Origin of the sequence: Hymenobacter sp. 102, from assembly GCF_049949205.1 — a bacterium.
GTDB lineage: Bacteria > Bacteroidota > Bacteroidia > Cytophagales > Hymenobacteraceae > Hymenobacter.
Genome location: NZ_CP188173.1, coordinates 115,343 through 170,745, shown reverse-complemented (window position 1 = coordinate 170,745; position 55,403 = coordinate 115,343). Strand labels below are relative to the sequence as shown.

At 63.5% G+C, this 55,403-nt stretch carries 54 protein-coding genes and 1 pseudogene (2 of these 55 running past the window's edge); 35 read left to right on the top strand and 20 right to left on the bottom strand.

All coding sequences use genetic code 11. From position 1 onward, the window contains the following. From ACN19L_RS23430 to ACN19L_RS23405, 6 genes are all read right to left on the bottom strand, one after another. On the bottom strand, nt 1–338 hold the 5' portion of the coding sequence (locus tag ACN19L_RS23430; RefSeq protein WP_426491327.1) for a YeeE/YedE family protein. 223 nt of this gene lie to the left of the window's left edge; only the first 338 of its 561 coding nucleotides appear in the window; the start codon lies at nt 336–338; the stop codon falls past the left edge of the window. A gap of 93 nt (nt 339–431) precedes the next feature. Continuing rightward, nucleotides 432–770, bottom strand: a complete 339-nt coding sequence (locus ACN19L_RS23425) for a rhodanese-like domain-containing protein (protein ID WP_426491326.1) — start codon at nt 768–770, stop codon at nt 432–434. 102 nt (nt 771–872) lie between these two features. Then, nucleotides 873–2,228: an MBL fold metallo-hydrolase gene (locus ACN19L_RS23420; protein WP_426491325.1), complete on the bottom strand. Its 1,356-nt coding sequence runs from the start codon at nt 2,226–2,228 to the stop codon at nt 873–875. Nucleotides 2,229–2,311: 83 nt separating this feature from the next. After that, nucleotides 2,312–3,127, bottom strand: a complete 816-nt coding sequence (locus ACN19L_RS23415) for a sulfite exporter TauE/SafE family protein (RefSeq protein WP_426491324.1) — start codon at nt 3,125–3,127, stop codon at nt 2,312–2,314. A 71-nt stretch (nt 3,128–3,198) separates the two neighbouring features. Then, nucleotides 3,199–3,516, bottom strand: coding sequence for an ArsR/SmtB family transcription factor (locus ACN19L_RS23410; RefSeq protein ID WP_426491323.1), 318 nt, complete (start codon nt 3,514–3,516; stop codon nt 3,199–3,201). Nucleotides 3,517–3,630: 114 nt separating this feature from the next. Continuing rightward, nucleotides 3,631–3,963 carry a DUF305 domain-containing protein gene (locus tag ACN19L_RS23405; protein ID WP_426491322.1) on the bottom strand — a complete coding sequence of 111 codons (333 nt, stop codon included), beginning with the start codon at nt 3,961–3,963 and terminating at the stop codon, nt 3,631–3,633. A gap of 50 nt (nt 3,964–4,013) precedes the next feature. Here ACN19L_RS23405 and ACN19L_RS23400 point away from each other — a divergent pair, with 50 nt between their 5' ends. From ACN19L_RS23400 to ACN19L_RS23390, 3 genes are read left to right on the top strand one after another with little or no spacing between them, the layout of a single operon-like run. Continuing rightward, nucleotides 4,014–4,316, top strand: coding sequence for a transposase (locus ACN19L_RS23400; RefSeq protein ID WP_223831499.1), 303 nt, complete (start codon nt 4,014–4,016; stop codon nt 4,314–4,316). Further along, on the top strand, nt 4,313–4,825 hold the full coding sequence (locus ACN19L_RS23395; protein ID WP_426491321.1) for an IS3 family transposase: 513 nt from the start codon (nt 4,313–4,315) through the stop codon (nt 4,823–4,825). The genes ACN19L_RS23400 and ACN19L_RS23395 overlap by 4 nt, the downstream gene beginning before the upstream one ends. Then, the gene (locus ACN19L_RS23390) at nt 4,711–5,193 is read left to right on the top strand and encodes an IS3 family transposase (RefSeq protein ID WP_426493612.1); all 483 of its coding nucleotides are present in this window, start codon (nt 4,711–4,713) and stop codon (nt 5,191–5,193) included. The genes ACN19L_RS23395 and ACN19L_RS23390 overlap by 115 nt, the downstream gene beginning before the upstream one ends. Nucleotides 5,194–5,205: 12 nt before the next feature. Here ACN19L_RS23390 and ACN19L_RS23385 read toward each other — a convergent pair. After that, nucleotides 5,206–5,355: pseudogene (locus ACN19L_RS23385) on the bottom strand (DUF305 domain-containing protein); the annotation flags it as partial. 288 nt (nt 5,356–5,643) lie between these two features. Between ACN19L_RS23385 and ACN19L_RS23380 the strand changes: the two are divergent. The 3 genes from ACN19L_RS23380 (at nt 5,644) to ACN19L_RS23370 (ending at nt 8,524) form a co-directional block, all read left to right on the top strand. Continuing rightward, complete coding sequence (locus ACN19L_RS23380) at nt 5,644–6,015, top strand: hypothetical protein (protein ID WP_426491319.1); 372 nt, start codon at nt 5,644–5,646, stop codon at nt 6,013–6,015. Nucleotides 6,016–6,243: 228 nt separating this feature from the next. Continuing rightward, nucleotides 6,244–7,668, top strand: a complete 1,425-nt coding sequence (locus ACN19L_RS23375) for a TolC family protein (protein ID WP_426491318.1) — start codon at nt 6,244–6,246, stop codon at nt 7,666–7,668. Between the two features lie 4 nt (nt 7,669–7,672). Continuing rightward, nucleotides 7,673–8,524 carry an efflux RND transporter permease subunit gene (locus tag ACN19L_RS23370; protein WP_426491317.1) on the top strand — a complete coding sequence of 284 codons (852 nt, stop codon included), beginning with the start codon at nt 7,673–7,675 and terminating at the stop codon, nt 8,522–8,524. 114 nt (nt 8,525–8,638) lie between these two features. Here the strand turns inward: ACN19L_RS23370 and ACN19L_RS23365 are convergent, their stop codons facing one another. The 3 genes from ACN19L_RS23365 to ACN19L_RS23355 form a co-directional block, all read right to left on the bottom strand. Continuing rightward, nucleotides 8,639–9,331 (bottom strand): recombinase family protein, encoded by a 693-nt coding sequence (locus ACN19L_RS23365; RefSeq protein WP_315999508.1) that lies wholly within the window; start codon nt 9,329–9,331, stop codon nt 8,639–8,641. Nucleotides 9,332–9,744: 413 nt separating this feature from the next. Then, complete coding sequence (locus ACN19L_RS23360) at nt 9,745–10,803, bottom strand: response regulator (protein WP_315999507.1); 1,059 nt, start codon at nt 10,801–10,803, stop codon at nt 9,745–9,747. Beyond that, on the bottom strand, nt 10,781–12,394 hold the full coding sequence (locus ACN19L_RS23355; protein WP_315999506.1) for a PAS domain-containing sensor histidine kinase: 1,614 nt from the start codon (nt 12,392–12,394) through the stop codon (nt 10,781–10,783). Before ACN19L_RS23355 ends, ACN19L_RS23360 begins: the two co-directional genes overlap by 23 nt. 256 nt (nt 12,395–12,650) lie before the next feature. Here ACN19L_RS23355 and ACN19L_RS23350 point away from each other — a divergent pair, with 256 nt between their 5' ends. After that, nucleotides 12,651–12,974, top strand: coding sequence for a thioredoxin (locus ACN19L_RS23350; RefSeq protein ID WP_315999505.1), 324 nt, complete (start codon nt 12,651–12,653; stop codon nt 12,972–12,974). Between the two features lie 75 nt (nt 12,975–13,049). On the opposite strand, the gene ACN19L_RS23345 is transcribed toward ACN19L_RS23350, so the two are convergent. From ACN19L_RS23345 to ACN19L_RS23335, 3 genes are all read right to left on the bottom strand, one after another. Then, on the bottom strand, nt 13,050–13,352 hold the full coding sequence (locus ACN19L_RS23345; protein ID WP_315999504.1) for a cupin domain-containing protein: 303 nt from the start codon (nt 13,350–13,352) through the stop codon (nt 13,050–13,052). A 62-nt stretch (nt 13,353–13,414) separates the two neighbouring features. Further along, the gene (locus ACN19L_RS23340; RefSeq protein WP_315999503.1) at nt 13,415–13,801 is read right to left on the bottom strand and encodes a group III truncated hemoglobin; all 387 of its coding nucleotides are present in this window, start codon (nt 13,799–13,801) and stop codon (nt 13,415–13,417) included. 61 nt (nt 13,802–13,862) lie between these two features. After that, a complete protein-coding gene (locus tag ACN19L_RS23335) occupies nt 13,863–14,336 on the bottom strand; it encodes a hypothetical protein (RefSeq protein ID WP_426491316.1) in 474 nt (157 codons plus the stop codon). Between the two features lie 191 nt (nt 14,337–14,527). Between ACN19L_RS23335 and ACN19L_RS23330 the strand changes: the two genes are divergently transcribed. The 12 genes from ACN19L_RS23330 (at nt 14,528) to ACN19L_RS23275 (ending at nt 26,472) form a co-directional block, all read left to right on the top strand. Then, entirely contained in the window at nt 14,528–16,990 is a 2,463-nt protein-coding gene (locus ACN19L_RS23330) for a heavy metal translocating P-type ATPase (protein WP_315999501.1), read from the top strand. An 11-nt stretch (nt 16,991–17,001) separates the two neighbouring features. Continuing rightward, nucleotides 17,002–17,196, top strand: a complete 195-nt coding sequence (gene ccoS, locus ACN19L_RS23325; RefSeq protein ID WP_315999500.1) for a cbb3-type cytochrome oxidase assembly protein CcoS — start codon at nt 17,002–17,004, stop codon at nt 17,194–17,196. Nucleotides 17,197–17,303: 107 nt separating this feature from the next. Further along, a complete protein-coding gene (gene ccoN / locus ACN19L_RS23320; RefSeq protein ID WP_426493611.1) occupies nt 17,304–19,496 on the top strand; it encodes a cytochrome-c oxidase, cbb3-type subunit I in 2,193 nt (730 codons plus the stop codon). Between the two features lie 20 nt (nt 19,497–19,516). Beyond that, nucleotides 19,517–19,720 (top strand): hypothetical protein, encoded by a 204-nt coding sequence (locus tag ACN19L_RS23315; RefSeq protein ID WP_315999499.1) that lies wholly within the window; start codon nt 19,517–19,519, stop codon nt 19,718–19,720. Beyond that, the gene (locus ACN19L_RS23310) at nt 19,714–19,998 is read left to right on the top strand and encodes a hypothetical protein (protein WP_315999498.1); all 285 of its coding nucleotides are present in this window, start codon (nt 19,714–19,716) and stop codon (nt 19,996–19,998) included. The genes ACN19L_RS23315 and ACN19L_RS23310 overlap by 7 nt, the downstream gene beginning before the upstream one ends. 5 nt (nt 19,999–20,003) lie before the next feature. Further along, nucleotides 20,004–20,876 (top strand): cbb3-type cytochrome c oxidase N-terminal domain-containing protein, encoded by an 873-nt coding sequence (locus ACN19L_RS23305; RefSeq protein ID WP_315999497.1) that lies wholly within the window; start codon nt 20,004–20,006, stop codon nt 20,874–20,876. Nucleotides 20,877–20,972: 96 nt separating this feature from the next. Then, a complete protein-coding gene (gene ccoG, locus ACN19L_RS23300; protein WP_315999496.1) occupies nt 20,973–22,382 on the top strand; it encodes a cytochrome c oxidase accessory protein CcoG in 1,410 nt (469 codons plus the stop codon). Between the two features lie 96 nt (nt 22,383–22,478). Continuing rightward, nucleotides 22,479–22,940 (top strand): FixH family protein, encoded by a 462-nt coding sequence (locus tag ACN19L_RS23295; protein ID WP_315999495.1) that lies wholly within the window; start codon nt 22,479–22,481, stop codon nt 22,938–22,940. A gap of 52 nt (nt 22,941–22,992) precedes the next feature. Further along, the gene (locus ACN19L_RS23290) at nt 22,993–23,751 is read left to right on the top strand and encodes a sulfite exporter TauE/SafE family protein (RefSeq protein WP_315999494.1); all 759 of its coding nucleotides are present in this window, start codon (nt 22,993–22,995) and stop codon (nt 23,749–23,751) included. A 52-nt stretch (nt 23,752–23,803) separates the two neighbouring features. Further along, nucleotides 23,804–24,703, top strand: coding sequence for a universal stress protein (locus ACN19L_RS23285; protein ID WP_315999493.1), 900 nt, complete (start codon nt 23,804–23,806; stop codon nt 24,701–24,703). Nucleotides 24,704–24,735: 32 nt separating this feature from the next. Continuing rightward, nucleotides 24,736–25,674, top strand: coding sequence for an oxygen-dependent coproporphyrinogen oxidase (hemF, locus tag ACN19L_RS23280; RefSeq protein WP_315999492.1), 939 nt, complete (start codon nt 24,736–24,738; stop codon nt 25,672–25,674). A gap of 111 nt (nt 25,675–25,785) precedes the next feature. After that, entirely contained in the window at nt 25,786–26,472 is a 687-nt protein-coding gene (locus ACN19L_RS23275; RefSeq protein WP_315999491.1) for a hypothetical protein, read from the top strand. 228 nt (nt 26,473–26,700) lie between these two features. Here the strand turns inward: ACN19L_RS23275 and hemA are convergent, their stop codons facing one another. Further along, the gene (gene hemA / locus ACN19L_RS23270; RefSeq protein WP_315999490.1) at nt 26,701–27,957 is read right to left on the bottom strand and encodes a glutamyl-tRNA reductase; all 1,257 of its coding nucleotides are present in this window, start codon (nt 27,955–27,957) and stop codon (nt 26,701–26,703) included. A 554-nt stretch (nt 27,958–28,511) separates the two neighbouring features. Here hemA and ACN19L_RS23265 point away from each other — a divergent pair. The 4 genes from ACN19L_RS23265 to ACN19L_RS23250 are packed head-to-tail and all read left to right on the top strand — an operon-like array spanning nt 28,512 to nt 35,705. Then, nucleotides 28,512–31,472: a Tn3 family transposase gene (locus ACN19L_RS23265; RefSeq protein WP_315999489.1), complete on the top strand. Its 2,961-nt coding sequence runs from the start codon at nt 28,512–28,514 to the stop codon at nt 31,470–31,472. A gap of 33 nt (nt 31,473–31,505) precedes the next feature. After that, a complete protein-coding gene (locus tag ACN19L_RS23260) occupies nt 31,506–33,842 on the top strand; it encodes an efflux RND transporter permease subunit (RefSeq protein WP_426493610.1) in 2,337 nt (778 codons plus the stop codon). A gap of 29 nt (nt 33,843–33,871) precedes the next feature. After that, nucleotides 33,872–35,041, top strand: coding sequence for an efflux RND transporter periplasmic adaptor subunit (locus ACN19L_RS23255; RefSeq protein WP_426491315.1), 1,170 nt, complete (start codon nt 33,872–33,874; stop codon nt 35,039–35,041). 52 nt (nt 35,042–35,093) lie between these two features. After that, entirely contained in the window at nt 35,094–35,705 is a 612-nt protein-coding gene (locus ACN19L_RS23250; protein WP_426491314.1) for a TlpA family protein disulfide reductase, read from the top strand. Nucleotides 35,706–35,745: 40 nt separating this feature from the next. Here the strand turns inward: ACN19L_RS23250 and ACN19L_RS23245 are convergent, their stop codons facing one another. From ACN19L_RS23245 to ACN19L_RS23235, 3 genes are all read right to left on the bottom strand, one after another. After that, the gene (locus tag ACN19L_RS23245; RefSeq protein ID WP_183405527.1) at nt 35,746–36,225 is read right to left on the bottom strand and encodes a hypothetical protein; all 480 of its coding nucleotides are present in this window, start codon (nt 36,223–36,225) and stop codon (nt 35,746–35,748) included. A 47-nt stretch (nt 36,226–36,272) separates the two neighbouring features. Next, entirely contained in the window at nt 36,273–36,965 is a 693-nt protein-coding gene (locus ACN19L_RS23240; protein WP_183405526.1) for a VIT1/CCC1 transporter family protein, read from the bottom strand. Between the two features lie 141 nt (nt 36,966–37,106). Next, nucleotides 37,107–38,258, bottom strand: a complete 1,152-nt coding sequence (locus tag ACN19L_RS23235; RefSeq protein WP_426491313.1) for an MFS transporter — start codon at nt 38,256–38,258, stop codon at nt 37,107–37,109. 230 nt (nt 38,259–38,488) lie between these two features. Between ACN19L_RS23235 and ACN19L_RS23230 the strand changes: the two genes are divergently transcribed. From ACN19L_RS23230 to ACN19L_RS23220, 3 genes are all read left to right on the top strand, one after another. Further along, nucleotides 38,489–38,683 carry a hypothetical protein gene (locus ACN19L_RS23230; protein WP_426491312.1) on the top strand — a complete coding sequence of 65 codons (195 nt, stop codon included), beginning with the start codon at nt 38,489–38,491 and terminating at the stop codon, nt 38,681–38,683. Nucleotides 38,684–38,716: 33 nt separating this feature from the next. Continuing rightward, entirely contained in the window at nt 38,717–39,625 is a 909-nt protein-coding gene (locus ACN19L_RS23225) for an ArdC family protein (protein WP_426491311.1), read from the top strand. A 128-nt stretch (nt 39,626–39,753) separates the two neighbouring features. Next, nucleotides 39,754–40,164, top strand: a complete 411-nt coding sequence (locus ACN19L_RS23220; RefSeq protein ID WP_426491310.1) for a hypothetical protein — start codon at nt 39,754–39,756, stop codon at nt 40,162–40,164. Nucleotides 40,165–40,275: 111 nt separating this feature from the next. Here the strand turns inward: ACN19L_RS23220 and ACN19L_RS23215 are convergent, their stop codons facing one another. Then, nucleotides 40,276–41,220, bottom strand: a complete 945-nt coding sequence (locus ACN19L_RS23215; protein WP_426491309.1) for a replication initiation protein — start codon at nt 41,218–41,220, stop codon at nt 40,276–40,278. A gap of 1,151 nt (nt 41,221–42,371) precedes the next feature. On the opposite strand from ACN19L_RS23215, the gene ACN19L_RS23210 reads away from it, so the two are divergent. From ACN19L_RS23210 to ACN19L_RS23195, 4 genes are all read left to right on the top strand, one after another. Further along, nucleotides 42,372–42,950 carry a hypothetical protein gene (locus ACN19L_RS23210; protein WP_426491308.1) on the top strand — a complete coding sequence of 193 codons (579 nt, stop codon included), beginning with the start codon at nt 42,372–42,374 and terminating at the stop codon, nt 42,948–42,950. Nucleotides 42,951–43,004: 54 nt separating this feature from the next. Beyond that, complete coding sequence (locus ACN19L_RS23205) at nt 43,005–43,337, top strand: hypothetical protein (protein ID WP_426491307.1); 333 nt, start codon at nt 43,005–43,007, stop codon at nt 43,335–43,337. Nucleotides 43,338–43,674: 337 nt separating this feature from the next. Further along, entirely contained in the window at nt 43,675–43,932 is a 258-nt protein-coding gene (locus ACN19L_RS23200; RefSeq protein WP_426491306.1) for an antitoxin VbhA family protein, read from the top strand. Between the two features lie 67 nt (nt 43,933–43,999). After that, nucleotides 44,000–45,085, top strand: a complete 1,086-nt coding sequence (locus ACN19L_RS23195; RefSeq protein WP_426491305.1) for a Fic/DOC family protein — start codon at nt 44,000–44,002, stop codon at nt 45,083–45,085. Nucleotides 45,086–45,102: 17 nt separating this feature from the next. Here ACN19L_RS23195 and ACN19L_RS23190 read toward each other — a convergent pair whose 3' ends face one another. Then, nucleotides 45,103–46,401: a Y-family DNA polymerase gene (locus ACN19L_RS23190; protein ID WP_426491304.1), complete on the bottom strand. Its 1,299-nt coding sequence runs from the start codon at nt 46,399–46,401 to the stop codon at nt 45,103–45,105. Between the two features lie 2 nt (nt 46,402–46,403). Continuing rightward, a complete protein-coding gene (locus tag ACN19L_RS23185) occupies nt 46,404–46,871 on the bottom strand; it encodes a LexA family protein (protein ID WP_426491303.1) in 468 nt (155 codons plus the stop codon). Between the two features lie 144 nt (nt 46,872–47,015). Here ACN19L_RS23185 and ACN19L_RS23180 point away from each other — a divergent pair, with 144 nt between their 5' ends. The 5 genes from ACN19L_RS23180 to ACN19L_RS23160 all read left to right on the top strand — a co-directional run. After that, on the top strand, nt 47,016–47,372 hold the full coding sequence (locus tag ACN19L_RS23180; protein ID WP_426491302.1) for a hypothetical protein: 357 nt from the start codon (nt 47,016–47,018) through the stop codon (nt 47,370–47,372). Nucleotides 47,373–47,555: 183 nt separating this feature from the next. Further along, on the top strand, nt 47,556–48,896 hold the full coding sequence (locus ACN19L_RS23175; RefSeq protein WP_426491301.1) for a DNA/RNA non-specific endonuclease: 1,341 nt from the start codon (nt 47,556–47,558) through the stop codon (nt 48,894–48,896). A gap of 51 nt (nt 48,897–48,947) precedes the next feature. After that, the gene (locus tag ACN19L_RS23170) at nt 48,948–52,529 is read left to right on the top strand and encodes a beta strand repeat-containing protein (protein ID WP_426491300.1); all 3,582 of its coding nucleotides are present in this window, start codon (nt 48,948–48,950) and stop codon (nt 52,527–52,529) included. A 519-nt stretch (nt 52,530–53,048) separates the two neighbouring features. Further along, nucleotides 53,049–55,211 (top strand): FG-GAP-like repeat-containing protein, encoded by a 2,163-nt coding sequence (locus ACN19L_RS23165; protein WP_426491299.1) that lies wholly within the window; start codon nt 53,049–53,051, stop codon nt 55,209–55,211. Continuing rightward, nucleotides 55,168–55,403, top strand: the 5' portion of a protein-coding gene (locus tag ACN19L_RS23160; RefSeq protein WP_223831499.1) for a transposase. The gene runs 67 nt beyond the window's last position; 236 of the gene's 303 nt are visible here — the first part of the coding sequence; the start codon lies at nt 55,168–55,170; its stop codon lies off the right edge, out of view. Before ACN19L_RS23165 ends, ACN19L_RS23160 begins: the two co-directional genes overlap by 44 nt.

Sequence of the window (55,403 nt, the reverse complement as noted above, 5' to 3'; positions counted from 1 at the left end):
TTGGGTAGCAGCCCTGAAAAGTCGGTCAGGTGCATCTGCGCTTTCAGGTCGCGCACGGTTTCCGGGGAAATGGCAATCGTATCGGCGTGGCCCATGAGCTGGTAGCCGATAAAGCCGCCGACGCCGATGCCCAGCACAAAAAATATGTTCCAGAGTTCGGCCCGCCAGTTGTAGGTCAGGAAGGGAATGCCGGCGGGCACGCAGGCGGCACACACGTGGCGCAGCGAGGAGCTGATGCCCAGGGCTTTGTTGCCGATAAGCAGCAGGGCGGGTACCGTCAGCCCGATGAGCGGGCCGGCCACGTACCAGGGCCAGGGCTGGCGAAGTAATTCAAGCATGAAGTCAGAAGGTCAGGAGTATAGACATCCGGCCCGCCCGCCGCAGCGGCCGGCCGGAATTCTTGCTAAACAGGAAGGGAAAATGGATGCGGGTTAGCGAACCAGCTTTTCGGGCCAGTCCAGCACGCCACCCAGCAGGTTCGACACGTGCGCAAAGCCGCTTTTGGTCAGCTGCCCGGCGGCGTTAGCCGAGCGGGCGCCGCTGCGGCAGTACACGTAGGTGGGCTTGGTTTTATCCAGCGCCGCCACGCGCTGGGCGAAGTCGGGCGCGGTGACGTCGATGTTCACGGCCCCGGGCAGGTGGCCACCGGCAAACTCGTCGGGGCGGCGTACGTCCAGCAGCACCGCGCCGGGCTGGCGCAGGGCCGCGGAGAATTGAGCAGGGGTGAGGTTTTTATAGGCGGGGGCAGCGCCTTGAAAGAAATTCAGCATGGCCAAGAGGGAAAGAAGCAAAGTGAGCGAAGGCATAGGATAAGGCCGTCAGGCAACCGGAGAGCCCGCCTGCAGGGCGGCTCCCCGGTCGGCCGTTAGGAATTAGTGCTGGGCGGAGGCGGACTGGAAAGACTTGACGGCCTCGCTCAGGTCGAGCACTTCCGTACCGGGCAGGGCATCGGCCACGATGCTGGAGCCCGCGGCCGAGCGGTAGCCGCCGGCGCAGTGCACTACCACGGGCTTATCGGTGGGGATTTCCTGGGCCCGCTCCCGCAGCTCGGGCAGCGGAATGTTGAGCGCGTCCGCAAAAATGGGCTCGTCGCGGTGCTCGGTGGCATTGCGGATGTCCACAATAGTGTACTGCTCGGGATGCTGGCGGAACTGCTCCACATCCAGCTTTGGTAGCGTCGCCTCAGAAGATGGCGAGCCGACCAATGCCCCCTTGATCAGGGCCTCGTAGCCGATTTTGGCCGTTTTCCGGATCAGGTCTTCCAGGGTCGCCTCGTCGGCGGCCACCAGGTAGAACGGCTCTTCCGGCCCCACGATGGAACCCAGCCAGGTTTCGAACTTGCCGCCCTGCTGGATATTAATGGCGCCGTCCATGTGGCCCTGCTTGAACTCTGCTTCGGGTCGGGTATCAACTAGGATGGTACCGGCTTCCAGAGCCGTGCCGGCAGCCAGGCGGTTCACTTTCTGCACGCTCGGCTTGTAATCGGGCGCACCGGCTTTGTTCAGGGCCACGTCGTAGCCGAAGTATTTCGGGATGAAGGGCTGGTCAGCGAGCAGCTCTTTCACGAACTCCTCTTCACTCATCTCCCGCAGCATGGGGTTGCCGAATTTCTCGTCGGCGATGGTGCTGCTGTTGGCGCCGCTCAGGGCCTTGCCGCAGAGGCTGCCCGCGCCGTGGGCGGGATAGACCAGCACCTCACCGGCCAGGGGCATCAGCTTGTCGCGCAGGGAGTGGTACATCTGCCGGGCCAGTTCCTCGCGCTTGGCCGTCATGTTGCCGGCTTTCTCGCGCAGGTCAGGCCGGCCCACGTCCCCAATGAACAGCGTGTCGCCGGTAAACACGGCTTCGTCCTGGCCCTCGCGGCTCACTACGATGCTGATGGAGTCGGGCGAGTGGCCCGGCGTGTTCAGGGCGCGGAAGGTCAGTTTGCCCACCGTGAAGGACTGGCCTTCATCGAAAGCTTCGTGGGTATAATCAGCTCCCAGCAGCTTGCTCACGCGGATGGTGGCTCCGGTGGTCTGGGCTATTTCCAGGTGGCTGCTCACAAAGTCAGCATGGGGGTGGGTTTCGATGACGCTGACGATTTTCGCGTCGTGGGCCTCGGCGTAGTCGTAGTAGGGCTGCGGGTCGCGGGCGGGGTCGATGAGCACGATTTCGCGGGCGCACTCGCTGAGAATGGCGTAGGAGAAATGGGCCAGGCCCTTGTCTTCAAACTGTTCGATTTTCATGGTTGGAAGCGGTTAGCAGGTGAGTGGATGGGGGAAACGCGCTGAAGCAGCAAACGGGAAGTAGCTGGTTAAGGGTCAGATGATTAGTGCGAAAACACCAGTTCGCGCAGCAGAATGAACGTGCCCATAGCCAGGGTAAACCAGCCGAAGGCCGGCTTGAGCTTAGCCCCCGGGATAAAGCGGGCCAGGTAGGTGCCCAGCACGATGCCCGCTAAGGCAAAGGCCAGGAAGCCGAGCAGGAACGTCCAGGCAATGGGAGTGCCGGCGCTCAAATCCCCCGTAAAGCCGATGAGTGAGTTCAGGGCAATGATGGCCAGCGAGGTGCCCACGGCCAGCTTCATCGGTAGGCGGGCGCCCAGCACCAGGGCCGGAATAATTAGGAAACCGCCGCCGGCCCCCACGAAGCCCGTGAGCGTGCCCACCACCAGGCCAATGCCCAGAATCAGCGGGTAATTAAAGGCGTGCTTGTGGTGCAGCTCTTCGTCGAGCACTTCCTCGGCCTGCTTGCTGCGGATCATCGACGTAGCGGCCACGACCATGAGCACGGCAAAGGCCACCAGCACCAGCAGGTCCTTGGTGAAGACAATGCTGCCCAGGGTAAAGAGCTCGTGCGGGATGGCGGGCATCAGCAGCTTGCGCACGGCAAACACGGCCAGCAGCGAGGGAATCAAAAAGACGATGGCCGTCTTCAATGACACGAGTCCCTTGCGGAAATAGCCCGAGGCGCCCACTACGGAGGTGGAGCCTACTACGAAGAGCGAGTAAGCCGTGCTCAGCACCGGGCTCACGCCCATCAGGTACACCAGTACCGGCACGGTGAGGATGGAGCCGCCCCCGCCCATAATGCCCAGGGAAAGACCGATGAATATAGCCGCGAAGTAGCCGACAATGTGCAACATGGATGAACGGGTGAACGTATGTATTTATGAAAAGTTGTTCATGCGTTTTGGCAAAAAAAAGGCCGGTCCCCTTACAGGAACGTGCAGCCAGCCAAGCACTGAATCACGTCGACCACTTCGCGCATCTTCAGTGCGTAGAAGATGTTTTTGCCGTCGCGGTGGCTGCTCAGAATACCTTTCAGCTTCATGCCCGTCAGGTGGTGGGAAAGCAGCGACTGCTCCACATTCAGCTTTTCGCTGATGTCCGTGACGGAAAGGCTTTCCTGACTGGCCAGCAGCTGCACGATGGCAATGCGAGTGGGATGGGCCGTGGTCTTGAGAATGAAGGCCACCTTCTCCATCTTCTCGGTGGTCAGGTTCAGATCGGCGGAGGTGGTGGTCGGTGTCATAAGGTGCTGCAAATGTATGATCATTTGTTCATGTATACAAGTAGGTGTCGCTATAAGTTCACAACAAATAATTATTTCTGGCTGATGTAGTGATACACGGCCGGCTGGCCTTTGTTACGGCTGCTGGTCTAGGCGCTTGATCATGGCCTTCATCTCCGCAATTTCCCGCTTTTGGGTGGTGATGATACCATCGGCCAGCTTGCGCACTTCCGGGTCTTTAATAGTGGCCCGCTCGCTGGTGAGGATGGCAATAGAGTGATGCGGAATCATGGCTTTCATCCAGCGGGTGTCGTCTACGAAGGTCTGTGTGCGCACCAGCACCAGTGCGCCGACAAACAGCGTCAGGTTGACGCCCATGATAAGCCCGTTGCGCGTCTTGTTGGGGTACATCATGGGCATCATGAGTAGCATCACCACGGCCATGGCCGTTACCATGAGCACTGTCATGAGGTGGTCTAGGCAAGACGGACAGAAGAAGGACGTATATTTCTTCTGTGATGACAGCCAAAAAGAACGGGGCGTCGCCCGACAAACGGCGTAAATACGACGAGGCGTTTAAGACCGAGGCCCTGCGCCTGGCCAGCGAGAGCCGCAGCACCCAAGCGGCGGCGCGGCAGTTGGGCATCAGCCCCAAGCTGCTCTACCGCTGGCAGCAGGCGCAGCTCGTGGCCGAAGTGGGCAGTGAGGAAGTGGCGCGCGACCCGGAAGTGCGCGCCCTGCGGGCCCGACTGAAACGGGCCGAGCAGGAGCTCGACATTTTAAAAAAAGCCTTGGTCATCTTCGGCCAGCCGACCCGGTGAGCACCTACCAGCACATCGCCCAACGCCGGGCCCACGTACCCGTGCGCCAGCTTTGCCAGGTGCTGCGCGTGGCCCCGGCCGCCTACTATGCGTGGCAGCGCCGCCGGCAGCAGCCGGTGGTCGAGCCGGCCTGGCAACTGGCCGTGCGCGAGGTATTTGCGCACCACAACCAACGCTACGGCACCCGCCGGCTGCGGGCGGAGGTACAGGCGCAAGGCCACGCGGTGGGCCGCTGGCGCATCCGCCGCGTGCTAAAGGCGCACGGCTTGTGGGCCCAGCAGCCGCGCTCGTTTGTGCCCCGCACCACCGACTCGGACCCGGCCGTGCGCGCGGCGCCTAACCGCTTGCTCGGCCAGCCGGCCCCACCGCCCCGAACCGGGTCTGGGTGGGCGACATCACCTACCTGCCCCGCCAGGGCGGCGGCTGGCTCTACCTGGCCGTCTGGCTCGACCGCTGCTCGCGCAAAATCGTGGGCTGGGACGTACGCGACACCATGCCGGAGGACCTAGTCAGCGAGGCGCTCCGTCGCGCCCTGGTCGTGCGCCGCCCCCCGGCCGGGCTGGTCGTGCACTCCGACCAGGGCAGCCAGTACACGGCCACCCGCTTCAAGGACTTACTGGCCCGCCACGGGGCCGTGCAAAGCATGAGCCGGCGCGGCAATTGCTACGATAACGCCCACGCCGAGTCCTTTTGGAGCCGCTTCAAAGCCGAACTGCTCGACGGCGGCAGTTTCCCCGGCCTGGCCGAAGCCAAGCTCGAAATCAGCCACCACATCGCCTACTACAACGCCGAACGACGCCATTCCGCCCTCGGCTACCAAGCTCCCAACCATTTCGAACTCCACCTTCAAACAACGTCCCAACTCTGTCCAGCTTAGCTAGACCACCTCAGTCATGTAGAAGCGGGTGAGGCTGAAATACACGTGGTCGAGCTCGTAGGTGTTGAGGTACATGACCACATACATCACGACAAAGGACACGGCCAGCGTGAGCAAAAACTTGCGGTAGTGGCCTTGAGCGGGCATGGTAGAGGATTCCATAAGCATTGGAAGACAGAGGGTGAATAGCCTACACCGACAGGTAGGGACAGTACCGTCAGTTTAGCCAGCCAACGAAGGGCAGGTCCTAGTAGTTGTGCCGCTGCCGGGCTGTGGTACGGTTCTGGCAGCATGTCGCTGCTTATCGCCACTACCTGCCTGGCCCCGCCCTTGGTAACTTCTTGAGCAGATTAGCTGGTGCAACTACGCGGGCTTAGCCGTGCCTTTGAAGTTCAGCAAGTGCCCGCTGCTGAGAATTTCTACGCACCTTTGCACCTGCTACCGTTGTCTATGTCTCGTTTGCTGACCCATTTGCTGTTGCTGCTCTATGCGGGTGTTTACCTGCATTGCCAGCCGCTGCCTGCCCGGGTCCCCGCAACGACCACTGGGCTGGGTAGTCCGCAGGAACAGTCCCAAACTGGCCTGTGCAAAAAGAAGCTGCAGACGGTGCAGGCCGATCCGCAGGCCGACCACGCACCAGTAGTAAAAGCCAAGCTGCTGCCGCTGGATCTGGCGCTGAGTGGTGATTTCCCGGCCCTGTATTTCGGGCTGCTGTTCCCGGCCGACGAGCCGACCCTGAATCCCGCCCGTGGCCCGAATGCCGGCCCCGAGCACTCGTTTGCCAACCACCCCAACAAGGCTCCGCCCGTTCGCTTTTCTTAGGAAAACGCGTAGTGGAGCCGGGTATGTACCCGGTTAATTGCCCCTTTTGTGGGGGCGATAACCGGGTTTTTTATGCCCCGACCAGCCCGCCGCCTTGTGCGGCCGCCTTAACCCTGGTTATCGGGTAATCCCGCCTTTTCCTGAGAGCCCCAGCAAATCTGCCTAGTAACTGGCTGGCTACGCCCCTGTGCGCCCGGCCCGGATTTCTGTCCTGACTTCTCTCAGCCCATGTTTTTCCCTTTCGTACCTCCTGTCCGGCGGCTGCCGGCAGGTAGTGCCTGGCTACTCGTCGCCCTGCTGTTGACGGGTCCAGTCAGCCAGGCACAACAGCGCCCGGTTCATCCGGCCGCCGGCCGGCCGCTTTCCCTGAACGAAGCCCTGGATCTGGCCCGCACCCAGGCCCCGCACCTGCAGGCCAAAGCCTACCAGGTGCAGGCCGCCGAGGCCGATATTGCCCAGACCAAAACCCAGCGCCTGCCCTCCGTGCGCTTGAGCGGGCAGGTGAGCTACGGCTCCACCAACGCCGTGGCCGGCACCATGCTACCCGTGGGCACTATCATTCCCAGCAGCGGCTCGCTAAGCGGGGTCAACTCCTACAACGTCGTGTTCGGTAGCATGGGTACGGCCCTCATGGAGTGGAGCCCGGTCACCTTTGGGCAGTACCCGGCCCAGCGGGCCCGCGCCGAAGCGGCCCGCGACTACGCCCAGGCCGACGCCGACAACGAGCTGTTCACCCAGCAGCTGCGCGTGGCCCAGACCTACCTCGACTTGCTGGCTACGCAAAGCCTGCGCCAGGTGCGCGAGCAGGATGTGCACCGGGTATCCATACTCAAAAAGACCATTACCCGGCTGGCGCTGCATGGTCTGCGCCCCGGCGTGGACAGCACCCTGGCCCGCGCGGCCGAAGCCCAGTCGAAGCTGGCGCTGGTAAGTGCCCAGGAACAGGAAGCCGACCGCCAGGCCCGGCTTTCCACCCTGCTGGGCCAGCCCGGTGCTACCTGGCAGCCCGATACGCTCTACAACCGAACCCTGCCGCCCGCGCTGGTGCCGCCCACGGCCACGCACCCCACGCTGGACCTGCAGCAGCGGGCTGTGGACCTGGGCAAAGCCCGCGAAACGGTGATTCGCCGTCAGTACCGCCCCCGGCTTTCCCTGCTGGGTGCCACCTGGGGCCGGGGCTCCGGGCTAAGCTACAACGGCACCACCGACTACGGGCTGGGCGGGGCCGCACCCACCCGCTTGAACTACGCCGTGGGTGTGGGCGTGGTGTTCGACCTGCTTGACTGGCCCCGCTTGCAGGCCCAGGCCCAGGCCGAAAACCTGCGCACCCAGGGCCTGCAAGCGGAATATCGCCAGCAGCAGCTGGAACTTAGCAACCAGGCTACCCTGGCTGAGCAGCGCCTGCAGTTGGCCGCCGAGCGCGCCCGCCAAGCCCCGCTGCAGCTCGCCGCTGCCCGCCAGGCGTACCGCCAGAAGCTGGCTCTCTACAACTCGGGCCTCGCCACCGTGGTCGACGTGACGCAGGCCCTCTACGGGCTGCAGCAGGCCGAGCAGGACCAGGTGCTCACGGCCAACGCCGCCTGGCAGGCCGTGCTGCTGCAAACCGCCGCCGCCGGCGACTTCTCCTTCTTTTTCACCCCCGTAACGCCCTAGCCGCATGTACGAACTTATCCGGTCGGCCCTGCAGCGGCCTCTCACCGTGGTGGTGGCCATGCTGGCCATCCTCTTTTTCGCCTTCGCCGCCGTGCGCGACATTGCCGTGGACATCTTCCCCAGCATGGACGTGCCGGCCATCTACGTAGCCGAGCCCTACGGCGGCCTCTCGCCCGAGCAGCTCGACGGCTTCATGGCCAACCAGTTTCAGAACAACTTCCTGTTCGTGTCCGGGGTCAAGAAGATTGAAACCAAGAGCATTCAGGGCCTGACGCTCATCAAGCTCTCCTTTTACCCCGGCACCGACATGGCCCAGGCCGCCGCCGAGGTGGCCACCCAGGTGTCGCGGGCCACGGCGTTTATGCCGCTCGGTACCTTGCCCCCGCAGGTGGTGCGCTTCGATGCCAGCTCGCTGCCGGTGGGCCAGCTCGTGCTGGAAAGCGAGAAAAGCTCCCTGACCCAGCTCCAGGATCTGGCCGCCAGCCGCATCCGGCCCATGTTTACCACCATTCCGGGCGTCACGTCCACGGCCCCGTTCGGCGGCAACATCCGCACCATCGTGGTAAAGGCCGACCCGGCCAAGCTGCGCGGTTACCAGCTCACGCCCGACGACGTGGTGAAGGCCATCGTCAGCAGCAACCAGCCCTCGGCGGCCGGCAATGTGAAGATGGGCGACGTGGCCTACATGGCCCCGGTGAACTCGCTGATTGAACACCCCGCCGACTTCCTGGACGTGCCCCTGCGCACTGGTTCCGGCCCGGGCGTGTACCTGCGCGACGTGGCCACGGTGGAAGACGCCGCCGACGTGACGACGGGCTACGCCGTCATCAAGGGGTCCTCACAGAAAACGGAATAAATAGCACGTTAAGGAATTTCACGTCTGTCATCGGTGGTATCACACGCGTGGGTTTTTGCTGCGGCTGAAACGCCCTCCCTACACGTCGGGGTCGGCAAGCAGATGGGCTGCTGGTTACGTTGGTTTTGTGGCGACCCGGACCAGGAGCCGACGAACCGTGGCCAAGTGAAAGGCCTTGCCCCGGCGGGTGCGGTAGCCGGCCTCGTTGAGTTCGCGGGTAATCTGGGTCAGGTTGTGGCCTTGCAGCTGCAGCAGCGTTGCTACACGGCTGGCCTGTTTGTTGGCTTGGTTGTCCCGGGCGTTCTGCTGGCGCACGGCTAAGCCCCGTTGCCGGGCCGCGGCCGTCAGGTTGGCCGGCGTGCCCAACGTGGCCCCCCGTGCCTTCTTGGCGGTGAGCGCGTCCTTAGTCCGCTTGGAGATGGTCTCCCGCTCGTGCTGGGCCAGCACCGCGAACAAGCCCACGGTAAGCGTATTCGCGTCGGGCATGTCGCAGCAAATAAATTCCACCCCCGCGTCGCGTAGGGTGAAGATGAAACCGGCGTTGCGCGAGAGCCGGTCCAGCTTGGCGATGAGCAGTACCCCGCCCGCCTGTCGGGCCGCCGCGATGGCGGCCAGCAGCTGAGGCCGGTGGTTCTTCTTGCCGCTCTCGATTTCGACGTACTCACCGCGCAAGGCAGTCGGGTCCGCCACGAAGGCGCGAGCCGCTGCCCGTTGAGCCTCTAAGCCCAAGCCCGACGCACCCTGCTTCTGCGTTGAGACCCGGTAGTAGGCAAAGTAGTGACGGGCTGGTGAAGACGAAGTACGCATATAGAAGGAGCAAAAACCGGCGTTTCCGGCAAAGTTAACGTTTTCCAAACGCTCGTTTAAAAAATGTTAGCTTGTCTTTTTTTCGCTGATTCTACTGTAGATACCATCGTGCCCGTCGGATGATGAATGGTTGCACCGGGTTTTTCTACCGGAAAGAGAATGCCCTGGCTTGGATGACCAGGCCATATCAGGATTACTGAAAGGGCAGGTGTTGGCTCGAGTGTTTCTGGGTGTTCGTCCATTTCAACAGCGCCGAGTCGTACAGCTTACTGATGGTGCGAAGCCTTTTTCTGACCACTGCTAGCTGAAGAAATTTTCGAACTGATTTTGCCGGTTTTTCAAAGAATTCATAACTGCCTAGACAAGTTGCTGGCTTGTTTACTGAAACGGGGATATAAATGTGAAAACCCATCCTACCAATTGCTGCCGCGCAGCTTGTCGGAGTGCAGCACGCGGATGAACTTGTTGGTGAGCTCGATAATGCCTTCCTGGCGGAACTCGCTCAAAATGCGGCTCAGCGACTCCGGGGCGGTGCCGATGAGGGCGGCCAGGTCGTCGCGGGTGAGTTGAATGAGGGGGTCGGCCGGAGTGAAAGCGGATTGCTGGGCGTGCAGGTGCAGTAGCGCGTCGGCCACGCGCTTGCGCAGCGAGTTGTAGGCCAGGTCCAGGAGTTGTTCGTCCTGCTGCTGCACCCGGCCCACGAGCAGGCGCACAAACTGGTGGCTCACCTCGGGGTTGCGCAGCAGCAGCAGCGTGAAGTCGGCCGCCGGAATGTAGAGCAGGGTGGTGTCTTCCACGGCCACTGCCGTATCGTGATGGGGCGTGCCGGCCAGCAGGGCCTGGTAGCCAAAAAACGCGCCTTCTTCGTGAATTGCCGTAATCAGCTCCTTGCCCGTGGCCGTGGTTTTGCTGGTTTTCACCCGCCCGCGCTGCACGAAGTAGAGGCGGGTAGCCTCGTCGCCTTCGGCGTAAACGAGCTGCTTGCGGGGCACGGCATGGGGGCGGCGCTCGGCGGTCAGGGCTGCCAGGCCGCCGGCCTGCTGCGCATCGCGCAGAAAGGAATCCAAGCCGGTGGGCGTAGGCGCGTACTCCGGCTTGAGGTGCTGGAACCGGGCCAGGCGGCCGGCAATGGCGCTGAGCAGCTCCGAGTCGTCGAAGGGCTTGGTGAGGTAGTCGTCGGCGCCCAGCTCCATGCCGCGGCGCAGGTCGGTACGCTCGGTTTTGGCGGTGAGGAAAATGAACGGGACGCCCGCCAGCTGCGGGTTTTGGTTGAAGATGTGCAGCACGCCGTAGCCGTCGAGCACGGGCATCATGATGTCGCAGACCACCAAATCCGGCTTCGTCGCCAGGGCTTTTTCCACGCCCATCTTGCCGTTTTCGGCCGTGAGCACCTGGTAGCCGGTCATTTCCAGGATTTCGGCGGTGTTTTCGCGGATAAAGTCGTTGTCCTCAATCAGCAGAATGGTCTTCATAGGGAATGGTAATGATGACGGTGGTGCCCACTTCCAGCGCGCTTTGCAAGGCAATGGTGCCACGCATCAGCTCCAGGTAGCGGGCCACGATGTAGAGGCCCAGGCCGGTGCCGGGCAGGTTAGCGGCGTTGCGGGCCCGGAAAAACCGCTCAAACAAGTGCTCCTGGTCTTCGGCCGAAATGCCCACGCCCTGGTCCTGCACCGTGAGCACGAGCTGGCCGGCGGCGCAGACGGCACGCACCGTCACCACCGCGTTTTCGCCGGAGTATTTCAGCCCGTTAGACAGCAGATTGACCAGGATTTTGCGCAGCAGCGAGGGGTCGAGCCACAGCGGGGTCGGGCAGCTCACCTCCGGCCGGATAACCTGACCGGGCTTGCGCAGGCCCTCCACATCGGCGATGGTGTCGTGCAGCAGCGCAGGCAAATCGAGGCGGGCCGGCCGGGCCTGCACCTTGCCTTCCTCGATGCGCCCCACCGAGAGAAACTCTTCCAGGATGTCGTTCAGGTGGTTCACCGACTGCCTGATGCGCTCCAAGTGGCGCCGGCGCTTGTCCTGCTGCTCGGTGGCCGGGTATTTCTCAATCAGCGCGGCCGAGGTGAGCACGGCTGTGAGCGGGGTGCGAAACTCGTGCGAGGCCATGCTCACGAAGCGCGATTTCAACTCGCCCAGTTCCTGCTCGGCGGCCAGGGCCTGGGCCAGTTCTTCCTTGCGCTGCTCCAGCTGCTCGAGGGTGGTCATCAGGGCGTGGGTGCGGTCGGCCACTTTTTGCTCCAGGTCGGCGTTGAGGCGCTCCACGCGCTGGCGCTCGGCCACCAAGGCTTGTTGGGCGGTCTTTTTGTCGGTGATATCGATAACGTAGGACACCACGAACAACGCTTCATCGAGGTGGAAATAGCTCAGGCTGATTTCGGCCGGAAACACCGACCCGTCGCGGCGCCGGCCGTGCAGCTCGCCGCGGTGGGCACTCAGCGCCCGCACTTGGGGGTTGGCATTGTAGGAGGCGCGCAGCTGCTCGTGGCTGCGGCTCGGCAGGGGCGGCACCAGCCGGTCGATGCCTGACCCTTCCAGCTCGCCTTCCGCGTAGTCGAACTGCTGGTGGGCCATCCGGTTGGCCGACACGATGATGCCGGCGCGGTCGCACACGAGGATGCCGATGGTGGCGTTGGCCACCACGGCCTCGAAACGGCGGTGACTTTCGGCCAGCTCGCGCTCCACCTGCCGCAGGCGGCTAAGCTCGCTGAGGCGCACCAGGAAATACGGGCTCCCTTCCACTGCAAAAGGCGTCAGCTCGATGCGCGCCAGAAAGGCCGGGCCGTCGGGCGGCCCGACTTCGGTTTCCACTTCCTGCCGGCCCTGGGTCTGGGCCTGCTCGCAGAGCCGCACCCAGTCGGCGTCGGAAAAGGCCGGGGTGCGGAGGGCCCGGCCCGGTTCGGCCAGCAGGGCCGCCTCCGAGGCATAGCCCAGCAGCTGCACGCCGGCGGGGTTCACCCGTGTGAAGCGCCCTTCGCGGGCCTCGTACACGCCCACAAATTCCGAAGCCTGATTCAGGAAAACATCAATCAGGGCGCGGGCAAACGGGTCGTGGGGCATGGCAAAGGCCGCAAGCGGCGGTAAAAGTCATAGAGCAGCCACTGGGCGAAAGGACCCTCTGAGCCTCTAAAGTACCTGGTCAAACGATTAGCCCACTCCGAAGGGTTTGCTAATTGCCTGCCCGGCGACCTGTTTATGCCTAGCCAGGCCCGCCAGCGGCGGCGATGATAAAGGTCAAGCCCGAACTTGAGGAGGCTCATGGGAGCCGCTGGTCGCGAAAAGTAATTTTACGGCAACTCACTACACGTATCCGCTAATGGCGCCTGTTTCCTCCTTGCCCGCTCCGCCACCCGCTCCGGCCGTGCTGCTGATTCTGCTGCCGCCGGCCGCACTGGGCGACGCCTTGCCCACGGCCCTCACCAGCGCCGCCCTGCGGGCGCTGCAAAGCCGGCTGGGCCCGGCCATCCGGGTGCTGAAGGTAGACGAAGCCAGCCACCCGGCCGTGGTGCGCAGCTTCGGTACACCCGCGCTGCCGGCCTGCGTGCTGGTGCGGCAGGGCGTGGAGCTGTGGCGACACGAGGGCCTGCCCGAAGACGAAGCCCAGGTAACGCACCTGCTGGAAGCCGCCGGGACGACCTAAATCCCGGCTGCCCGTTGGCGGCCCGCTGGAAAATGGCAGGCGATAAAACGGACTGTCGGGGAAAACACGGGCTTATTAGAGGTAGATGAGAACATGCGCGGCCTGCTGGCAGCGCAGCCCGTGCTCGGCCCCGGCGGGGAAGATGACGTAGTCGCCGGCCACGTAGGTTTGCGGCTGGCCGCCAACGGTGATGACCATTTCGCCGGAGAGCACCACCACAAACACGTCGTGCGGGGCGTGGTGCGGGGCCATGCCCTGGCCGGGCTCGAAGCTTTTGCGCAGCACGCGGTGGCCGTCGCGCTGGAGCAGCACCTGGGTGGGCGTTTCAGTGGCGCGCGGGTGGGTGCCCGCGAGCAGGCTGCCGTTGCTGAATTCCATAAGGGTAGGGGATGAATGGGGGATGAAAGGAAGCGGCTGGCTGCTTCGGTTTGCTGGGGTATTCAGAGCACCGACAACCGGCCGGGCTGCAGGCGCGTTTCGAACACGTGGGCAATGCTTTGAGCGCGGAGCTTGGCTTCGGCCGCCACCGGGCCGGCAAACAGCTCGTCCACGGTCCGGTGAAAAAGGGCCAGCCACCGCTCAAAGTGCGCGCCGCCGATAGGCAGCGGGATATGCTTGCGAAACGGCTGGCCCCGGTAGCGCGCGGTGTGCAGGAGCAGGCCACTCCAGAAGTCGTACATCCGGGGCAGGTGGGCGGCCCAGTCGACGCGGGCAAACTCGTTGAACACGGGCGCCAGCAGCGGGTCGGCATTCACTTTGTCGTAGAAGGTGTCCACCAGCGTTTTCACGTCGGCTTCGGTTTGAATATCGGGGCGGGAATCGGGCATAGCGAAAGAAAAAGAGCCAACTGGCCTGTCGGGCTCCCGGCAGGCCGGGGTAGCGCGGGCGTCAAAAGCCGGTTGGGGAAGCCAGGCGGGGCGGCGGGCGGTGCAGCGCCAGGTAAGCCAGCGTGCCCGTGCCGAGCACCAAGCAGAGCTTGACCGCCTCCACGCCGATGTAAAGCAGGTGCAGGGAGCTGGCCGGCGGGGGGTGGCCATGGAGTAGGGCCTCGGCCCGCACATCCAGGGCCGGCAGCAGCCAAAAGGTTTGGAGCAGCAGCACCGCCGCCAGCAGAACCAGCGCCCCGCCGACCCGCCCCGGCACGCGCAGGTAAATGGCGCAAACGGCGGCCCCGGCATAGAGCCCGATTTCCACCTTGTTCAGGGCGTGGAACACCACCCGGCCGATGCCCACGCCCAGGGCCAGGGTGATGTGTGGGGCCGTAAATTTGAGCGGCGCTTCCAGAAAGGAGATGCCAATTATCAGGCCGGCCCATAGAAACAGGGTGGCCACCAGCACGAGGGCAAAAGGCGGACGCATCATGGCGTGCAACGGGGAGAAGTTGGCGGAAGGCGTGAGTGGTTCCGCCCTGGCAGCGGTAGGCGGCCAGCAGCACAAAGGTGAACAGCCCCCGCCGGACCCGCCCTGACAACAATCAAGCGGGGGGTTGATACTCGTCAAGGTTTCCGAAAGGGCCGGCCCGGAGCTTTGTGGCTGCACCTGCCAAGTCCACCGTGTCCGCTACCGTACTTGAACTGCCTGCTACCCGCCTGGCCTGCGCCCACTGCGGCGAAGCGTGCCCGCCGGAGCCGCTGCTGGCCGAAAAGCCCTTCTGCTGCGCCGGCTGCCGCACCGTGTACGAGCTGCTCGACGCCCATAACCTCTGCACCTACTACCGCCTCGACGCGCAGCCCGGCCTGAAAGTGAAGGCCGTGGAGCTGTCCGGCCGCTTCGACTACCTCGACTCGGAAGCCGTGCAGGCGCAGCTACTCGCGTTTCGCTCGCCGGAGCGGGCCCGCCTCACGCTGGCCATCCCGCAGATGCACTGTACGTCCTGCATCTGGCTGCTCGAGCACCTGCCCCGGCTCAACCCCGGCATCGTGGAGGCGCGGGTGCAGTTTCTGCGCAAGGAAATCACCATTACTTACCTCCCGGCCGAAACCAGCCTCAAGGCCGTGGTGCAGCTGCTGGCCTCGGTGGGCTACGAGCCGCAGATTACGCTGGCCGAGCTGGGCGCGCAGCCCCACCGCGCCGGTCGCACGCTCTACTACCAGCTGGGCCTGGCCGCCTTCGCCTTCGGCAACGTGATGCTGCTGGCCCTACCCGAGTACTTCTCGTTTGTGGAGGAATTGCAGGCCGGGTTCGGATACTTTTTTGGCCTGCTGAGCATGGTCCTGGCGTTGCCGGTGCTGCTGTACAGTGCCCGGCCGTTCTGGCACTCGGCGGGGCAGGGGCTGCGGCAGCGCTACATCAACCTCGATTTCCCCATCAGCCTAGGGCTGTTGTCGTTGTTCTGCGTGAGCACGTTTGAGGTGCTCACGGGGCGCGGACCGGGGTACTTCGACTCGTTCACGGGCCTGGTGTTTTTCATGCTGATTGGTAAGTGGGTGCAGCAGCACACCTACGACGCCCTGCGCTTCGACCGCGACTTCACTTCTTACTTCCCGGTAGCCGTTACTCTGCTCACGCCCGCCGGCGAGCAATCCATCTCGGTGAACGAGCTGAAGCAGGGCCACCGCATCCGGGTGCGGCACCAGGAAGTGGTGCCCGCCGATGCCGTGCTGCTGCGCGGCGCGGGCCAAGTGGACTACTCCTTCGTGTCGGGCGAGAGCACGCCGGTGGCCCGCGCCTCGGGCGAGCTGGTGTACGCCGGCGGCCGGCAGCTGGGCGAAGCCATTGAGCTGGAAGTGGTGCGCGAAGTCAGCCAGGGCTACCTCACCCAGCTCTGGAACAACCCGGCCTTCGCCAAGGAGGCAACTCACCGCACCCTGGAAACCTACGCCAACCGCGTGGGCCGCTACTTCGTGGCCCTCACGCTGCTGCTGGCGGCCGGCACACTGGCCTATTGGGCCCCGCGCGATACGGCCCTGATGTGGCGGGCCTTCACCTCGGTGCTGGTCATTGCCTGCCCCTGCGCCTTGTCGCTGGCCACGCCCTTCGCCCTGGGGGCCGCGCTGCGGGTGCTGGGCCGCCACCAGCTGTATCTGAAAAACGCCGCCGTCATCGAAACGCTGGGCCGCGCCGATACGCTGATTTTCGACAAAACCGGCACCCTCACCGACACGGCACAGGCCGAAGTGCACTACCACGGCCGGCCCCTCTCGGCCCCCGAAAAGCAGCTGATTGCCACCGCTGCCGCTCAGTCCACGCACCCGCTGAGCCAGCGCCTGGCGCACGAGCTGCCGGCCACCTCCCTGGTGCTGGCCACCTGCCGCGAAGTGCCCGGCCAGGGCGTGGCCGCTACGGACGCGGCCGGCGGCACGGTGCGTCTGGGGGGCCAGGAGTTCGTCAATGTCACCCCCTCCGACCGGACGGCTGAAAAAGCCGTCGGACCAAAAGAACCGGAACAGCCGGCTTCGACCCTGGCGCCCGAAACGCGGGTGTACGTGGCCCTGAACGACGAGCTGGCTGGCTACTTTACCTTTCACAACGTGTACCGTCCGGCCCTGCCGGCGCTGCTAACCCAACTGGGCCGCCGCTACCGGCTGGCGGTGCTTTCCGGCGATACCGAAGCCGAAGGCCCCCGCCTGCGGGCACTGTTTGGCGCGGACGCGGCGCTGCATTTCCGGCAGTCGCCGGCCGATAAGCTGGCCTACATCGCCGCTGAGCGCGCCCAGGGCCACACCGTGGTGATGGTGGGCGACGGCCTCAACGACGCGGGCGCGCTGCGGGCCGCCGACGCCGGCCTGGCCCTCACCGACCAGCTCACCAACTTCTCGCCCGCCTGCGATGCCATCCTCGATGCCGGGGCGTTTGGGCAGTTGGCCGCGTTTCTGAGCTTTTCGCGGGCCTGCCTGCGGGTGGTGCTGGTCACGTTTGGGTTGTCATTCTGCTACAACGGCTTCGGGCTGGCGCTGGCGGTGCAGGGCCGGTTCACGCCCATTGTATCGGCCATTCTCATGCCCATCAGCTCGCTGAGCGTGATGGTAGCAGCGACCCTGCTGGTGGGCTGGGCGGCCCGGCGCCATCGGCTATAAACCGGCTTTTTATGACCATTATTTTTCCGCTGATTGGTATCAGCCTGCTCGTGGCCCTGCTGTTTCTGGGTGGCTTTCTCTGGGCCGTGCGCAGCGGGCAGTACGACGATGCTTACACGCCCTCGGTGCGGATGCTGTTCGATGACGTGCCCGACGAACCGGCCGACCCGGACGAACCAAGGAGCGGCGAAAAGCCGCTTGGTTGAGATTAATCAAGTGCGGGCTTGACCGCCGTCATGCCGCCCGAAAGGGGCTTGCAGGACCTTTGGAGGAGTAAACCACTAGCTTCTTTTTGCTCATGCAAGCCACCCCCATGCCGCCTCTTTCCGCCGACGAGCCGCAGGTTCCGAGCCGGCTCAGCCAGGCGGTCGACACGTTTTTCTACGACAACCAGATTGTCCGCAATTTCGGCCTGGCCACCGTATTCTGGGGCATTGCCGGCATGCTGGTGGGCATCCTGGCCGCCTTCGAGCTGGCGCAGCCCGCCGTGAACATGAACACGGCCGTCACCACCTTCGGCCGCATCCGGCCGCTGCACACTAACGCGGTGATTTTCGCCTTCGTCGGCAACGGCATCTTCATGGGCGTGTACTACTCGCTGCAGCGCCTGTGCAAAACGCCGATGTACTCCAAGGCCCTGAGCAAGATTCACTTCTGGGGCTGGCAGCTCATCATCCTCAGCGCCCTGATTTCCTTGCCCCTGGGCTTCACCACGAGCAAGGAGTACGCCGAGCTGGAATGGCCCATTGACATTGCCATTACGGTGATTTGGGTGGTGTTCGGCTGGAACATGTTCGGCACCATTGCGCGGCGGCGCGAGCGGCACCTGTACGTGGGCATCTGGTTCTACATCGCCACGTTCATCACCATCGCCGTGCTGCACATCGTCAACTCCATGGAGCTGCCGGTGAGCTTTATGAAAAGCTACTCCATGTACGCCGGTGTGCAGGACGCGCTGGTGCAGTGGTGGTACGGGCACAACGCGGTGGCTTTCTTCCTGACCACGCCCTACCTGGGGCTGATGTACTACTTCCTGCCCAAGGCGGCCGGGCGGCCGGTGTACTCCTACCGCCTGAGCATCATCCACTTCTGGTCCTTGATTTTTATCTACATCTGGGCCGGGCCGCACCACTTGCTGTATACGTCCTTGCCCGACTGGGCCCAGAGCCTGGGTGTGGCGTTCAGCATTATGCTGATTGCGCCCAGCTGGGGCGGTATGATTAACGGGCTGCTGACGCTGCGCGGCGCCTGGGACAAAGTGCGCGAGGAGCCGGTGCTCAAGTTTCTGGTGGTGGCCATCACGGCCTACGGCATGGCCACCTTTGAAGGCCCCATGCTGAGCCTTAAGAACGTGAACGCCATTGCCCACTTCACCGACTGGATTGTGGCCCACGTGCACGTGGGGGCCCTGGGCTGGAACGGCTTCCTGACCTTTGCCATGCTCTACTGGCTGTGGCCGCGCCTCTACCGCACCGAACTGTACTCCAAGAAGCTGGCCAACATCCACTTTTTGATTGGCACCATCGGCATTCTGGTGTACGCGCTGCCCCTGTACTGGGCCGGCTTCACGCAGGGGCTCATGTGGAAGCAGTTCAACGCCGAGGGCATGCTGCAGTACCCCAACTTCCTGGAAACGGTGCTGCAAATCGTGCCCATGTACTACCTGCGCGGCATCGGCGGGGTGCTCTACCTGGCCGGCGCGCTGCTGATGACCTACAACCTGTTCAAGACGGCCCAGGCCGGCGCGCTGCTGGCCGAGGAGAAAGCCACGGCCCCCGCGCTGCTGCCCGCCGCCGAAGACCCGCACGCCGACGCCGGCCACTGGCACCGCTGGATTGAGCGCCGCCCGTTTCAGCTGGCGTTCTGGGCCACCGTGGCCATTGCCATTGGCGGCATTATCGAGATGGTGCCCACCTTTCTGGTCAAAAGCAACGTGCCCACCATCGCCTCCGTCAAGCCCTACCGGCCCCTGGAGCTGGAAGGCCGCGACCTCTACATTAAAGAAGGCTGCTCGAACTGCCACACCCAGATGGTGCGCCCGTTCCGCTCGGAAACCGAGCGCTACGGCGAGTACAGCAAAGCCGGCGAGTTTGTGTACGACCGGCCCTTTTTGTGGGGCAGCAAGCGCACCGGGCCCGATTTGCACCGCCTGGGTGGCAAATACCCGCACTCCTGGCACTACAACCACATGCTGGACCCCACCAGCATGTCGCCCGGCTCCATCATGCCGCCCTACCCCTGGCTGTATGACAACACCATTGACTACAGTACCCTGCCTACCAAAATTCGGGTGCTGCAACAGTTGGGCACACCTTACCCGGCGGGCTTCGACCAGCAGGCCGAGGCCGATGCCCGCGCCCAGGCCGACGGCATCGTGCGCGACCTGAAAAAGGAGGACATCGAGGTGAAGTCGGACAAAGAGATTGTGGCCCTGATTGCCTACCTCCAGCGCTTGGGCACCGACATCAAAGTGAAGCCCGAGCAGGCCGCCGCGGCCGCCCAGTAACCCCTTTTCAGTGCCAGACCATGGACAAGAAAGTATTGCAATCTATTGCCGGGGTCGAGATATACCCGCTCATCTCGCTGGCTATCTTCTTCCTGTTTTTCCTGGGCCTGCTCGTGTACGTGGTGCGGGCCAACCGCCAGCACCTGCGCGAGATGAGCGAAATGCCCCTGCGCGCCGACGACGAAACCCCGCAACCGGCCCTCGGCCCCGACGTGCTATGCTAGCCAGACGCTCCCTCCTGATGACGGCCACGGGCCTGCTCACGAGTTACCTGGCCGCTGGCCAAACTCCGGCCACCGCGCCCGCGCCCTCGGGCTCGGATGCACTGTTTTGGGTGCTGGTGGGCGTACTGGGCCTCGTGGCGCTGCTGGTTGTAGTCGTCGGCACCTCCGTGGCCTCGGCCACCAGCAGCCCCTACTGGCAGCAGCAGCGCGCCGCGCCGGAAGTGGCCACCCACCCGTCCTCTTCTACCTCCACGAAGCCAGAAGCCGCCGCATGTTAACCCATTTGACCCGAAAGACCGGGCCGCTGCTCCTCGCCGGCCTACTACAGGCAGGCGCCGCCGTAGCCCAGGAGCCGGCCGCCGCGCCGGCCAAGACGGGTGGCCCCGACACCCAGGAAATGCTGTTTTGGTTTTTGCTCAGCACGCTGGTGCTGGTGCTGCTGGTGTTTGCCTTGCTCTTTACGATGATAGTCGTCAAGCTCAAGCCACAGCTGCGCAAACTCTACGAGTTGCCCACGGTGCACGACACCTGGAGCGGCAAGGTGGTGGGCCTGCTGGTCGGTGACACCCGCCTGGTGAACGGGGAACGCAAGGACGAGCTGATGGGCCACGAGTACGACGGCATCTCGGAGTACGACAACGACTTGCCGCCGTGGTGGAAGTACGGCTTTTACTTCACCATCGTGTTTGCCGTGGGCTACATGGGCTACTACCACGTGGCCAACGCCGGGCAGCTGCAGCTGGCCGAGTACGAAACCGAGATGCGCCAGGCTACCCTGCTGGTGTCGGCCGAGGCCGACGACCCCAACAAGCTTACGACCTACACGGCCCTCACCGCCCCGGCCGACCTGGCCGCCGGCAAAAGCATTTTCGCCACCAACTGCGCCCCCTGCCACGGGGCCAGCGCCGAGGGCAAAGTGGGGCCCAACCTCACCGACGAGTACTGGCTGCACGGCGGCGAAATCAACCACGTCTACAAAACCATTAAGTACGGCGTGACCAGCAAGGGCATGGTGGCTTGGAAGGGCAAGCTGGCCGGCAAGCAGATTCTGCAAGTGGCCTCCTACATCCAGTCGCTGCAAGGCTCGAAGCCGGCGGGCGCCAAAGAGCCGCAGGGCGAGAAGGAAGCCGGCGGCAAGCCCCTGGCCAGCAAGTAAGGCCCGGCACCGCAAACCGGCTGTTGACGAGTTGACCGACCCCGGCCGGCCGGTTGGCGCCGGCGCACCGGAGCACACCACTAATTTACCACCCCAATGGCCGCTATCAACTATCAGCCCGACGACGACTTTCGCACCCACATTGCGACGGTGGATGGCGAAGGCAAGCGCATCTGGCTGTATCCCAAGAAGCCCAGCGGCCGGCTCTACCGCGCCCGCAAGTGGATTAGCTACGGCCTGCTGGCCTTGCTCTTTGCCGGCCCCTGGCTGCGCATTCACGAGCTGCCGGTGCTCATGCTGAACCTGCCGGCCCGGAAGTTCATCATCTTCGGCCAGATTTTCTGGCCCCAGGATTTTTTCATTCTGTTGGTAGGGGCGCTGGCGTTTGTGCTGTTCATCATCCTGTTCACCATCGTCTACGGCCGCCTGTTCTGCGGCTGGGTGTGCCCGCAGACCATCTTTCTGGAGATGGTGTTCCGCCGCATCGAGTACTGGCTCGAAGGCGACGGCCCCCAGCAAAAAGCCCTGGACCGGGCCGACTGGACCTGGAACAAAATCTGGCGCAAAACCAGCAAGCACACGCTGTTTCTGCTGCTTTCCTTTCTGATTGCCAACACCTTCCTGGCCTACATCGTGGGCTCGGACGAGCTGGTGAAGATTATTACGGACCCGCCCGCGGCTCACCTGGGCGGACTGGCGTCAATGGTCGTGTTCACGGGCGTGTTCTACGCCGTTTTTGCTCGCTTTCGCGAGCAGGTGTGCACCATCGCCTGCCCCTACGGCCGTCTGCAAGGCGTGTTGCTGGATAAAGACAGCCTGGTGGTGGCCTACGATTACAAGCGGGGCGAGCCGCGCGAGAAGCTGCGCAAAAACCAAGTGCGCCTGGCTGGGGACTGCATCGACTGCCACCAGTGCGTGCAGGTGTGCCCCACGGGCATCGACATCCGCAACGGGGCGCAGCAGCTGGAATGCACCAACTGCACGGCCTGCGTCGACGCCTGCAACCACATCATGGAAATGGTGAACCTGCCGCTGGGCCTCATCCGCCACGCCTCGGTCAACGACATTGCTCAGGGCACGCGCTTTCGCCTCACGGGCCGCATGAAAGCGCTATCGGGGGCCCTGGTGGCGGTGCTGCTGGGCCTCACCTTCCTGTTGGTGTCGCGCTCCAACGTGGAAGCCACGGTGCTGCGCACGCCGGGCCAGCTGTTTCAGAAAACCGCCCACGGCACCATCACCAACCTCTACAACATCTCGGTTATCAACAAAACCAATCACCCGTACCCCATCACCCTGAAGATGCTGGAGCCCGCCGGCGGCACCATTGCGCTGGTCGGCAACGACGGGCTGAAACTACCAGCCCAAGGCATCACCGAGGGCGTGTTCTTCGCTGAGTTGCCCAAGTCGGCGCTGCACACCACCAACCAGAAAATCCGCATCGGTGTGTTCAGCGGGGGCCAGTTGATTACCGAAACCAAAACCAAGTTCCTCGGGCCGGTGCAGTGAAAAGTAGCGCGGACGCCGCGAGTCCGCGCCCGCACCACACCCGAACGAAATCCGCCCAGGCGCGGACTCGCAGCGTCCGCGCTACAATTCAACCCCATGACCACTACCCGCCGCAACCTTTGGCCCTACGCCATCATTGCCACTTTCGTGCTCTTTGCTGCCTACATCGGCTACATGGTGCAGCGGGCCATGCGCACCAACGTGGACCTGGTGAGCGCCGACTACTACCAGCAGGAGCTGGCCTACCAGCAGCGCATGGAATCGGTGGCGCGCACGGCCGCGCTGCCCGCCCCGGTGCGTGTGGCCTACGAACGAGCTTCTCAGCGCCTTACCCTCCAACTGCCGCCCGCCTTGGCCGGGCAGGCGGTGCGGGGCACGCTGTACTTCTTCCGGCCCTCCGACCAGAAGCTGGATTTCCGGCTGCCCTTTTCGCCGACCGGGGACTCGGCGCGGCAAGAGCTGAACACCAGCCGGCTGCTGGCGGGCTACTGGCGGCTGCGGCTGGATTTTACGGCCGGCGGCCACCAGTATTTTGTGGAAAAGGAGTTATCCATCTAACTCTTGGCCAGGGCGTTCGCGCCGGCGTCTTTGTATCTTAATAATACGCGGTATGATGCTTTGGGCAGGCTTTCTATTTGGGTTGCTGGGCAGCTTCCACTGCGTGGGCATGTGCGGGGCCATTGCGCTGGCGCTGCCGGGCGCGGGTGGCTCGCGCAGGCGTTACGTGGCTGGGCGGGTGCTCTACAACCTGGGCCGCGTGAGTACCTACGCCGCGCTGGGCGCTGCAGCTGGTGCGGTGGGCCAGGGTCTGCGGCTGGCGGGCTGGCAGCAGGGCTTGTCGGTGCTTTCGGGCGCGCTGATTCTGCTGCTCGTGGCCACACCCGAGCGGTGGCTGGGCCGGGCCGCTGCCTTTGTTGATTTGGATGTGGTGCTGGCTAAAGTTAAAAGCCGGCTGGCGTATTACTACCAGCAGCCCTCGCTGGGGGCGCTTTATGCCACGGGTCTGCTCAATGGGTTGCTGCCCTGCGGCTTAGTGTATTTGGCGCTGGCCGGGGCCCTGAGCGTGCCGGGCGTGGCCGGGGCAGCGGGCTACATGGCCCTGTTTGGTCTGGGCACGCTGCCGCTGATGCTGGCCTTGTCGCTCACTGGGCAGCTGGTGCCACTGGCGTGGCGGGGGCGGCTGCGGCGGGCCGTGCCCGTGCTGGCCACCGTTATGGCGGGGCTGTTCATTCTGCGGGGGCTGGGACTGGGCATTCCCTACGTGAGTCCGCAACTAGGTGGCTCCGAACGCGTTGCCGCAGGCCAGCCGGCTACGGTGCATTACTGTCACGGCCCCGCCGCGGCCGCTCCAACTGAGCAGTCCAAATAGTTATTCTCGCATTGTCCTACCGTTTTCAACCCGCGCCCACCAGCTCTTCGCCATGCAAACCATTCTCGTGCCTATTGATTTCACGGCGTCGTCCGAACACGCGCTGGTGTACGCCAACAAGCTGGCTTTGCGCCTGCCCGCCGAAATTGTGCTGGTGCACAGCGCCGCCGACGGCCCCCTCACGCCCGAACGGCGGGCGGACCTGCTTCACCGGCTGGAGGCCTTAGCCGAACGCCTGCGCTACCGGCAGCTAACCCGGCAGAGCGGCCGGCGCATCAACTACTATTACCACGCGGGAGATGGGCTCTCGGCCGAAGGCCTGCAAGTGCTGGTGGCCGGTTTCAACGCCGACTTGGTGGTGGCCGGCCTGGCTCTGGCCGATTGCGCCGAAGCGCAGGCCGCTGGCGCACCCCGCGCCCTGTTGCCCGAGCTAGTGAGTTGCCCCGTGCTGCTGGTACCGCCCGGCCGACATGAGCTGCCCGCCCGCGTGGTCGTGTCGGGCGACTTTACCCGGCTGGCCAGTCGGCACCTGAGCCCGCTTCCGGGCTTAGTGCGCCCATCCGGGGCGCACTTCGACCTGGTGCAGTTCTACGGGGCCGGCAGCGCGGGCCTCGCGCCCCTAAAAAAAGGCGTGCTTGCTGCGCGCAGCCGCTTTGCTGCGGCCGCGGTGCACCTGCTGCCTGCCGAGGACGAGTTGGAAGACCTCAGCGAATTCTGCGAGCAACAGGCGGCGCAACTGCTGGTGGTAGCTACGGCCGACGGCTGCCTGGTGCGGCGCTTCTTCAATCCGCACTATGCCAAAACCAACGCCTACCACTTGCGCATTCCGGTGCTTGTGCTGGGCACCAGCACCGAGCCCACGGCAAGCTGCTGCGCCCAATGCAGCCTGCGCAAAGCAGCCGAAGCCCGGCTGATAGCTGGGCCGCACCTTGAAAAAGCATCGGCAAGCTGAGTGCGCGCCACCCTGACAACCCACTTTATCAAATGACTATTTCCCTGCCCTTGCCCCCCCAAACCTTCCCTGCATCCGCCCGCGCCACCGTGGAGGCGTGGATGCGCCAGTTTCAGGACTGGCTGTGCCAGCAGCTGGAAGCCGCCGATGGCGGCGCCACCTTCCGCGAGGATGCGTGGTCGCACGAAGGCGGGGGTGGTGGACGCACCCGGGTTATCGGTCCGGGAGCAGTGCTGGAAAAAGGCGGGGTTAACTTCTCGGCGGTGTGGGGCCGCCTGAGCGAGGCCGCCGCGCGCCAGCTGCTCATGCCCGACCCCACTTACTTCGCCACCGGCGTTTCGGTGGTGCAGCACCCGCGCAGCCCGATGGTGCCCATCTCGCACATGAACGTGCGCTACTTTGAGGCCGGCAACGGCGAAGCCTGGTTCGGCGGCGGGCTGGACCTAACCCCGATTTACGTGAATGAGGCGCAAGCGCGCTGGTTTCACCGGGAAATCAAGCAGGTGTGTGACCAGCACCACCCGGCCTACTACGCCCGCTTCAAGGAATGGGCCGATGAGTATTTCTACCTGCCCCATCGCCAGGAAACCCGGGGCGTGGGCGGCATCTTCTTCGACCGACTTACAGTGGGGCCGGACGGCACTTTTGACGAGCTGTTTGCCTTCATGAAAGCCGTGGGCGAGGTATACGGCCGCACCTACTGCGCCCTGATGCGCCAGAACCGCGACCTGCCCCACGGCGCCCGCGAAAAGCACTGGCAGCAGGTGCGTCGCGGCCGCTACGCCGAGTTTAACCTCGCCATCGACCGGGGCACCCGCTTCGGTCTGGAAACCGGGGGGCGCACGGAAAGCATCCTGATGAGCCTGCCGCCCCAGGCCGAGTGGCACTACAACCTCACCCCGGAGCCCGGCTCGGCGGAGGCCGACACCCAAGCCTGGCTGCGCAAAGGCATCGACTGGCTGGCTTCCTGACCCTTCACCCACTCCCCGCTCCGACAGCGCCAGCCCCTCGACCGAGCTCGGCCACACTTTCTCCATCGGCCGCCTCATCCAGTCTGGCCAACAGCTCAATTATCACCTCACATGCGTCTTCAACAACTTTTGTCCGTCCTGGCCTTGCTGGTAACCTCCTGCGGCGACGTTAAAAATCCCAATGGCATGCCCGCCAAGCCCACCGGCCAGGGCCAGCCGCAGGTACTCACGGCCGCCAGCACACCCAAGCCCGACTCGGCCGCCGCCAAAACCGAAAATCCGGTCATGCCTGCCGATACCTCCGTGACCGGCGCCTGGCTTATCCTCGACGGCAGCCTGCGGGGACACGACGCGGCCACCCTCAATCAACTGCTCGACCCCGAATACGGCCTGTGGGTACTGGAGCAGGCCGGCGGCGTGCCACTCGTGACGCGGGTGGCCGACGTGCGCCGCTTCCGCGACCAGCACCAACAGCCGCTTTTCGCCCTGGACAAACAACTCATGACCTGCGCGGCGCCCAAGCCGGTGGCCAAGCTGCCCGCTGCGGCCTGCCCCGCCGGCACCTTTGCCGAAGAGGGCTGCTTCGTAGGGCCATCCGCGCCGTTTCGGGCGCTGGATTTCTGGAAAACCGCGGCCATCAAAGGGGGCAACCGCAACCAGGCCCAGGCCGCCCAGGGCCGCTGCGTGCGCGGGGTGCTGCAAACCCGCACCGGCTACCAGTTCCACTTCTCGAAATCGGCCGGCGTGGGTGGCCGCTGGCGGTTGGTGTTCCTCGACCTGCGCGGAAAGTGCCGGTAAAGGAAGCGCTGGGCCGCCGGGCTACCAGCTCACCGGCCCGATATAGCGCCTGTCGGGCCGTTTTCAAGCGTTAGCAGGCCCGACGGAGGCTGTCTGAGCTGGCTTGCAGAAACCGGCTCAGCCCCGTGCGCCCGCGCTGGGACTGCTTGCCTCCCGCACAATAGGCTCGAAGCGGCACAGACGGTGGCGCTTGCAGCCTATGCGGTACCGGGCCGGCTATCCGCTCCGTTAGGCTTTCAACACAAATAATTCGGTGAGCGCGGCAACCAGCTCGTCGGCCTCGCCGCGCTGGCAGGCGGCTTTAAGTTGCAGCACGGGTAGCTTGAGAAACTTCTGGGTCAGGGCCTGGGTGGCTTGGTCGAGCCGCCGGGCTTCGGCGGGGCTGGCCTTTTTCTGAAATCGGGCCAGCTCCTGTTGCCGCAGCTGCTCCAGGGTATTTTTCAACTGCTGAATGGCCGGCGACACATGCAGCTCCCGGCTCCGTTCCCGCAGGCCGGCTACGCTTTCAGCAATGATGGCCCACACCTGGGGCACGGCCGCCAGGCGCCGGCTCAGGGCCGCCGAGGCTTGATGCTGGATGGCGTCGATGTTGTAAACCAGCACCCCCGGCACGTGCTCGGCGGCGGGGTCCACGCTGCGCGGCACCGAAAGGTCGATGAAGAACTTAGGACTCAGCACCTCTAGGCCGGCCACCAGCTCCCGGGTGAACAGGGGCACCGGCGCGGAAACTGAGGAAATAATAACATCGGCCTGCCGCACGCCGTCGGCCAGGTCCGCAAACTCAAGGACCTTCAGGCCGCGCACCGCGGCCAGCGCCTCGGCCCTGACGCGGGTCCGGTTGCAGAGCGTGACGTGCGTAAAGCGCCGGCTTTTGGCGAAGTGGCGGGCCACATCGGCGCCAATTTCGCCCAGCCCCACAACCAGCACCCGCGGCGAGGGCAGGTCGGCCGTCAGCGCCTCCACCAGTTCCAGGGTGGCGGAGGAAGTGGAGGCTGCGCCGTCGCGAAAAGCCGTTTCCTGCTGCACCCGCTTGTTGGCCGCGAGCACCGCGTGGAGCAGCCGGTGCAGAAACGGCCCTGCCGCCGCCGCCGCCACCGAACGGCGGTAGGCCAGCTTCACTTGGTTGATAACCTGCAGGTCGCCGACAACCTGAGCATCCAGCCCCAAGGCTACCTCGAAGAGATGTTGCGCGGCGGCCCCGGCCGTTGTAAAGTGCTCAAAGTACGAAGCGTAGCCCCGGCTGCTGGCGCAGCCTTTGGTGTGACCCAGCGCGTCAATGATGGCTATCTGTTGGTCGTCCTCGGCCGTATAGTACACTTCCGTGCGGTTGCAGGTGCTCAGCACCAGCAGGTCGGAAAGGCCCAACTCCTGTTGAAGGCTGCGCTGTACTTGCTCACATTCCAACTCATTCAGCGCCAACAGCTCACGGATGGCTAATGGCGCCTTTTTATAGGTAAGGCTGAGGGCCTTGAAGGAGTTAGTCATAGGAAACGGCAACCAGAAAAGCATAAACACACCCACCCTGGCGCGGTACCGGATTGCCGGATTCCTGCCGCAAAAGAGCAGGAGCGCTAGCTGGGATGAATGGGTCAAAGTTCCGGGGTAGGTGCTGCTTGGCCCATGAGTTTCATCAGACCAGGCCATGATTATCGTCAAGCGTGCGCAATGGCGGTCCATCGCCCTGACCTGGAGTGTTGCAGCTTTTGTCAGTGATTGGTCCGTCTGTGCCTCATGCAGTGGCTCTCAAACTTCTCCGCGTCGGGGCATGGGCGTTGTGCGAGCAGTGACATTAAGAGCGTGTTTGGATTTTTCTTAATCACTTTAAACCGTCCTGCTCATCTGGCGTTGTCAATCAATCGACATGACGAAGTGGGAGAATTGCCTCGACAAGCGAACGCCAGATGAGCAGAATGTGTTTTTTTAAATTCACAAACACGCACTAAGTGAACAGAAAGGGCTGTGTAGATGGCTGCTAATTAGGCTGGTATCGGCGCGATGGAACGGAATCATCATCTTTAGCTACCAATTGCTCTACCCCCATGCCTCGTCGTTCCATATTATCGGCAGCGGAACGGGAGCAACTCCTGGCGCTGCCCGAAAGCCCGGAGGAGTTCATCCGGCAATACACCTTTAGTGAAGCCGACCTGTCGCTGATTCACCAACACCGTGGTGTGGCTAACCGCCTGGGCTTTGCTGTGCAACTTTGCTACCTGCGGTTTCCGGGGGTATCATTGGCAGTGGAGCAATTGCCGGCTTCGTCGCTGCTGGCTTTTGTGGCCACCCAACTGAAGATTTCGGTAACAGAGTGGGCCGTGTATGGCCAGCGCGAGCAAACCCGGCGCGAACACTTGCTGGAACTGCAAGCGGCTTTTTCGATTCAGACGTTTGGCTTACCGCACTACCGGGCCGCCGTGCCGTGGCTGGCCGAAGTTGCCCGGCAAACTGACAAAGGCGTGGTGCTGGTGCAAGCCTTGATAGGGCACTTACGCCACCAGGGTGTCCTGTTGCCCGCGGTCACCGTTCTCGAACGTCTCAGCGCGGAGGCCTTAACCCGGGCTAATCGCTGGCTTTACCAGACGCTGACCGAGGACCTGACCTCGGAAACCCGGCAGGCGTTGGAAAACCTGCTCACCCGCCGCGAGGGCAGTACCCTGACCTGGTTGGCGTGGCTGCGGCAAGCCCCCGCCGCCCCCACTTCGCGGCAGATGCTGGAACACCTGGCCCGCTTGGCGGCGTGGCAACAGCTGGGGCTGCCGGCGGACCTGGCACGGCGGGTCCACCAAAACCGGCTGCGCAAAATCGCCCGGGAAGGAGGCCAGATGACTCCGGCCGACTTGGCCAAATTCGAGCCGGTGCGTCGCCTGGCCACGCTGGTCGCCCTGGCCCTGGAAGGCACGGCCACGGTGCTGGACGAACTGCTCGACTTGCACGACCGCATCGTGGGGAAGGTGTTCAACGCGGCCAAACACAAGCACCAGCAGCAGTTTCAGGCCTCGGGCAAGGCCATCAACCAGCAGGTGCGCCTGTTCGGGCGCATTGGGCAGGCCCTGCTCACGGCCCGCGCCACGGGCACGGACCCGTTCGCGGCCATCGAATCGGTGCTGCCGTGGGAGGAATTCACCGCCAGCGTGGGCGAAGCGCAGCAACTGGCTCAACCGGCTGATTTTGATTTCCTGCACCGGGTAGGCGAGCACTACGCCACGCTGCGCCGCTACGCCCCCGCGTTTCTAGCCGCCCTGCCGCTGCGGGCGGCCCCGGCCGCGAAACGTCTGCTGGCCGCGCTGGACGTGTTGCGCGAGCTGAACACGACGGGCGCCCGCAAGCTGCCGGCCGATGCGCCGACGGCCTTCATCAGCAAGCGCTGGCAGAAGCTGGTGCTGACGGACCAAGGGCTGGACCGCCGCTACTACGAGCTATGTGCCCTGGCTGAACTCAAAAACGCGTTGCGCTCGGGCGATATGTGGGTGCTGGGCTCGCGCCAGTTTAAGGACTTCGAGGAGTACTTGGTGCCGACGGAACCGTTTGCCGCCCTACTTCAGGCCGGTGAGCTACCCTTGGCCGTGGAACCGAACGGGGAACGGTACCTGCAGCAGCGCCTCGCGCACCTGACCCAACAATTGGAAACAGTTAACCGCCTGGCCGCAGCGGGTGAGTTGCCGGATGCCAGCCTGACGGCGGCCGGCCTGAAAATCATGCCCCTCGATGCGGCCGTGCCGGACGCGGCCCAGGCCCTGATTGAGCAGGCAGCCCGCCAGCTTCCCCACGTCAAGATTACGGACCTGCTGCTGGAAGTCGACGAGTGGACCGGGTTCAGCCGCCACTTCACGCACCTGAGAACCGGGGCCCCGACCAGAGACCCGGCCTTGCTGCTCACCACCCTGCTAGCCGATGGCCTGAACTTGGGCCTGACTAAAATGGCGGCATCCTGCCCCGGCAGCACCCACGCCAAACTTTCCTGGCTGCAAGCCTGGTACATCCGCGATGATACCTATTCGCTGGCCCTGGCCGAGCTGGTCAACGCGCAGCTGCGCCACCCCTTCGCGGCCCACTGGGGCGACGGCACGACCTCTTCGTCGGACGGGCAGCGGTTCCGGGCCGGGGGACGCGCCGAGAGCACCGGGCACATTAATCCCAAATACGGGGCCGAGCCGGGCCGGCTGTTTTATACCCACGTCTCGGACCAGTACGCCCCCTTTAGCAGTCAGGTCATCAACGTCGGCGTGCGCGATGCCACGTATGTGCTCGACGGGTTGCTCTACCACGAATCCGACCTGCGCATCGCCGAGCACTACACCGACACGGCCGGCTTTACCGACCACCTGTTTGCCGTGATGCCGCTGCTGAGCTACCGGTTTGCCCCCCGCATCCGCGACCTAAGCGACACGAAGCTGTATATGCCGCCGGGCTCCCCGGCATACGAGGCCTTGCAGCCCCTGCTGGGCGGGACGCTCAACGTGCGCCACGTCCTGGCCCATTGGGAAGAAATCTTACGTCTGGCCACGTCCATTAAGCAGGGCACCGTGACGGCCTCGCTCATGCTGCGCAAGCTCGGCAGCTACCCGCGCCAGAACGGGCTGGCCGTGGCCCTGCGCGAACTGGGCCGCATCGAGCGGAGCCTGTTCATTCTGGACTGGCTGCAAAGCGTCGACTTGCGCCGCCGCGTGCAGGTGGGGCTCAACAAAGGCGAAGCCCGCAACGCACTGGCCCGGGCCGTGTTCTTCCACCGGCTGGGCGAAATCCGGGACCGGGGCTTCGAGCAGCAACGCTACCGGGCCAGCGGCCTGAATCTGCTCACGGCTGCCATCGTGTTGTGGAATACGGTGTACCTGCAGCGTGCCGTGCAGGCCCTGCGCGCCCACGGCCATAACGTGGACGAAGCGCTGTTGCCCTACTTATCACCGCTGGGTTGGGAGCACATCAACCTGACGGGCGACTATTCGTGGCGTACCAAGCGTGCACCCGGCAAATTTCAGCCTCTACGTCCCCTTTCCAGGTCTTAACGTGCTATTTATTCCGTTTTCTGAGATGACCCCATCAACGGCAAGCGGGCCATCTATATGCCGGTCATCAAAAAGGCCGACGCCTCCACCCTGAAAGTGGTGCAGCAGGTGAAGGATAAGCTGCCTACCCTGCGGGCCCTGCTGCCCGAGGACGTAAAGCTCAGCTACGCTTTTGATCAAAGCACCTACGTGGCCAACTCGCTGAAAAGTCTGGTGACGGAGGGCATTCTGGGCGCGGTGCTCACGGGCTTGATGGTGCTCTTGTTCATGCGCGACTGGCGCAGCGTGGTGATTGTGGTGACGACCATTCCGCTGTCGGTCCTGTCGGCAGTGATTCTGCTCAAGCTTTTCGGTCAGACGCTCAACATCATGACCCTCTCGGGGCTGGCCCTAGCCATCGGCGTGCTGGTGGACGAGGCCACGGTGACTATCGAGAACATTCACCAGCACCTGGAGCGGGGCAAGCCCAAGGCCCAGGCCATCTGGGACGCGGCCCGCGAAATTGCCCTACCCAAGCTGCTGATTCTGCTCTGCATCCTGGCCGTCTTTGCGCCCGCCCTCATCATGGAAGGCGTGCCGCGGGCCATGTTCCTGCCCCTGTCGCTGGCCGTGGGCTTTGCCATGGTGGCCTCGTTTCTGCTCTCGCAGACGCTGGTGCCCGTCATGGCTAACTGGCTAATGCGCGACCACGCCCCGGCCGCCGGCCACGGTCACGACGAGCCAGCTGAGCATACCGGGTTCTTCGCCCGCTTCCAGGCCGGCTACCAGCGCCTGCTCACGCGGGCCCAGGGCCGCCAGCGCGGCGTGGTGCTGGGCTACCTGGTTTTATCACTGGTCGTGGTAGGAGTGGGGTTTGCCTTCATCGGCACCGACATCTTTCCGCAGGCTAACAGCGGACAGTTCCAGCTGCGGCTGCGCGAGAAGGTGGGTACCCGCCTGGAGAAAACCGAGCAGACGGTGGCGGCGGTGCAGGCCATCATCAATAAGGAAGTCGGCCCCGACAACGTGGAAATCACCTCCACCTTCGTGGGCACCCAGCCGGCCAGCTTCGCCGTCAACTCGGTTTTCGTCTTCACCACCGGCCCCCACGAGGCGCTGATGCAGGTGGCCCTGAAGGAGGGCGTGCACGTGAACCTGAGCCAACTTAAGGAGCGGCTGCGCCAGTGTATCCACGACGCGCAGCCAGGCTTACAACTAAGCTTCGAGCCGATTGAGCTGGTGGAAAAGGTGATGAGCGACGGGGCGCCCACGCCCATTCAGGTAAACGTGGGGGGCAAAAACCTGAAGGAAGCCGCCGGCCACGCCCGCAAGGTGCTGGCGCAGCTCCGGCAGATTTCTTACCTGCGCGACGTGCAGATTGCCCAGCCCCTGCAGTACCCGGCCCTGCGCATCGACGTGGACCGGGAGCGGGCCGCTCAGTTCGGCCTGACCAGCCAGGAAATCACCCAGTCGGTGGTAGCCGCTACCTCGTCCTCGCGCTTTACGAGCAAAAACCTCTGGCTCGACCCCAAATCCGGCCTGGGCTACCAGGTGCAGGTGCAGCTGCCCGAAGACCAACTCACCCAGCTGCAGGATCTGGAGGCGCTGCCCGTCAAGGCCGGGCAGGCCCGCCCCACCATCGGGGAGGTGGCCACGGTGTCGGCGCGCATGATGCCCGGCCAGATTGACCGCCAGGGGCCTTACCGCCTGGTGAGCATCACGGCTAACGTGCAGGACCGGGACCTGGGCACCGCCGCGCAAGCTGTGCGTAAGGCGCTCAAGCAAGTCGGCGAACCCCCGCGCGGGGTAGTAGCCAACCTGGTGGGCCAGCCCCAGCTGCTGGAAGACACCATGAGCAGCCTGCAGACCGGGCTGGGCATGGCTATCGTGGTGATTTTCCTGCTGCTGGCCGCCAATTTCCAAAGCTTCCGCCTCTCCCTGGTGGTGCTCTCGGTGGTGCCGGCCGTGGTGGCGGGCTCCTTGCTCATGCTGCTGGCCACGGGCGCCACGCTCAACCTGCAGTCCTACATGGGCATGATTATGAGCGTGGGCGTGTCGGTGGCCAATGCCATCCTACTCATCACCAGCGCCGACCACTTGCGCCACGAGCACCGGGACGTGCCCCTGGCCGCCCTTTTGGCCGCCGATACCCGCATCCGGCCCATCCTGATGACCAGCATTGCCATGATTGCCGGCATGTTGCCCATGGCTTCGGGCCTGGGCGAGGGCGGCGACCAGATTGCCCCGCTGGGCCAGGCCGTCATCGGCGGGCTGATTGCCTCCACGCTGGCTTCGCTGCTGGTGCTGCCCCACGTGTTCGGCTGGGCCATGCGCCGGGTGGGCTACGAGTCCAGCTCCCTGCTCCCCGCCCGCACCAGGCAGGCTGCCTAATCTTCTCCTTCTTTCCCTACTGAGTCTCTATGAATGCCTTCCTGAAATTGATTGCCCCTTCACCCCGATATACTTCCCTGCTGGCGGCGGCTCTGCTGCTGAGCGGCGTGCTGGGCAGCTGCTCGTCCGGCGCTTCGGAACCCGCGGCCGAAAAACCCACGCCGGCCGCGCCGGCCACCGTAACTACCTTTCGGCTGACCAACGCCCCGGCCGTGCGCCGGCTGCGGTTGCCCGCCGAGCTCAAACCATTTGAGCAGGTCGACCTTTTCCCCCGCGTGGGCGCTTTCGTGCAGCGGGTGCTGGTGGACCGCGGCTCACGGGTGGCCAAAGGTCAGACCCTGGCTGTGCTCGAAGCCCCGGAACTGGCCGCCCAACTCTCCCGGGCCCGCTCGCGCTGGCAGGCCGCGCAGGCCAAGCTTTCCGGCACCCGGGCCAGCTACGAGCGCCTGCTGCGCACCAGCCAGGAGCCGGGCACCATCTCGCCTAATGACCTGGAGCGCGCCCGCGCCGAGATGCAGGCCGACCAAGCCAATGTGCAGGCTGCGCAGTCTGAGTTGCAGGCTAGCCGGGAGCTCAGCAACTACCTGGTAGTGCGCGCCCCGTTTAGCGGCACCATCACGGCCCGCAACGTGTCGGCCGGGGCCCTGGTGGGACCGGGCGGGGGCCAGCCGTCGGCACCCATGTTCTCGCTGGAAAACAGCCGCACCCTGCGCCTGGAAGTGGCCGTGCCCGAGGCCGCGGCCGGCCAGTGGCTGCAGCCCGGCGCTGCGGTGCCCTTCACGGTGCCGGCCTTTCCCGGCCAGACTTTCACCGGCGTGTTCCGCCGCAACGCCAGCCGCCTGAGCCAGACGGTGCGCTCGGAGCTAGTGGAGATGGACGTGCCCAACCCCGACGGCCGCCTGAAAGCGGGTATGTACGCCCAAGTATTGGTGGCGCTGCCCACCGCTGCGAAAGCCGTTGCCGTGCCAACCTCGGCCGTATTTGCCACCCCGGACGCACCCAAGCAGGCCCAGGTAGTGCGCGTGCAGCAAGGGCGAGCCCAGTGGGTACCCGTGCGCAAAGGCCAACTGCTGAGTCGTGACACGGTGGTGGTGTTCGGGCCACTGGCGCCCGGCGACGAGTTGGTTCGCGAAGCCAGCGAGCAGGTGCCCGACGGCCAGAACGTCAGGATAGCCAAGACCAAGCCCGCCGGGGTTTAATATATGAACGTTTTTTCATTTGTTTGTTGTTGCACGTTTAAATCCTTCGACCATGAATCGTAAAAATCTGCTCCAGTGGCTGCCACTGGCTTTGTTTGCCCTCGTTCTGTTCACTCCGTTGCGCACGCCAGTATTGGGTGCCCTGCAGCGCGGCCTTCTGGCCACGGGCCTGTGGAAACCGGATGTGCCAGTAGCGACTCCGGCCCCGGCCGACGCGCCCATTGTGCCGACGGGTGGCGCTGCGTACCCGCGCAACCTGCCGCTACTCACCCTCGACGGCAAACATGCTAACCTGAGCGACCTGAAGGGCAAAGTTGTGTTCGTGAACCTGTGGGCCAGTTGGTGTCCGCCCTGCGTGGCTGAGATGCCCGGCATTCACGCCCTCTATAAGAAGATGGACCCCAAGAAGGTGGCTTTCGTGATGATTTCGCTCGACGAAAACCCGGCTAAGGCCCAGGCCATGCTCAAGCGCCAGGGCTACACCTTCCCGGTGTACTTTCCCGCCGGCCCCCTCGTACCGCCATTTGATTCTAACTCGATTCCTTCCACCGTCATCCTGGACCCGGACGGCCAAGTAGCCGCTCGCCACGACGGCATGGCCGAGTACGACACGCCCGAGTTCAAGGCTGCGCTGGATAACCTAGCCGCCGGCAGCCACAAGTAAGCAATCCTAGGTGCCGGCCCAGCGGGCCCTGGGCCGGCACCTAATCTTCGTCGTGTTCGGCTTCGGCGGGCTGCACGAAGCCGGGGCGGGCTTCGGGGTGCATGATCTGGCCGCCCAGGTTACCGGTGCGAGCCAGCAAGCCGAAGCTGACTACTGCTCCGGCCAGCGTGAGGTAGGTAAACAGCGGGGCGCGGGCGGTTGTGCGGCGCCGAGCCAGTAGGCTGACTAGGGCCAGCGCGCCGGTGGCTTCCATTACCCAGAGGCTCAACTCGGCGGCTTCTTCGTGCTCGTGAATCAGGGCGTGCGTTACGCCGGGGCGGTCTTCCACCACTTCCTCCGCGCCTTCTCCTGTGAGCTGGGTGGGAATGGTGAGCAGGGCCGCGACGACCAGCGCGACCAGGCCGGCGTTGATCAGCGTTTCCTGCCGTCGTACGACAGCCACCAGCAGCAGCAATAGGCCGAACAAACTGCCGAGGATGGGGGTGTGATTCAGCAGGAGGTGAAGGTGGGCACCATTCATAACAGAGGTTTGGGAGAAAAGGAGGGGAGCAGATGCAGGTTGGATGTTTACGCGGGCGTGACGTTGAAGAAATGGCCGACCACGGCAGTAAGCCCCATGGCCAGTACGCCCCAGAACGTGACACGAGCGGCGGCTTTCAGTACGCTGGAGCCGCCCACGTAGGCCGCCAGCCCGCCTAGGGCCGCTAGAAATGCCAGTGAAGTAATGGACACTGTCCAGGTCAGCTGCTGCACCGGCGACACCAGGATGACCAGTAGCGGCAGGGCCGCCCCTACCGTGAACGTGCCGGCCGAGGCCAGCGCGGCCTGCACGGGGTTCGCGGCGGCCGTTTCGGTGATGCCCAGCTCATCGCGGGCATGGGTGCCGAGCGCGTCGCGGGCCATGAGCTGCTTGGCCACTTCGTCCGCCAAGGATTGGGTCAGGCCCCGCTCCACGTAGATGGCGGCCAACTCGCGGTGCTCCGCCGCTGGGTCAGCGGCCAGTTCGGCCTTTTCCCGCGCCATGTCGGCCTGTTCGGTATCGGCCTGGGAGCTGACGGATACGTACTCGCCCGTGGCCATCGACATGGCTCCCGCTACCAGCCCGGCCACGCCCGCTACTAACACGGCCTCGCGCGAAGCGTTGGCGGCCGCGACGCCCACCACCAAGCTAGCGGTGGAGATGATGCCGTCGTTGGCCCCGAGCACGGCGGCGCGAAGCCAGCCAATGCGGTGGGTGCGGTGATTTTCGTCGTGGCGCATGCAGTAAGGGTGTTTAGGGAATAGGTTAATACGTTGGAATACTGCTCAACTGGTTATACGGCCGAGGTGCGGTGGCAGCTATAACCCAGGTTGTGCAGTAGTGCTACCGGCTCCCACAAGCCGGCCTTCGCAGCTACTAAATCAGCGACGAGCCAGAAATGCGGCCACGCCCAATGCTACGGCCGCCGCCAGCCCAAACGGCAACGCCGGGCCACCCCACTGCCAGAGCAGGCCGGCGCTGGTGCTGGCGCCCAGTGCGGCCAGGCTGCTCAGACCCCCCAGTGTACCCAGGGCAGCGCCGGTATCAGCCGGCGCGCAGAGTGTGCTGACCCAGGCCTTGCTCACGCCCTCAGTGGCGGCCGCATAGAGGCCGTAGAGGGCAAAGAACCCGGCAAAGACCCAAGGTCCTTGCGCCAGGGCTACCCCGCCATATACCACCGCGAAGATTAGTAGGCCCCCCACCAGCAGGCGGCGCGGGCCGAGGCGGTCGGCCAGGTGCCCCAGGGGCCAGGCGCTGAGCACGTAGGTAAAGTTATAGAGTACGTAGAGGCCGATGACGCCGGTAGCCGATACCCCACGCTGGCGGGCCAACAGCAGCAGGAAGGCATCGGCGCTGTTGAAGAGGGCAAACACAAGCAGGGCCCCTACCACCTTGCGGTAGGCGGGCGGGGCCTGTCGCCAGTAGCGAAACGAGGCCCAAAAGGGCATCACCGGCCGGCCGGAAGGCACGGCCCGCCGTTCCCGAAGCGCGAAGGTGATACCAACGGCCAGCGCGCCTGGCAGAAAAGCCCACAAAAACAGCGGGCGGTACTGACCGGGATGCGCGGCCAGCCAGGCCAGCGCGGCCAGGGGACCGAATACGGCCCCGAGCGTATCCATTGAGCGGTGGAACCCGAAGACCTTACCCCGGTCGGCAGGCGTGGTTTCGTCGGAGAGCAGCGCGTCCCGTGCGCCCGTGCGCAAGCCCTTGCCCAGGCGGTCGAGGGTGCGGGCCAGCAATACCCAAAGGGGCGTGGCCAACACCGCCAACATCGGCTTGGAGAAGGCACTCAACCCGTAACCCCACTGTACGAAGGGCACGCGGCGGCCCAGCCGGTCGCTCCACTGGCCGAAGTAGCCCTTGCTCAGGCCGGCCACGGCTTCGGCCAGTCCTTCAAGCAGACCGATGAAAAATACGGAGAAGCCAATGGATTGCAGATACAGCGGCATCACCGGGTAGAGCATCTCACTGGCCAGATCGGTGAAGAGGCTGATGAGCGAGAGCAGCCAAACGGCGCGGGTAAGGTAAGTCATCGGCGTGGGTTACGAATGCAATAGTAACAAAAGGGAAAAAACCAATCACCGTGCCATAAATAAGCTAAAAAAGCATTGATAAATAAGCTAAAAAAGCAACTATAAGAGGTGCATTTGCGTTTAATAAGTATAAGCAACGCACCTAAAACAGCTTGGTAATCATGGTGTCATCGCCCCCTTCCCCTGCTTGTGCGCTCCTGGTTTCCTCAGCCCGCCGGAATCTGCGCGAAGTGCTTAACCATCCAGCCTTTAGCCAGGAGCGCCGCCAGAAGGCCGAGCCGCTGCTCAGTGCCTGCACCGATGCGGCCCAGTTGCTGCGCTGGAAGCTGCTGGCCCTGCAGGAAAGCGAGGCATGGGAAGATGCTCAGCTGGCCCGCGAGGCCGAGGAGCTAGGCCCGGCTGCTCATCCTGATTACCTCTACTAACGCTTTTCTCACCACTTACCCCGCCTTTGGTTTATGAAAAATGCCCCCGCTGCCGCCCCCCGCGCCGATGTGTATGATATCATCACCAACCGGATTATCCTGGCTTTAGAAAGCGGCGTAGCCCCGTGGAAACAGTCGTGGAACGCTGCCCACGGCGCGCCCCGCAACTACCGCAGCAAGCACGTGTATCAGGGCATCAACGCCCTGCTGCTGGCCATGCTCCAGCACGAGCAGCCCTATTACCTAACCTACAACCAGGCCCGCGAGCTGGGCGGCCAGGTGCGCAAGGGCGAAAAAGGAATGCCCGTGGTATTCTTCAAGGTATCGAAGAAAGAGGACGCCCAGGGGAAGGAGAAAAAAGTGGCCATCCTGCAGTATTCCACCGTGTTCAACATTGCCCAGATTGACGGCGTGGAGTGGAAGCTGCCCGAGCCGGTGCAGCGCGAGCATACCCCCCAGCAGGCTGCCGAGCAGATTGTGGCCGGCTACGCCGGTGGCCCCCGCATCTGTTACGCTGGCAGTGAGCCCCACTACCGCACCAGCACCGACACCGTGACTGTGCCCGAGCCGGCGAACTTCCACACGCCCGAGGATTTTTATACTACTCTGTTTCACGAGCTGGCCCATTCCACCGGCCACGCCAAGCGTCTCGACCGGGCCACGCTCACGGAAAAGGCCGCTTTCGGTAGCGAAACCTACGCCAAGGAAGAACTAGTGGCCGAGTTGGGCGCCGCCTTCCTCAGCAACGCCGCCGGCCTGAACCTGGCCGTGACCGAACCCAGCACCGCCGCCTACCTGGCCAACTGGCTGCAGGCCCTGCGCAATGATAAGCGCCTGATTATTTCCGCCGCCAGCCAGGCTCAGAAGGCTGCTAACCACATTCTGGGCATTGTGCCCAGCTACGAGGCCGACAGCGCCGAAGCCCTGCCCGAAGCAGCATAGCGGGGGAGAGGGTACCGGCTGGCAACCGTCAGCCGGTGCCCCGGCGCGCTAACAAAAGGAAAATACCCGGCCCGGAGCCAGCGGCCCCAAGCTCCGCCGTTTCATCAGTCACCACTTACTGCCTCATTATGTCAAGTTCTTCTGCCTCCGCCGCCCGTCAGCCTACCCTTAGCCCTACCGCCTGGACAGGGGAGCCGCAAGCCTGCCCGGCGTGGGTAGGGTTTCCCAGCCTGGCGGGCTTCCCGGCCGGGCTGCAGTGGTCCGGCCGCGGCCAGGTGCCGGCCATCGGTGCCCGCGTATCCATCTACCTGAACGGCTTCGGGCCAGCCGAGGTGAAAGCCTACTTTCACGCTGAAGGCTTTCTGGGCGTGGTGTGTGCCCCCGAGGTACTACCTGCCTGGTTTCAGCGGCAGTGCCCCGGCGTCACGCTGGGCCACTGCTTCGGCCGGGAGTTGGAGCCCTACCAGCCCGCGCCGGCGCCGGTCGTCGGCAGCCCCGAAGACTGGATACCCGACTATCCGCCGCAGGATGAAGAGTAGGCTGGGGCTAAGTGCCGCCCTCGGGCGGCACCGACCAGACGCTCCGGGCCAGGGGCATGGCTTTTTCCCTTTTGTTGCCATTGCGACGAGCCAGCGCGTGGCCCAAGCCACTTAACGTAGGCCCACCATCTTGAGAAACAGCCCGCCCGGGTTCTTATCGGCCTTCACTTTGCCGGTTTTGTGCTTGTAGCAGAAGGAAAAGAGAGCATTTAGCTTCTTGGCGTCCCCGAGAATCTGGCTGACCAGCTTAGGGTCCCGGATTTCCAGCTCTTCCAGGTTCTGCAGGGCCCGGCGCTGCTTTTCTTCCTCAGCCCCATCCTCGAAGGGAATGGGCAGCTGCTGGGGCACCTGGCCGTTGACGAAGAAGCGGATACTGTGGAAGGAGCGCCCCTTCTTAATCAACTCGTAGTTGATGCGCAGGTCGGTGTGCTCGTTGATTTGGGTGGTAGCCACGTCGAGCACGTACTTCTGCAGGGCCGAAATCTTCTCGTACTGCTCCGGCTCGTGGCCCTTAGGGTCCTTGAGCGAGAGCATAACTTTAAACTCGTCCAGGGTGAAGGTTTTCGTTTCCCCGATGTCTTTCCACTGCGAGGCAATCTGGTAGATGCGCTTGGCGTACTTGCTCGATAAACTGAAAACCGACTGCAGGCGGTAGGAAGTGAAGTTGTTTTTCAGGTCAATCAGGTAGCGCCGCATGCGCTCCGAGATTTCCAGTTCAATGATGCCTTCCCCCTTCACGTACAGCGCCGAGGCCAGCAGGCCCACCTGCAGCACGTGCTTGTTATCCTCAATCACGTACTCGCGGCTGCGCAGATTGGAGGTGGCTTCCAGCAGGCGCTGGTAGTTCCAGGAGCGTCCCGTCATCTGCTCCAGCTCCTTTACCCGGATGCGATAGATAGTGCCCGGCTTATCCTCTTTGCGCAGTACCGAGAGCAGCGAGAAGACAATGTCCATCTCGACCGCGCTCATCTCATAGCGGGCGGTGGTAATGGCATTGTGCTGCCGGATCTCGATGCCGGTGGTGGGAGTGCCGGTAGTGGGAGCGGGAGTGCTCATAGGGGAGGGGATAAGTAGCACGTATAGCCAAAGATACGATAGTTGTAGAAATTAAGGTAAGTCTTCCTTCAGCTTCTATCCTTTGGCTTACCATCTCTATCCCTTGCACTTACCATCCCTATCCTTTCACGTACCGATTCTATCCTTTCACGTACCAAAACTATCCTTTCCGCTTACCAACCCTATCCTTTCGCTTACCATTTCTATCCTGGGAGTGGCCTAAAAATCGATGAATCAATATCTTATGGCCCCTGCAAATAGAGTAAATACTTGACAAATAAAAAAAACTCACAAATTTGTTGATGTTCGAAACCGGACAGCTTTTAGAAGGGTACAAAACGTCGGAACGGGACAAGAAAAGCAACAAAAGAAGAGAGTATAAAGCAGCACAAAATGGTTTGTACTTTACCAAGAAAATATGTGCTTTTATTTACTTTATATGCCCTTGCCGGGCCCTGTGCCCATTTTTATACTATCCCAAAAGTAGCTCATACTGCGTTATTTTAGTACCGTCCTGCTCTCAATCTATTACCCCCCAGTTGCGACTGTTTCATCAGCAACTTTTCTGCCTTCCCAGTGAGCCGGAGCGAAGAAAAGCCAAAAGGATAGAAATTATAAGTGGGCCCGGTCACTTCGCGTGAAAGGATAGAAATGGTAAGTCACCCGCACCGGGGTGGCGCCTAAAGGATAGAAATGGTAAGCGATTACAGCCTCTGGGAGCTGTTTTAGAGCGTATCGTGGATGCGGTACGGTCTCGGCGCTGCCGGAGTTGGCTTACAAAATCTATCCTTTGGCCGGTTTCCCATTCCTCTTTGCCCCATTGGTGGTGAATAAACTACTGTAAGCCAGCAAGTAAAAGCTGGTTAAGCCTAATTGTGCGCTGATCCTTGCCGTTGAAACCACTTTGGGCACCTTCCCCTCGTGTACATAAAAGCCCGGGTGCTGACTTACAAAATCTATCCTTTCGCTAACTGATGTCTACCTGGTAACTGGGACGGCAACGCTACCATTAGATGATAGCTAAACGAGCGGGTCATGAACATGGTAAATTAGCACAAGCGCCTTGCTATGCGGCAAACTATTCGGCCTGGGTTTAACCCAGAAGGTAGCCAAAGCACAGTTCCAGGGTTTGCATGAGTAAGCTTACATCAATGAATAAAGAAGTTGCTTTTTGGGGACTTTACCTGATGCAGGCTTGCGTGATCAAGCAGTCCAGCCATCAGCCTGTGGACGGGCCATATGAAATAACTTTTGCTACCCGCCACTATGATTATGGGTGGAAATACTATGACCGCGATTCAGTGAAATTTTCAAGACCCATGCGTTACGTAGTTGGATCTTACCCAATAGTGTATCGCCTGAATACGCAGGAACTGGTAATCTACACAACGCCCCAGGGGCCTGACGCTAGGCCTGAAGTGGCGTTTCGTCAACAACATGATAAACGCACTGCCGCCCGTTTATTCGCCTCATTCAAGCAAGTCAATCTTGACTCACTTGTGCGGCAAACGGACGATATGTTTTCAGATGATGGGTTTAGCATAGATGAAAGTGTGACGAAGGAAGGGCAAAACCGCCGTTTTAGGTGGAGCAATGTGTACTTGCCTTCATTGTTCCAATTGCTTTCAACGACTAACCACCTATCTCCGGAAAGGCTGAAAATCTATTCAGATGCGGAAGAGTCAAACATTATCCGCCAACTGCAACAGGCTTCCCCAAGACCACACTAGCCGTAAGCAACGGGCCTGCGTACTATTACCGGTTTAGTACGCTTCCTTTACGGCATGAAAGCTCCGAAAGCAACTCCACCCCGCGTTCCCGTGCTGCCGCTGGAGCGCGAGCAGCTGCCCGTTGTTCCCATTGCCTGCAGCACCCTGGCCGAGCTGATTCACTCGCTGGGCACCCGCAAGGAGGTGGCCGAGGCCTGGAAAGTAGTGCCCCGCACCCTGGCCCTGCGGATGCAGCGGCCCGAAACCGCTACTCTGGAAGAGCTGCAGCGCCTGGCCGTGCTCGCCCGGCTCGACCTGCCCACCGTATTCGAGCTGGCGTACTACCAGATGCAGCATCCCGTGGCCGTCCCGGCGCCGCAACTGGGACGCCCCAAGCAACAGCACTAAGGCGCGACCTGGCGCTTGGCGACACTGCCGGCGGACGCGCGGGGAACCGTTCGCGTAGGCAGAATGCATTTCACGGCTACCTTTTTACCATTCGTCCTTTTTTCGACCGGCGCTGTTCATCTGCAGATAATTTCGTGGTAGCCACCCGGTTCCCCGGATGCCGGGGTGCCGGCCACGTTCCGCGACCAGCTCAATTTCCTGACCGCTCAGCAGTAAAGCCACCCTGATCTTTTTCCCTTTTGTGGCCGATACCACCACCGAAATGCGCTTTCTGCCAGTTTAAGGAGCCTTTCAGGGGGTAAATGCGTTGTATTACCTGAACCATTAGCCTTGACCGATGACTCAGTCCATCACCTTTTCCGAGCGGGAGGCGACCCCCGCCCAGCGGCAGGAACTCATCGATAAAGCCCGCGCCTGGAGTGTCGCCCAGGGGGCCGTACCCGGCCCGGCCGCTGAGGCGGTGTACGCCCGGTACGTGGCGGGCGAGTTAACGCTGCAGGGCGTCACCGACGAGCTGAAAAGCTTCTATGCGGGCCACACCGAGGCTCTTAAAGACGCAACAGCCATGCGCCCGGAGCAACCGCTGCTGGACTAACGCTCCCGCTCCATACAGCCCGTCTGGTCTTCGGTCGGACGGGTTTTTTATCACCAACCTTCTTGCCGTGGCAATTCAGGATGGATTTTACGACCCAGCCCACCAGGTCATCTACAACCGGTTGGGCATCACCAACCAGGACCAGTTGCGCGAAGCGGAAGGAGCCTTGTCCATTCCCGCACTGCTGCGCATCGTGGTGGGGGCTGTGGACCTACCGGGGCAGTTTGACGCTGCGCACCTGAAGCGCATTCACCGGGAGCTGTTTCAGGACGTGTACCAGTGGGCGGGGCAAACCCGTGCCCAGGGTCCAAACGGCCCGTTTCAGGGGCAAAAGCTGGCCTACGTGCTCAATGCTCAGGGGGATATGATGCGCTACGCGCCCTACCAGCAGCTGGACCAGCGCCTGGATGCTATCGGCGCCCAGCTGCAGCTGGAAAACAACCTGCGCGGCCTGACACCGGAGCAGTTTGCCCGGCGGGCGGCCTATTATTTTGACCAGTACAACCACGCGCACGCTTTTCGGGAAGGCAACGGGCGCACCATCCAGAGCGTGATGACCTTACTGGGCCGGCAGGCCGGCTACCAGGTCGAACTAAGCCCGGAAGCCGCCATTCACCTCAACAATGCCCGCGACCTGGCCATCATCCGGCCCTACGGGCCAGTCCAGCCGGAGAAGAACCTGGAGCCCCTGGTCTTGCTGCTGCGGGCGGCCAGCACGCCGATCGCCGGCGCGGAGGCCGCCCGGCTGCGCGAGGCAAGCCAGGCCCGGCCAGTAGCGGATCCTACGCCCGATATGCAGCGCATGGAAGCCCAGCGGGTACTGCAGGCCAGCGCCTACATTATCGGGGAGGCCTTGCGCGATATTGACCGGGGCGATACCACCAGGGGCAACCGGCTACTGCAACAAATGACGCTGGTGCTGCTCGAGCCGACCACGGCCGGGCAGTACTGCCGGAGTATACAGCAGGCGGCGCTGGAAGTAGCCAAGCACCCGGTGCTGCGGCAGGAAGGCCCACTCCTGCAGCACGCCGGGTGGCTGGCGGAAAGCGTGCAGCAGCTGGTGCACTTGGCCCCGCCCATCCAGGCAGCTGCCATCCAGCACCAGCGCTCGGCTCCTAAACCAGTCCCGAAGCGGCCAGTACCAAGACGCTAGCAAATCCTGGCTGCCGGCTAGCCCACGAGCAGAAAATCCTCCAGCCGGGTGGTGTACTGCGGCGTGCGCCACTGGGCCTGCCCTTCCCAGGGGGCCCGGGACTGGCCCGGGGGCAGCACCAGCGAAGCCAGCTGCACGGTGCCTTTGCCAAAGCGGCGGTTCAGCGCGTCCAGCTCGGCCATGAGCTTGGTTCGCTTCTCCGATACGGGGGGAGCCTCAAACAGCGAGAGCTGGGTTTGCCCCGCCGGCTCCAGTCCGTCCAGCATGACGCCGGCCTTGGTATACCGGTTGCCCGGCTGCCAGAGGCGCTTGAGCGCGGCCCGGGCAAAGCGGACCAGCTCTACCGTGTCGCTGGTGGCCACCGGCAGCGTGAGCACCACGGAGCAGGAGTAGGGCGGAGGCTCCAGCCCGTAGCGGCTCTTGCTCAGGAACACGGTCAGCAGGTGGGCCGCGTCGCCCTGCCGCCGCAGCTTTTCTCCCGCCCGGCAGGCGAACGCGCTCACCGCTCCCACAATATCCGAAAAGCCGGTTAATGGCCGGCCAAACGTGCGCGATACGCACAGGCTGCGTCGGGCCCGGGTTCCGTCCTCACTCGGGGCCAGCCCCTGGCAGGGATAGCCGTTGAGCTCCCGAACCAGCCGGGCCCCTACCACGCCCCCCAGGTGCTTGCGGGCATACGCTTCCGAGCAGCTGGCCAGCTCCCCGGCCGTGCGGATGCCGGCCGCGTAGAGCTTCTGGGCGTACTGGTGCCCAATGCCCCAGACATCCTCCACCGCTACCTGCTCCAGGGCCCCGCGGCGGCGCTCTGCCGTATCGAGGTAACAAACGCCGCCCAGGGCCGGATTCTGCTTGGCCAGGCGGTTGGCCAGCTTGGCCAGGGTCTTGGTGGGGGCGATGCCGACGCAGGTCGGTATACCCGTGCGCGCCAGCACATTGGCTCGGATGGTGCGGGCCAGCTCCTCCAGGCTCGGGGCCACGAAGCGCTCCATCCCGTGCAGATCGAGAAAGGCCTCGTCGATGGAGTACACCTCCACGGCCGGTACGACCTGGCTCAGATACCACATCACCCGGCGGGACATATCCCCGTAGAGGGCGTAGTTGCTGGAAAAGACGGCTACCTGGTGCTGCTCGAGCAGGGGCTTGACCTGGAAGTACGGGTCGCCCATCCGCAGGCCCAGGGCCTTGGCCTCCGGGCTACGCGAGATCAGGCACCCGTCGTTGTTGGAAAGCACCACGACCGGCCGGCCCTCCAGCCGGGGCTGAAAAACCCGCTCGCAACTGACGTAGAAGTTGTTACAGTCCACTAAGGCGTACATAGCTAATCGCGGGTGCGCAGCAGGGCCGTGAGTTTGCCCGGCACAAGCTCGTGGAGCACGTGGGTGACCACGCCCCAGATGCGCACGTCCCCCGCGTCGCGAATCTCCCAGGGCTGATAGTCGGGGTTTTCCGGCTTGAGCCACCAGGCTCCGTCCTCGCAGACCAGGCGCTTGACAGTGCATTCCCCGTCCACGACGGCCACCACGATATGGTTGTGATCGGCTTCCAGCTGTTTATCCACGGCCAGCAGGTCGCCCTCGTGAATTTCAGCATTTTTCATGCTTTCCCCGCTGACCCGTACCAGGTAAGTGGCGTCCGGATGGCGCAGCAGCAGGCGGTTTAAATCAAACACCTCGTCGGTGTAATCGGAGGCCGGGGAGGGAAAGCCGGCCGGGACCAGGCAGCTGAACAGGGGCAGTAAAAAGGCTAGGGAAGAGTCCGGGACGGGTAATAAGTCAAGGTTGCGCATAGGAGGCAAAGCGGGGCAGATTCGCAAGTATACGCACTGCTAATAAAATTAGGTAATCTAAACTAAATAATTTAGCTTGCTGGTGGCGTAGCGGCAGGCCCTGTGGACTTCCACGCAGGCAGCGACGGGCGCGCCCTTTTGTGCGTGTCTCCACCCCGTTCTCCTTCCTCCCGCCCCCTGCTGGGCGTGCACCTGCTGGAGGCTACTGCCGACCCACTGGTATTTGCCTTTCACCGGGATCAGGCCGATGCCGCCCCGGCCTGCATTATTATCTCCCGCCACGCCTGGCAGCTGCTGGGGCCCTCGCAGGCAGTGGACTACGTGGTGGAGCGCTACCTGCTGGAGTTTCCGGAAGAACGGGCGCGGGTAGGGCCGGGCCTAGTGCGCTTCTGCGTGCGCTACGCCCTGGCCTGGGCGGCACAACTGATCCGGCCCCCGCGGTTTCAGAGGCGGACCGGGAAAACCACGGAAGCCGCTAAAGCACTGCCGGGGAGCGGCTGACCGGGAGGGCGTGGTAGCGGGATGTGAAGGCCTGGATCGGCCATGCCGCCGCCCGCTGGGGCAGTCGGTATTTCCTTATTGTTACCATCCGGGCTCCGATTCCAGCTCGACCGGGAAAAGCTAGTAGCTTTAAGGCTGCGGAAATCTTGTCAGCCGCTAAGTTCTTTCTTTCCAGTCTAGTTGATGTACACCTCTACCTTCCCTCGGGCCCTGGGCATCCCCCTGCTGCTAGCCCTGACCGGATGGCTGAGCCCCACCGCCCGGGCCCAGACGACCACTACGGAATCCTTTGACTCCGGAACCAAGACCACCTATCCGGCCGCGTCCGTGACGCTGGGTACCGGCTCCTGGACCCTGGACGACGCCCTGCTCGGGGCCGATGCCCAGGACCACAAGGCAGGCGCTCAGGCCGTGCGCCTGCAGCAGCGCGGCACGCTCACCATGGACTTCTTTCTGCCGGATGGAGCCAGCACCGTCACCGTGCAGCATGCCGCCTACGGTACGGACCCGACCGCCGCCTTCGAGCTCTGGTACCAGACCCAGGGCTGCGCCGACTGGGTCCGGGTGGGCCAGCCGGTGGTGGCCACCGGCTACGCCCTGCAGACGGCCTCTTTCCCCGTTGGCGTACCCGGCGCCCTGCGCTTTCAGCTGCGTAAGGTCAGTGGGGGAGCGGCCCGCCTGAATCTGGACAACTTCACGGTGGCGGCCTACTCGGCCACCCCGCCTCCTTCCACAGTCGGGGACGACCAGCACCTGACCATGGGCAACCCCAGCGGGGCGGTGGCCGATGTGAACCAGCCCACCAATTACCTGATGGAAAAGCCCCAGTACGCGCTGAGCTACCACCGCGACCAGGGGAAGCCCAACTGGGTAAGCTGGTACCTGGCCCCGAAGTGGGTGGGCTCAGCGGCCCGCCAGAACGACTTTCGGGCCGACAACACCCTGCCCGCCGGCTGGTACCAGGTCAGCAACGGTAGCTACTCCGGGTCGGGCTTTGACCGGGGCCACAACTGTCCCTCGGCCGACCGCACCAGCACCGTGGCCGACAACTCGGCCACCTTCCTGATGACCAACATGATTCCCCAGTCGCCTACCAACAACCAGCAGACCTGGGCGACGCTGGAAAACTACGGCCGCACCCTGATTGACGCCGGCAACGAGCTCTACATCATCATGGGCTCCTACGGCAAGGGCGGCAACGGGGTGATCCGCGCCAATGGGCAGCCCGACCGCCCGGTGTATGCCGAGACCATCGACCAGGGCCGCATCCAGGTGCCCAAGCGCATCTGGAAAGTGATCGTCGTGCTGCCCCAGGGCACCAATGATATCAGCCGGGTGAATGCCAGCACCCGCATCATCGCCATCGATACGCCCAACGACAACGGGATGACCTCCAACTGGGGCCAGTACCGCACCACCGTGGATGCCATCGAGGCGGCCACCGGCCTGGACCTGCTCTCGGCCCTGCCGGTGAGCGTGCAGCAGGTCGTGGAGGCCCAGGTCGACAACGGCCCCACTAACTAGGCCGGGAGCGTCTGTGCCCGCCTTCTCCCGTTTTCCTTCCCGACTTATCCCATGACTTTTTCTACCTCATACCCCGCGCGCGTCCTGGCAGGGCGACTCCTGGCGCGCCTGCTGCCGGCCCTGCTGCCCGCCCTGCTGCTCAGCCTCGGGGCCCAGGCCCAGACGCCCTACGCCCTGAGCACCGGCAACTACGCCGAAAACTTCAGCCAGATCAGTGGTTGGGCCGATAACTTCGCCTCCGGAACCGGGGCCGCCCCCTTTTCTGCGGCCGCGCCCAGCCCCACGCTGCCCAACCAGAACCAAGTCTTTAATAGCGGTACCAGCGGGGGCGTGCAGAAGGGTACCCAGGCCATTGTGCTGCTGGCCACCGGCAGCGACAACGCCAACGCCGCCGCCTTCGACCTGAACCTGGACTTTACCGGCACCACGGCCGGCACGATTTCCCTGACCTGGGCCGAGGTGAATAATTCCACCGGTAACCGCCAGAGCACCTTCAAGCTGCAAACCAATACCGGCACCAATGGAGCCTGGGTGGATCTGCCTGGCTCCAGCGTGGTGCTGACCAACAACGCGGCTTCCTCCGGGCAGCTCAGCGCCCTGGCCCTGCCGGCCGCTTTTGATAACAGCGCCACGGCTAAAATCCGCTTCTACATCGTGCCCACCGCCGGGGGCACGAACCCGACCGGTTCCCGTCCGAAAATCAGCCTCGACAACCTGGCTGTAACGGCAACTGCCGCCGGCCCCGTTACGCCTAAAATCACGACCGGTACCATTGCGGGCAGCCCCTTCTGCGTAACCGGCTCAGCGGGCACGGCTGTGTCGGTACCCTATGCCGTAACCGGTGGCCTGTCAGGCACCTTTGCCGCCCAGCTCTCCGACGCCAGCGGCTCCTTTGCCGCGGACCTGCCCCAGAACCTGATCGGCACCGGCTCCGCTACGCCGATTGCTGCTACTCTGCCCGCGGGCACCCCGGCCGGCAGCGGCTACCGCATCCGGGTGGTGCACGCCGCCTCCGGCACCATCGGCAGCGCCAACACGGCCGACCTGACCGTCACGAATCCCCCGGTTAGCAACAGCGTCACCCTCAACTCCACCGCGGGGCAGAGCATCACCACCACCGGCACCGGCTCGCCCCTTACCGCCTCGGCGACGGCACCCTCTACCTTCGCCTGGACCTACGGCACCAGCAGCCTGGGCCCGTTCACCACGGCCATCAGCGGGGCCACTGCGGCCTCGTACACGCCGAAGGGCGCCGACTTCGGCGGCGTGGCCGGTACCTACTACTTGGTCGCCCAGGCCAGCAGCACCTGCGGCAGCGTGTCGGCGACCAGCGCCCCGGTGACAATTAGCGTGAGTGCCCCCCAGCCCACGGTCACGGCCAGCCCCAACCCGGTGCCCGACTTCGGCAGCGTGGCCACGGGTTCCGCCTCCATCGCCAAACCCGTTACCCTGACCGGCAGCAACCTGTCCGGGGATGTTACCCTAACCCCGCCCGCCGGCTTCCAGCTGCGCACCGGCACCGGCGCCTTTAGCTGCGCCGCTCTCACGCTCACCCCCGCCGGGGGTAATTTGTCGGCCACGGTGGAGGTGCGCTTCCTGCCCGCCCTGGATCAGGCCTACAGCGGCAGTATCAGCGTCTCCTCGCCCGGAGCCGGCTCCCTGCCCGGCATTGCCGTTTCCGGCGCCGGCACCAGCCCGGTGTACCCGCCCAGCGTCCGCACCCTGCTCCCCTCCGCCGTCACCAGCTCGGCAGCCACCAGCGGGGGGGAAGTGCAGGAGGATGGGGGGAGCCCCGTCACGGCCCGGGGCGTGGCCTACGCTACCACCCCGGCCCCGACTACCCAGGATGATTTCACCCAGGACGGCACCGGCCTCGGCACGTTTACCAGCCAGCTGATCGGCCTTGTGCCCAACACCACGTACTACGTGCGGGCCTACGCCACCAATGCGCAGGGCACCAGCTACGGGGAGCAGGTCAGCTTCACTACCCCGGCCGTGACCCTGGCCGCCGAGCCCACCCAGGGCAGCACCCTCACGGCCACCACCGTTTCGCCCACGAGCGTAACGCTTACCATCAGCGGGGGCGATGGGGCCAAGCAGCTGCTGCTGGCCACTCCCGGCCCGGCCCTCGGGTTCCAGCCCACGGACGGCACAACCTACGCCGGCAACAGCGCCTTCGGGCAGGGTGACCAGCCCACGCCCGGCACCTACGTGGTACTGGCCGGCAGCGCCGCCAGCGTTACTGTCACCGGACTGACAGCCGACACCGAGTACACCTTCGCCGTCTTCGACTACAACGACGACAATACCAGCGGGGCCGAGAACTACCTGCTCACCCCCCACGGGGAGCTGACCCTGTCCACGCCCCCGCTGCCGGCGGGCCTGCTGCTGGCCGAGAACTTCGACTACCCGGCCGGGGACCGGCTCACCGACCACGGCTGGACGGCCCACAGCTTCCCCGGCACCAATGCCATCCTGCTCAGCGCCCCGGGCTTGGCCTACAGCGGCTACGATGCAGCGGGCTTCAACCGCCCGGCTGCTGTGAATGCCGCCGCTGCCCTGACGGCCTCGGGGGAGGACGTAAGCCGCACCTTCCCGGCTCAGGCCGCCGGCACGGCCGTGTACGCCTCGGCTCTGGTAAGCGTCAGCTCGGCCAGCACGGCCGACTACTTCCTGCACCTGAGCACCGACCCGGTCGTGAGCACCTTCCGGGCCCGCCTGTTCGTGCGCTCAGCCAGCGGGGGGAAAATCCAGTTCGGCGTATCGGGCAGCGGCACTACGACCCAGTACGACCCTACGCTCTACGAGTTGAATACCACCTACCTGCTGGTGATGCGCTACACCTTCGGGCCCTCCGGGGCGGAAACGAAGCTGTACGTGAATCCGGGGCAGAGCGAGCCGGCCGTGGCCGGGGCCACCAGCACGGAATCCGCCACGTCGGCTCCCAGCAGCATCGGCGCGGTCGCCCTGCGTCAGGGCTCCAATACCTCCCCGCTGCTGCTCGACGGATTGCGCGTAGCCAACAGCTACTCGGCCGCCCGCGCCTTTTCCACCCCGCTGCCGGTCACGCTTACCCGCTTTTCGGCCCAGCGCCACGCCAGTGGGCTGGTCCAAGTGAGCTGGGCCACGGCGCAGGAGATCGGGGCCCAGAGCTTCCGGGTGCAGCGCAGCCTGGATGGTCGCACCTTCACCTCGGTCGCCAGCCAGGCGGCGGCGGGCACTACTAGCCAGGCCCGCCAGTACCAGGCGCTGGACGCGACGGCCCCGGCCGGCCAGCTCTACTACCGCCTGGAGCAGCAGGACCAGGACGGCACCCTGCACTACAGCAGCGTAGTCGCGGTGGGTCCGCAAAATGGTGCAGCATTGGCCGCTTCCCTCACCCTGGCTCCGAACCCGGCCGGGGCGGTGCAGGCGCTGACGCTTACCGTAGCGGGCCGGGCCGGGCAGGCCCTGACGCTGCAGGTACTTGATAACACCGGCCGGCAGCTCTACACCCAGCCCCTGCGCCCCGGCGCGGAGGTGGAGCAGCTAGGTCTGCGCCTGCCGGCGGGGTTGCCCGCCGGGACGTACGTGTTGCGGCTGAGCGGTGCCGGCGTCGCACCTCTGCACGCCCGCCTGGTACTAACCCGGTAGGGAAGTAGCTGGTTAAAACACGAAAAAAGGCCATCCAATCAGGTGGCCTTTTTTCGTGTTTTAACCAGCTACTTCTTACGAAGGGGGGAGGTAGCTCAGCCGCTGCTACTAGCTTTCAGCTGAGCAGAGTACAAGGACCCTGCTTTTAACGTAGGCCCGAATGTGTAGACCGATCATTCTCCTGGTGGTTTTTCCAAACTTTCAACAAAAGCCCCCTTACGCCAAGAGATCGACTACCATGCCTGCAAGGCAGAGGTGCTTGATCCGCCGTTCTCAAGCTGTATATTCTTGGTTATTAAAATTTTTCAGGCTTGCTCAATTAGTAAAGACAGCTGAATTTTGCACAGACAATCCATTGCTAGTCGATCATTCCATTGCTAGCTGATATCTATTCCCAAGTGAATGAAGCATCTCTACACCCAACCTTCTGGTAAGGTCAAGTTACCAAGGGACTCCAGCCACCATCGGTCACCTTTACACCGGAGTTTATTTCGAATTTCATACTGCATTACCGCTCTGGTGCTGGTAGTAACTGGGCAGCGGGCCTGGGCGCAGGCACCACAGGTTGTAACGGTGGCACCCGGCCGCAATACCATCGCGGCCGGGGTGAACTCGAACGTAAGGGTTACGTTCTCCCAGCCCATGCAGGCTGCCGCGGCTTCCACTACCGGCCTGCGGGTCTTCAGCAGCCAGCGTGGCGGTTTGCTGCCTGGCACCTACAGTGGAGCCGGCACCACTACTGCCACCTTTCAGCCAGCCCAGCACCTTAAGCCTGGTGAAACAGTGCAGGTTGATGTTTTAAAAGGTACATTGAGTGCAACAGGGCAGGCATTACCACTGGCTTCGTTAACTCAATTCACCGTTGCCACCACACCATCCCCCGGCACGTTTGGGTTACCAGGCCAAGTCCTGACAGCTACACGAGACACCTACGGAGTGACGGCCGCCGACTTTAACGGGGACGGAAACCTAGATCTGGCCAGTTGCAGCCAGTATACCACCTCGAAGGTGCAGGTGCGCTTCGGGCTGGGCGACGGTACGTTCGGCAGCCCAGTCGATTACGCGATGGGGCCGGCGTATTTCCTGACCTCCGCTGACTTGGACAACGATGGTGACCTGGATTTGCTGGTAGGCAATGGGGGACAAGTGGTCGTAATGCAAAATAACGGGAACGGCGTATTCACAACCTTGCGCCCTTTTCGGACTGGCGACGACGTACGCACAATTGCGCCGGCTGACCTGGATGGGGACGGCAACCTGGATATGGTAGTGGCCTGCACCGCATCCGGTAGCGTATTTGTCCATTTTGGTCAGGGCGATGGGACCTTCAGCACCACAAGGGGTAACTACTTCAATATAAGTGCCCCGGTAGGCGTGGCAGTGGGAGATATCGATGGGGATGGAGACTTGGACTACGTGACCGCCGGGGCCCAGAGCAACCGGGCCTTCATGCGCCTAAATGACGGAACCGGCACCTTTACGGCTGGGGCAACACTGACCGTCGGATTTCAGCCGAACAGTATTGCTCTCGGCGACCTGAACGGTGACGGAGCACTGGATGTGGTGACGGCTAACCAGAACAGTAGCAACGTGTCCGTGTTGCTGAATACGAACGCGGGTACTGGCACTTTCCAGGCTGCCACTACCCTCAATACCGGTAATGTTCCCACGGATGTGAAGCTGGGCGACGTGGATGGGGATGGAGATCTGGATCTGGCAGTTAGCGGCAATACCCGTGATATACGACTCAACAATGGCAGTGGAACATTCAGCCCCGGCCAGCTTATTTCATCCGGAGCGTACTACGTAGCCCTGGCCGACGTAAACAACGACGGCACCCTGGACCTGATAGGCGGATCCAATCCTTCACCTACCGGCAGCACCAGTAGCATCAATGTGTATCTAAACGGGGCCACACCAACGCTTACCAGCTTCGCGCCTGGCAGCGGCCCTATTGGCAGCAGCGTCACGCTGACGGGTACCAATCTGGCCGCTACTACACAGGTGAGCTTTGCTGGTAGGCCAGCCACCAGCTTCACGGTGAACTCGGCTACAACAGTAACGGCGATGGTGCCGGCGGGAACAATCAGCGGGCCCATCGAAGTCACCACAATGCCGGGCATGCAAGCTACCAGTGCCACCCGATTTATAGTTCCTGCCCCCGTCATAACCAGTGTTAGCCCAACCGAGGGGCTGGCGGGGACGGTCGTCACGGTAACGGGTACCGGGTTTCTGGAAGCTACGCAGGTAACGTTTGCTGGCACAGCCGCTCCGGGATTTTCGGTGAACGCTGCTGGCACGCAACTGACGGTGGCGGCTCCGGCTGGAGTGAGCACCGGCCTGGTGTTGGTTACAACGCCCAATGGTACCAGCAATGGAATCCCGTTTACCGGGGCGCCAACGCTCACTACGATCTCCCCAGCTTTCGGCCCAGCCGGAACAATTGTGACGCTGACTGGGGCAGGATTGCAAAATGCTAGTGCCGTCACATTTGGTGGAGTAGTGGCACCGGGCTTTACGGTGGATGCGGGTGGCACCAGCCTGCAGGTGAGTGCTCCCGCCGGGGTACTTTCGGGGTTGGTATACGTGAGGTGGTCTAGGCAAGACGGACAGAAGAAGGACGTATATTTCTTCTGTGATGACAGCCAAAAAGAACGGGGCGTCGCCCGACAAACGGCGTAAATACGACGAGGCGTTTAAGACCGAGGCCCTGCGCCTGGCCAGCGAGAGCCGCAGCACCCAAGCGGCGGCGCGGCAGTTGGGCATCAGCCCCAAGCTGCTCTACCGCTGGCAGCAGGCGCAGCTCGTGGCCGAAGTGGGCAGTGAGGAAGTGGCGCGCGACCCGGAAGTGCGCGCCCTGCGGGCCCGACTGAA

What these genes read in the sequence shown, in the direction of transcription:
- ACN19L_RS23355 (WP_315999506.1), bottom strand. Translation starts at nt 12,394, where the DNA reads ATGCCCCACGACCCGTTTGCCCGCGCCCTGATTGATGTTTTCCTGAAT.
- ACN19L_RS23250 (WP_426491314.1), top strand. Translation starts at nt 35,094, where the DNA reads ATGAATCGTAAAAATCTGCTCCAGTGGCTGCCACTGGCTTTGTTTGCC.
- ACN19L_RS23290 (WP_315999494.1), top strand. Translation starts at nt 22,993, where the DNA reads ATGATGCTTTGGGCAGGCTTTCTATTTGGGTTGCTGGGCAGCTTCCAC.
- ACN19L_RS23310 (WP_315999498.1), top strand. Translation starts at nt 19,714, where the DNA reads ATGCTAGCCAGACGCTCCCTCCTGATGACGGCCACGGGCCTGCTCACG.
- ACN19L_RS23415 (WP_426491324.1), bottom strand. Translation starts at nt 3,127, where the DNA reads ATGTTGCACATTGTCGGCTACTTCGCGGCTATATTCATCGGTCTTTCC.
- ACN19L_RS23380 (WP_426491319.1), top strand. Translation starts at nt 5,644, where the DNA reads ATGTCTCGTTTGCTGACCCATTTGCTGTTGCTGCTCTATGCGGGTGTT.
- ACN19L_RS23405 (WP_426491322.1), bottom strand. Translation starts at nt 3,963, where the DNA reads ATGACAGTGCTCATGGTAACGGCCATGGCCGTGGTGATGCTACTCATG.
- ACN19L_RS23245 (WP_183405527.1), bottom strand. Translation starts at nt 36,225, where the DNA reads ATGAATGGTGCCCACCTTCACCTCCTGCTGAATCACACCCCCATCCTC.
- ACN19L_RS23420 (WP_426491325.1), bottom strand. Translation starts at nt 2,228, where the DNA reads ATGAAAATCGAACAGTTTGAAGACAAGGGCCTGGCCCATTTCTCCTAC.
- ACN19L_RS23365 (WP_315999508.1), bottom strand. Translation starts at nt 9,331, where the DNA reads ATGCGTACTTCGTCTTCACCAGCCCGTCACTACTTTGCCTACTACCGG.
- ACN19L_RS23235 (WP_426491313.1), bottom strand. Translation starts at nt 38,258, where the DNA reads ATGACTTACCTTACCCGCGCCGTTTGGCTGCTCTCGCTCATCAGCCTC.
- ACN19L_RS23200 (WP_426491306.1), top strand. Translation starts at nt 43,675, where the DNA reads ATGACTCAGTCCATCACCTTTTCCGAGCGGGAGGCGACCCCCGCCCAG.
- ccoN (WP_426493611.1), top strand. Translation starts at nt 17,304, where the DNA reads ATGCCGCCTCTTTCCGCCGACGAGCCGCAGGTTCCGAGCCGGCTCAGC.
- ccoG (WP_315999496.1), top strand. Translation starts at nt 20,973, where the DNA reads ATGGCCGCTATCAACTATCAGCCCGACGACGACTTTCGCACCCACATT.
- ACN19L_RS23340 (WP_315999503.1), bottom strand. Translation starts at nt 13,801, where the DNA reads ATGCCCGATTCCCGCCCCGATATTCAAACCGAAGCCGACGTGAAAACG.
- ACN19L_RS23345 (WP_315999504.1), bottom strand. Translation starts at nt 13,352, where the DNA reads ATGGAATTCAGCAACGGCAGCCTGCTCGCGGGCACCCACCCGCGCGCC.
- ccoS (WP_315999500.1), top strand. Translation starts at nt 17,002, where the DNA reads ATGACCATTATTTTTCCGCTGATTGGTATCAGCCTGCTCGTGGCCCTG.
- ACN19L_RS23225 (WP_426491311.1), top strand. Translation starts at nt 38,717, where the DNA reads ATGAAAAATGCCCCCGCTGCCGCCCCCCGCGCCGATGTGTATGATATC.
- ACN19L_RS23205 (WP_426491307.1), top strand. Translation starts at nt 43,005, where the DNA reads ATGAAAGCTCCGAAAGCAACTCCACCCCGCGTTCCCGTGCTGCCGCTG.
- ACN19L_RS23215 (WP_426491309.1), bottom strand. Translation starts at nt 41,220, where the DNA reads ATGAGCACTCCCGCTCCCACTACCGGCACTCCCACCACCGGCATCGAG.
- ACN19L_RS23220 (WP_426491310.1), top strand. Translation starts at nt 39,754, where the DNA reads ATGTCAAGTTCTTCTGCCTCCGCCGCCCGTCAGCCTACCCTTAGCCCT.
- ACN19L_RS23360 (WP_315999507.1), bottom strand. Translation starts at nt 10,803, where the DNA reads ATGAAGACCATTCTGCTGATTGAGGACAACGACTTTATCCGCGAAAAC.
- ACN19L_RS23375 (WP_426491318.1), top strand. Translation starts at nt 6,244, where the DNA reads ATGTTTTTCCCTTTCGTACCTCCTGTCCGGCGGCTGCCGGCAGGTAGT.
- ACN19L_RS23370 (WP_426491317.1), top strand. Translation starts at nt 7,673, where the DNA reads ATGTACGAACTTATCCGGTCGGCCCTGCAGCGGCCTCTCACCGTGGTG.
- ACN19L_RS23185 (WP_426491303.1), bottom strand. Translation starts at nt 46,871, where the DNA reads ATGCGCAACCTTGACTTATTACCCGTCCCGGACTCTTCCCTAGCCTTT.
- ACN19L_RS23240 (WP_183405526.1), bottom strand. Translation starts at nt 36,965, where the DNA reads ATGCGCCACGACGAAAATCACCGCACCCACCGCATTGGCTGGCTTCGC.
- ACN19L_RS23315 (WP_315999499.1), top strand. Translation starts at nt 19,517, where the DNA reads ATGGACAAGAAAGTATTGCAATCTATTGCCGGGGTCGAGATATACCCG.
- ACN19L_RS23210 (WP_426491308.1), top strand. Translation starts at nt 42,372, where the DNA reads ATGAATAAAGAAGTTGCTTTTTGGGGACTTTACCTGATGCAGGCTTGC.
- hemF (WP_315999492.1), top strand. Translation starts at nt 24,736, where the DNA reads ATGACTATTTCCCTGCCCTTGCCCCCCCAAACCTTCCCTGCATCCGCC.
- ACN19L_RS23425 (WP_426491326.1), bottom strand. Translation starts at nt 770, where the DNA reads ATGCTGAATTTCTTTCAAGGCGCTGCCCCCGCCTATAAAAACCTCACC.
- ACN19L_RS23265 (WP_315999489.1), top strand. Translation starts at nt 28,512, where the DNA reads ATGCCTCGTCGTTCCATATTATCGGCAGCGGAACGGGAGCAACTCCTG.
- ACN19L_RS23410 (WP_426491323.1), bottom strand. Translation starts at nt 3,516, where the DNA reads ATGACACCGACCACCACCTCCGCCGATCTGAACCTGACCACCGAGAAG.
- ACN19L_RS23295 (WP_315999495.1), top strand. Translation starts at nt 22,479, where the DNA reads ATGACCACTACCCGCCGCAACCTTTGGCCCTACGCCATCATTGCCACT.
- ACN19L_RS23350 (WP_315999505.1), top strand. Translation starts at nt 12,651, where the DNA reads ATGGCGCCTGTTTCCTCCTTGCCCGCTCCGCCACCCGCTCCGGCCGTG.
- ACN19L_RS23335 (WP_426491316.1), bottom strand. Translation starts at nt 14,336, where the DNA reads ATGATGCGTCCGCCTTTTGCCCTCGTGCTGGTGGCCACCCTGTTTCTA.
- ACN19L_RS23255 (WP_426491315.1), top strand. Translation starts at nt 33,872, where the DNA reads ATGAATGCCTTCCTGAAATTGATTGCCCCTTCACCCCGATATACTTCC.
- ACN19L_RS23285 (WP_315999493.1), top strand. Translation starts at nt 23,804, where the DNA reads ATGCAAACCATTCTCGTGCCTATTGATTTCACGGCGTCGTCCGAACAC.
- ACN19L_RS23275 (WP_315999491.1), top strand. Translation starts at nt 25,786, where the DNA reads ATGCGTCTTCAACAACTTTTGTCCGTCCTGGCCTTGCTGGTAACCTCC.
- ACN19L_RS23175 (WP_426491301.1), top strand. Translation starts at nt 47,556, where the DNA reads ATGTACACCTCTACCTTCCCTCGGGCCCTGGGCATCCCCCTGCTGCTA.
- ACN19L_RS23400 (WP_223831499.1), top strand. Translation starts at nt 4,014, where the DNA reads ATGACAGCCAAAAAGAACGGGGCGTCGCCCGACAAACGGCGTAAATAC.
- ACN19L_RS23190 (WP_426491304.1), bottom strand. Translation starts at nt 46,401, where the DNA reads ATGTACGCCTTAGTGGACTGTAACAACTTCTACGTCAGTTGCGAGCGG.
- ACN19L_RS23170 (WP_426491300.1), top strand. Translation starts at nt 48,948, where the DNA reads ATGACTTTTTCTACCTCATACCCCGCGCGCGTCCTGGCAGGGCGACTC.
- hemA (WP_315999490.1), bottom strand. Translation starts at nt 27,957, where the DNA reads ATGACTAACTCCTTCAAGGCCCTCAGCCTTACCTATAAAAAGGCGCCA.